Origin of the sequence: Eubacterium sp. 3_1_31 (assembly GCF_964249515.1) — a bacterium.
Classification (GTDB): Bacteria; Bacillota_I; Bacilli_A; order Erysipelotrichales; family Erysipelotrichaceae; genus Longicatena; species Longicatena caecimuris.
This window is the reverse complement of record NZ_CAXUBY010000006.1, coordinates 56837-111096: the sequence shown is the minus strand read 5'-3', so window position 1 is coordinate 111096 and position 54260 is coordinate 56837. Positions and strand designations below refer to the sequence as shown.

The window sequence follows — 54260 nt, the reverse complement described above, 5'->3', positions numbered from 1 at the left end:
ATGAATGGTTTTCTATACTCCAAAATGCTTGAAAGTATAGTGGTTATGCGAATAATCCAAAATTAGATATAAAAATTAGCAATAAATTTTATAAATAAAAAAGAGAAAATAGATATTCTTACGGCTATTCCATTAAAACCTATTGAAATAAAAAACAAGCGTTTTGATAGATTCGCTTCACTTCATTTAAAAAGATGTACTAATAATCAATTGGAGCTTCAAAGCATCTTAAAGTGTAATAAAGATTTTTCTCAAAAAGGAAATAATCTATTTAACAGAAAAGAAATCGTTAAAGGAGCTTTTGAAGTTACAGAAAATATAGCTGGTAAAAGTATCTTACTTATGGATGATGTGTATTCTTCAGGTTCAACTTTTTTAGAAGTAGCAAAAACACTATATGCGGCAGGAGCGAAAAATGTAAGTGGTGTCTTATTAGCTGCTAACCAATTAACAGAGTCAACTTCTATGTCTTATCATAGTCTTCTTTGTTCTTGCTGTGGGAAACCAATGACGTTAAAGATTAATCATAAAAACAAGCAGATGTTTTTTGGATGTACGGAATATCAAAAACATCTTTATGTTGACACCTCTATATCTATGCAACATGGATTACGTATGTTGTTAGATAATAATAAATTGGAGATTACAGAAATTATAGATTTGGAAGATGAGTATTAGAAATTGCAATTATTTAAGTAAATTACAAAGAACTAAAATATAGTTATAAAATTGTAGGAAATAACCCCCTAAAGTGACCCCTTAAGTCTAGACCCCTAAAGATTTTGGAAACCCAAATAATGATTTATAACGTTTACATAGCCACTTGGTTTAACTACAAAGTGGCTTTATTATGAAAGGAGCTGATATACATGAATAGAACAGAGATGTTTTTTTCTTATGAAGAAAAAGATTACGTATGTTCTACGCAATCTAGTGAAAAGTATTGGCTGATGCAGATGGCACTAGATGAACAGGGAAGTGGTTTATGTGATATCCCTTAATTTAATAATCGTCAATGTTAAAGTACCCTCGGTAGCTCTTGCATTGGCGTTAAACGTAAGGAAGAAATCACTTGCAGAAATCATACGTATGATAAAGGTGTTAGAGCCATAGGCACTTGTATTATCAGCGGCATTCATAAAATAAATGGCCGTTTCAATATGGGGAGCACCATTATAGTATGGTGTTATCTGCATATAGCCTTGTGGATTTAACAGGGCAGATACGTGATAGGATATGACATAATAACCGGGTTCTATCACAAGATTTGTATCGGAAATTTGGCGAATCTGACCAGTGTCATCTTCCGTAAGTGTGCCAAAAGGGATGCGTGTGGCATTGGTGAAGCTGGCAGCAAAAGTGATGAAGCTGGCAAATGCAATTTCAGGCAGTATACCCGGCAAGCCTTGTGGAATGCCAAATTCTAAGGCGATGCCATCTGGAGTTATGCTGGAAGTAACACTTGCTAAAGAGCCAGGTGCTAAAGTTGTTGTACCAATCACTTCAACTTGAGGCAAAGGCCCTGTCGCGCCTGTTTCTCCTATAGGTCCGGTAGCTCCGGTATTTCCAATAGGTCCGGTTGCACCGGTAGGTCCAGTAGCTCCGGTGTTTCCAATAGGTCCGGTTGCACCAATAGGTCCAGTAGCTCCGATGTTTCCAATAGGTCCGGTTGCACCAGTAGGCCCAGTAGCTCCGGTATTTCCAATAGGCCCAGTTGCACCAGTAGGCCCAGTCGCACCGGTCGCACCGGTTGGTCCTATAGGAGGGATTCCATCATCACAACAGCAAGGACACGGCGGACAACATTCGCAATTCCAATTTGTGTATTTCATACTTTACCTCCATTCTTGTTATTTTATGAGCATTATTTATATTAGTTACGGCTATGATGCAGGAGTATAAAATAAGGCATATCATATAAGGATATTAGTGTTTAAGATTATCATATTTTTTCAGACACATGCTAATAATGGTAAGGTATATTTGAAAGATTTTAGATATGTGCATAGGCTGTGTATTTACCACCATATGTTTATAAGCCACTTCCTCTTTCACCTGTTTTAACGGTATTGTTGTTTTGATGATTCTACATAAAATCGGATAAATAAAACATCCTGAATGTAAAAAAAATGTAAGCATCTTGAACATGAAGGAAGATATGGGTTTCTCATAATCGTGCACTATTCATTGCGTAATAGCAATTAAGATGGCATAATAATATGGAAATACACGGCTTAAAAAGCTATCGGTTGGGAGGATTGCATGAAAAAAGTACTTATAACTGGTGGAACAGTATTTGTAAGCAGATATATTGCAGAGTATTATGTTAAGAAGCATTATGATGTATATGTATTAAATCGTAATAGCAAAAAGCAATCAAAAGGGGTAAAGCTGATCCAGGCAGACAGACATAATTTAGGAAATCTTCTTCGCGATTTTCATTTTGATGTTGTGATTGATACAGCATATACTTCTGATGATGTCGAAAAGTTATTAGCTGCATTAGACAGTTATGAAGATTATATTTTGATCAGCTCAAGTGCTGTATATCCTGAAAATCTTTCACAGCCTTTTAAAGAAGATTCTCCAGTAGGGCTTAATAACTATTGGGGGAAATACGGAATTGATAAAATTGAAGCAGAAACGGCTTTGTTGAAAAGAAATCCCAATGCCTATATCCTTAGACCACCTTATTTATATGGGCAAATGAACAATGTATATAGAGAAGCTTTTGTATTTGAATGTGCGTTGGCAGATAGGAAGTTTTATTTACCAAAAGATGGGGAAATGAAGTTACAGTTTTTTCATATTCATGATCTATGCCGATTTATAGATATACTTTTGAAACAAAAACCGGCTCAACATATTTTTAATGTAGGAAATAAAGATACTATATCAATTCGGGAATGGGTTGCCCTTTGTTATCATGTTGTTGGGAAACAAACCGCATATGAATATGTGTATGGGGATATAGAACAAAGAAACTATTTTTGTTTCTATGATTATGAATATTATCTGGATGTTTCTGAACAATATAAGCTTATGCATGATGTAAAACCGATATCTGTAGGATTAAGAGAGGCATTTGATTGGTATAAAGGAAATGCAGAAAAAGTGAATAGAAAGCCTTATTTAGATTATATTGATAAGAATATACGATAAACAAGTCCCATCTGCTGAACAAAAAATCAGAACTTATAGAGGGGTTCAAGTAAAACCAATATGTAATGATGTGTTTGTATAACGATGAGGAAATGAGCAAGATTTAAGAAATGGTGAATGATACATGACCATTTGTAAAAGAACTTTTTTAGGTAGGAGGAATTACCAATGCTAGATTTTTTCGAAGCATTAACAAGTGAGAGTAAAAACACAAAAAAGAGGCCGTTTTCATGACCTCTTTTATAATATTTCCCCTCCAAGCAATTTTTTATTTTACTGGTTTTACATGTATTCTGCCGCGATATTCTGTTTCGGCAAAATAGACATTTTCCGCAATGCGTGCTTCCGGATTTAACGTAACATTTTTAAGCATCATTTCTTTGAATTTCTCATAACCTGCCATATCCAATAGATGACCGCCATGCAGATAACGTGGCTGACCTTTTAAGACATCCGCAGAGAACGCTTGCCAGTTTTTAATGATAGCAAGCACAGCTTCTTCACTTAAGAAGTCCGCAAATGTTTTTCCCATCCTTGGATATTGTTTCCCCGTTCTGCCGCCAATCAAAATACGATAGAATGGTTTTGGACTTCTGCGCATGGCATTGGTAGGACAAACTAACGTACATTCACCACAGCCAACACAACAACAAGCATCCTTTTCTATGCGATTGTTTACCATGCTCAAAACTCTGGTCGCATGAGATTCACAGGCTTTGACACAACTGCCACAACCGATACATAAATCAGGATCATAAATGGGTTTAGTTAAGCCGACAATCCCAAAGTCATTAAAATGTCCCTTGGCACAATCATTTGGACAGCCAGCAACCGCTACTTTGATATGATAGTGGCTAGGGAAGACTTCCTTTTCAATCTTCTTGGCTATTTCCTGCGTGTTAATATTTGCTTTAATACAATGAATACCGCCGATACACGCCATGATGTTTCGTGCACCGATCGTCGGATATCCGGCAGACGTATCCATGTCCACACCACATTGTGCCACCTCGATATCTTCTAAGTAATCCTTTAATTCTTTATTTACTTTATCAATATTTTCATATTTAATGCCGGGAATCGCAAAACATTGACGAGATCCAAAATGGAAGGTGCCATCCCCATAAGTTGTCGCAAGATGCTGTACAAAGCCTAAATATTTAGCCTCGATAAGGCCGGCAGGGACACGCATTTGTAACATATATTCACCTTTTACTTTTGATTGACGGAAACAGTTGGTACGCAAGGCACCAATATTCATATCTTTAGCCATTATAACGTTACCTCCTTAATCCATCAATGTCTTCGCCTTGGTATAAGGGAAGACAGGACCTTCCAGGCAGACATAAGTTTCATTAATCTTACAGTGACCGCATTTACCTAAAGCGCAGGACATTTTACGTTCAAAGGATACGTAGATGTGCTCTTCTTGAACACCATATTTCATACATTCCTGAGCTGTAAATTTCATCATGACTGGCGGGCCGACAATGATGACGGCATAATCTTCGCCCCATTCCTGAAAAGGTATATCTTTTACATAATTCATCGCAAAGCCTTCTTTAAATCCCTCTTTTTGCCCATTATCTAAAGTTAGGGTCGTATGAAAATGGGGTGCATTGACAAAGGCTTTTAAATCATTTTCAAATAAAGTGTGAGAAGGATCACGAAATCCGGCAATGGCATATACATCCTTACAATCCTGTGGATGATGAAGGAAGTGTTTTAGCGTACTACGGACAGGGGCAACACCGGTTCCACCGGCAATTACCACAACATGTTTATTTTTAAATGATTCTAATGGAAACCCATTGCCATAAGGACCGCGAATATATAAATCATCCCCAGGTGCTAAATCGAAGATGACGTTTGTTAACTTTCCCACGCGGCGAATTGTAAATTCTACCGTGGAATCAGTAAAACTACTTACGGAAATAGGAGCTTCGCCAATTTTTGGCAAAGAGATTTCAAAGAATTGTCCGTGCCGTATCGAGGCATTTGGGAATTCTACTACAAATGTAGATTCTAAATCCGTTTCTTCTATGATATCTAAAATACGATGTTTTTCAGGTAACCAGGGGTTATTCATCCGCCTTTGCCTCCTTTCTTGCTTCTACTTCCTCATACAAGCGATTTATGATATGCGTAAATGAAATATATTCCGGACAGATATCATCACAGCGACCGCAGCCGACACACATCTGATAATCGGTTTTAAAACGTTTCTGAAAGTCATAAACCTTATGCATTGTCTTAAATCGCATACGATCTTGATAATCGTCACGGAAAGCATGCCCGCCGTTTACTGTGGTGAATCCATCATTCATACAGCCGGTCCAGGTCCGTCTGCGCTCACCGCTTTTTCCATTTTCCGTATAAGTCGTGTCAATGGTATTGAAGCAAGAACAGGTGATGCATACGGAATTACATGCGCCACAGCCAATACAGCGTGTCTGATAATCCTTCCACATGTCGAAAGCATAGATGTCCGCTACCATGTCTTCCGTTATCTTTGGAACATGAATAACGGTTTCATTCTTTTTCACAAATGCTGGCTGATAGGTTGTTTTCGGATATGTGTTAAAAATAGATGTAAATTGATCACTCTTACATTCTACCAAGACACGTCCTTCTTCTTCATAAGGGCGTATAGCTAAATCATAATCATCTGTTTTATTTGTACCCATGCTGCAGCAAGCACAAGATTCCCAGCCTTCTTCCGGACATTCCATCAAGATAAAATGAACCTTATCACGCATACGCTTATAATAAGGATCTACTTCATTGCCATTTTCTAAGAATATCTTATCCAGACGTTTTATACCGTGAATATCACAAGAACGGGCAAAAATCAGCAGATCTTTATCAAAAATCTGACTTTCCATAAAGCCATATTCAGTGAAATGAAATAATGTCTGATTGATTGGATAGAAGACTTCCTTTGGCGAATATTGACTGCGCTCATTCCATTCAATCTCTTCAAGACTACGGATTTCTTTATACCGAATAATATCTGTATTGCAATATCTTCCGGCATTTTTTAATCGTTTTGGTGCATAAATCTTATAATGCAGCCTGAGTGAATCAAATACATGATTCATCTCTTCGTATGTCAATTCATACGACATGGTAACTACCTCCTTCATCCTTGTACATAAGAGTCATTGTAGGATATTCATCTTTGACTTCCATTATGTATGTCATAACTGATTTCATTGTAAACCCTTAAAAAATTTTTTTGAATAGGAGGAACGGTTTTTCAAAAATTCTAATAGATACATAAATATTTCTTATCGTTAGTACCAGAATGTTTTGAAAGGGCAAAAGATAAGGAGGATGGGAAAGTGAAAAGATCAAGAATAGAAGCTTTGAAAATGTGAAGAAGTTTCTATAAATGACAAAAGCCACCGTTATTGGTGGCTTATGAAATACATATGGGGATGGTATATTATTTCGTGATGATTTCTGCTTTGCAGGCCGATACGAAAGTAGGGTTGTCACAACCATTACCGACAAGAACGATCATACCAAATTCATTCTTTAATACCATACCGTTTCCTACAGTCTGACCTCCAGCATTGATAGATACACCAGTAGTACCTACTGGCAAGTACATACGCTCTGCTTCTTCACAATCAAAGTCACAACCAGTTGGTATTGGTGTTGGTACAGACAGATATGTGATAGCATTGTTGTAGGAAGCACTGGTAAGTTTAATTGATGCAATATGGCAGATGGAAATGGCTTCGGATGGTTTCCCCTGCGAGTTGACCAATTGCAAAATACCACTATGAGGGTTGTTGTTAGGAGAAGGCAGTAAGGAACCGAGACGACCACTTGCATTATTGCCACTTTCCATACTGACAATGACGTTTTCATTTGGATAAAGAGCAATCAGCTGTTCGAGTAAGTGTTTCATCTGGCTTACACATGCACAAGAAGCACTGACAGCAACAACACCGGTAGCACCTGTAGCTCCCGTAGCACCGGTTACCCCGGTAGGTCCTGTTGCACCTGTAGCACCGGTTGGGCCGGTAGGACCAGTGATACCATCTTCGCCATCTGTACCGGTAGCACCGCGTGGTATGACGAAGTCTAAGATATGATTAGGACCACCTGAATCTGTGACAGATGCCGGTGTACCCGGTTCTGCAGTCGTTGTGCTTCTAACTGTCAACGTATCAGCAACACCCGTAGCACCGGTAGGGCCAGTAGGTCCGGTAGGCCCTGTTGGTCCGGTCACCCCAGTTGCGCCGGTTGCGCCGGTGGCTCCGGTTACCCCAGTAATACCAATGCCAGTTGCCCCGGTAGCTCCGGTAGCACCGGTTACTCCGGTTGGCCCGGTAGGCCCAATAGTACCTGTAACGCCCGTAGCACCGGTAGGCCCCGTAGCGCCATTTGCCCCGGTATTTCCCGTAGGCCCTTGTAAACCAGTAGCGCCGGTGGCTCCTGTAATGCCGGTAGGACCGGTTGCTCCTGTAATGCCTGTAGCACCATTCGCTCCAGTAGGTCCGGTATTTCCGGTAGGTCCGGTAGCTCCAGCAGGTCCAGTAGCTCCCGTGATTCCTGCGAAACCTTGAAGTCCGGTAGCACCTGTTGGACCTTGTGGTCCAGTAGGTCCAGTTGCACCATTTGCTCCAGTAGGACCAGTAGCTCCTGTAATACCAGATGCGCCGGTTGTTCCTGTTGCACCGGTTGGTCCTTGCAGACCGGTAGGCCCGGTAGCACCATTCGCGCCGGTCGCTCCCGTGGCACCTGTTGGCCCGGTAGGCCCGGTAGCTCCTACACCAGGTCCAGTAGCACCAGTAGCTCCGGTAGGTCCTGTAGGCCCAGTGGCACCACGGAATCCTCTAGGACCTCTTGGCCCAATACATGCACATCCACAAGTATTCACAGGAGTAATGCAAGGCTCGCATGAGCAACTTAGCGGACAATCGTTTCGTCCCTGAAAAGGTTCTTCTTCATAATCGTAATCATCTTGTTCAAACGTATCTTCATATTCCATTTTATCACCTCGCCGCATGGATTTTGAATATCCGTCGTATCCTATGCGCTTACTTGCAAAATGGCATAAGCAAGTGCCTAGTTTAGAAGGATATCAATGAAAACGTGAGATACAACTATGTTTTGCTGTATCAGACAACTGTAAAAAAGGCTTTTCATTACGCGCGTTACTTGTGGAAAAGGCATGTTCTTATAATGAAGTTTCACCTCTTTTCTTTTTATCCAACGTATACTATGCAAAATAGGAAATGTTATATGGTGTATCTTATCAGGGATGTCTGTTACTTTTCCCAATAACCATAAAAAAAGCCATTTGTTTACAAGAGAATATAGAAACAAATGACTTTGGTTATGATTTATAATATTTTTTTATTCATGATGACGTAAGGCTTGTACGATTGTTTTTAATGAAACCGTATTGCCATAACTCAATGTTCCTCTGCGATATAAGCGCGCCCCTAAAATTCCCATGGCAATGGTCGTAACTGCCAATAGGCACCAGGAAATAATGATTTCCCATACGGTAGCAGAGCCAACGGCAACATTGATGAACATACACATCCAGGAGGTAAAGGGTACAAAACCAACGATTTTGGCAAGAAGCGTATCTGGCATCTGCAAGCTTACATAACTCAAGATGAAAACCGCGATAATCAGTAGCTGAATCGGCATGGTTGCCCCATTTACTTCTTCGACTTTCGAACATAAAGCACCAATCGCCCCAAACAGGAAGTTGAAGAGCAAATAGCCTAACATGCCAAATAATGCGAAGGTCCATAATACGATGGAAGGAATGTGTAAAAATTTATCCAATGCATGATTCCACACATCTGCATTTACTTGATATGCCAACAGGAAAGAACCTAACATAAGGGCAGTCTGCAGAACCCCTGTAATTGCGCCGGCAATGACCTTGCCGAAAATTAAGGTATTTGATGTTGTACTGGTTGTTAGTATTTCAATAGCACGGTTGCTTTTCTCACTTGCAACTCCTACACCAACTTGATTACCGTAAATCATGATCATCATATAAAGAAGGAGGATCAATGCATAGGTGTAATAATAGTTACTGCTGCCATCGGTTCCCAACACGGTTGTTTTGGATTGAATCGGTGTCTGATAAATAGCTTCAATGGTTGTCGCATCATAATGATGACGTTTGAACTCCTTTGCTTGGTATTGCTTTTTCATCAAATCTTCAAACTTAGCTGGACGTGTATCCTGTAAACTTGAATTTTTTATATAATAAGTGAAATGCGTAGCATCGTTTATGGCAAAACCAATATCTGCTTTCCCATCAGTTACTTGTTTTTTTAATTCATCCAACTGCGTGGTGCGCAGAACCTTATAAGCAGGAAATTGTTGCTTGATCAAATTGTCATCTTGTAAGATCTGTTTCATATCCTGTATGATCATGACCTTATCAACTTTTTGGGTGTCCTTATTTTCGCTGTCATTTGATAGAAAGCGAGGGAAGGATAATAAAGCAAAGGCAGCTATTGCTACTAATATGGTGGAAATCAGAAAAGATTTCTTTTTTAGCATAGTTTCCAATTCAAATTTTAAAACGATAAAAAAGGCTCTCATTCTTCATCACCTGCCTTTGCTACAAAAATGTCTGTAAGTGATGCCTCATATATCTTAAATACGTCGATATCAATATGATGATTCACAAGATATGCGAACAGCATCTGCTTATCAATACCTTCCTTTAATTCTACGATATAATCCTCTGCTTGTTTTGTGTACAGATTGATCATATTTTGACATTGTTTTAAAGTGTCCTCAAAGGTGCCAGCACATGATTCATTTGGACGTAATACGAGACGGTTATGACCAAATGCTTTTTTTATTTGTTTCAGGTTGCCTTGTAAAACGACATTGCCATGATGCAAGATTACAATATCTTCGCAAAATTCCTCAACATAATTCATTTGGTGTGAAGAAAAGATGACAAGCTTACCGGCTTGTATTTGCTCTTGTACGACTTCTTGTAAGATCTGTGAATTTACCGGATCTAAACCGGAAAATGGCTCATCTAAAATTACGATATCCGGATCATTCATCAAAGTCTGTGCTAACTGAACTTTCTGCTGATTTCCTTTACTCAGTGTTTCTAAAACACGTGATTCATATTCTTCAATATGCAAACGTTTTAACCATTTTTTCAAGTTGCTTTTGGCTTCGGCTTTTTTCATACCTCGTAACTCAGCTAAATAAAGCAATTGCTCAGATACTTTCTTTTTGGGATATAAGCCTCTTTCTTCTGGTAAATAGCCGATGTTATATTCCTTCGCATGAAATGGCTTTCCATCCATGAGAAGTGTTCCTTGATTTGCCTTGAATACATCCATCAGAATGCGAATGGTTGTTGATTTCCCCGCGCCGTTACGCCCCAATAGACCTAAAGCTTTGCCACTTTCAATGGTAAAAGAAATTCCATGCAGTACTTCTTTGCCTTGAAAGCTTTTATGCAAGTCGTGTACTTCTAGTTTCATTTTGTCCCTCCTATTGTTAGCTGCATTATAAAGCAAGTTTCTTTAAAATGCAATATATATTTTGCATTTGTAAGATATAACTTTCATAAAGCCTTGCTTTTCCTCTCTCATCCACCTATAATAAAAACGATAAAGAAGGGATATGCGATATGAAAAATCTCAAGATCAAGATGGCCCGTATGGAACTGGATATGTCACAAGAAGAATTAGCAAAAAAAGTTGGAGCGACCAGACAGACCATTGGGTTGATTGAAGCAGGAAGGTATAATCCAAGCATTAAGCTTTGTATCAATATCTGTATTGCGTTGCATAAACATTTAGATGATTTATTTTGGGATGAGTCCTATGATAAGGAGGAATGGGAATGAAACAGCCGAAACAAAGCTTGTTGAAAGATATCATACGTTATGGAAAAACAAAAGGAAAAGCACCATTGGATGAACGTCAGATGGATACTTTAAAAAACTTATACATTGAATTAGCCAGATCGGTATTACTGGCATTTATGATATTCAGCATTGCTTATGGGTATAAAGAGATTCATGGGGAAGAAATATCTTATAGTTATTTTAATTTATCTGTCGGTATCATCGGCGCCGTAACCTATTATTATTTATTGCGTTTCGCATATCAGCAGGTGATTGGGATTGATGAGAATTTTGAAGTTTTACTCATACCGGCACTTGTCTTTACACCGTCCTTCTACATGGATGCATTATGGGCACTGGGATTTTTATTTGATTTCCCTGCGATGTATTTTCGTGTGGTGGCATATTTATGGCCTCTTTATGCCATCTTAAATTACTTAGGAGCAAATAAAGTGTATCAGCATGGGAAAATGGTAATGGAAAAAGAAATTGAACTGGGAGAGTTGAGCTTTCGCAGTCGTAAAATGATAACAAACTATGTTTTGTTTTTCTTGATAATCGCATGTATGTTGCCGATTTCTTATGATATGTTGTGCCATATGACCTTATTATTGGCAATGTTGTTTCTTTTTTATACGATATGGCAATATGGCTTTCATACGCCAACCAATATTTATGTATTTGATGAAGAGGGTTTGCGTTATCATAAGGCATTGTGGAATCGCAAAGGAGGATATTTGCGCTATGATGAAATCGTATCTGTGAAACAACAGGATACCTTTAATATCGGATATGCGAAGGATAAAGTGTGTATTCATACCAAACAAGGAAAAGATGTCTTATTGTATCCGGAAAATCCATATCGATTTTGTACAGAACTAGAAAACTTATTGGGATGATGTTTCATAAATAAAAGCCAATATAAATATTACTGGATTTAAAAAAACAGGGAAAGCTTTAAATGATATAAAAGGAGGAAAGTTATGCGTATTTTATGTTATGGGGATAGTAATACTTGGGGATATGATCCAACAAGTGGAATGCGTTTTGCGCATCGTTGGCCAAAGGTATTAGCACAGCAATTCCCACAGGATGAAATTATTGAAGAGGGATTAAATGGACGTACTTTGGTTCATGAGGATCCTTATGGCAAGGGAAGATGTGGCAGTGCTGTTTTGGAAATGCTATTGCGAACCCATCAGCCTCTGGATCTTATCATTATGATGCTGGGAACTAACGATCTGAAAACCATGTATCATTTGAATGCCGAGATGATCGCAAAGGGAGTCAGGGAAAATATTAAGATCATGCAGAATCCCTTTCTTTATGAACGTTATGTCATTCCTAAGATTTTGGTGGTTTCACCGATTGCCTTGGGCGAAACGATTTTGACAACTTCACCATGGGCAGGCGAATTCCATGAAAGGAGTTATCAGGTGGCAAGGCATATGGCAAAGCCAATACAAGAAATCTGTGCACAATATCATTGTTACTTCTTTGATGCCGCCAGTGTTGCCTGCGCCAGTAAAGCGGATGGTGTGCATATGGATGAAGAAAATCATCGTAAACTGGCTTACGCTTTGGCAAAAGAAATTCGGAAAATGCAAAAGGATCATGAGAAAGTTTAAAAAACTTTCTTTTTTTAAGACCTTTTTCATAGATCATTCGTTAAACATATAGAGGAGGCGTAAAGAAAATGAAAGAAAAGTGGTTACTACATAAAATTCGCCATGGCGATATGGCCGCGTTGGATACCTTTATCACCCAAGTATATCCAACTATTTACGCCTTTGTTTATCGTAAGATGCAGGGAGATGATAGCGCGAAGGATATTACCCAAGAAGTATTCTTGCGTTTTATTCGTTATTTGCCAACCTATCATGAAGAGGGGAAGGTGATACATTTTCTATACCGCATTGCCAGTAATCTTTGTGTGGATGCTTATCGCAAACAAAAACTACACCTTATGGAAGACAGCGAGGCTTGGATGAATGGTCTGGGGGATGATATTGATGTACATGAAAGCATTTTAAAGCAATGCGCACAGGAAACATTACTGTATAACATTGGAAAGTTACCGCTGCCCCAACAGGATGTGATCCTATTGCATTATTTCCATCAACTTACTTATCGTGAAATCGCACAAGTGTATGATATGCCAATATCCAGTGTAAAATCCAGGCATAAAGCAGCTTTAGCAAAGCTGTATCAAATGATGAAAGGAGAAAGACAAGATGAAAACAGATAAACCTCATATTTCACAGGATGCTTTATACGATACGTTGGCGGCTTGTCGTAATGAATGGCAGAATCAGCAAATGAAAACACCATATAAAAATGAGCTCTTGCTGCGTTTTATGCATATGGAACTAAAAAGCTATATCCGCATGTCTTTTCTCGGATTATGTATATGTCTTGCAGGCAGCATCATTTTCAGCAATACAATCTTTGTTGTCTGTGGCTATATGTTTTTAATGGGCAGTTGTTTTTTATTTGAAATCTATCGGCGAAAGTATTATCAGACACAAGAAATCATGGCACCTGTTTATCTCAATGATGGCAGAGTATTACTTTTTAAGATGGCCGGTATTGCGGTATGGGAAATAGTGGAATTCATCATATTGTGTTTGGTCTTATATGTTATGGACAAACTGGCGCTGGCGGAAGTTTTGTTGTATGGATTCTTACCGATTTTTATTTTACAAAGCTTATTGATTGTATTCATGACCAAATTAAATACGCTATATAAAGCAGGAAGTGCTTATGTGTTATCGTTTGGTATTTATGTAATCCTTATACAAAGTTTAGATGTATTGTTGTTTGTAAACGCCATACAGCTATTGGTGGCAGCCGTGGTCAGCATCATCTTATATTATTTGATGTTGCTAGTGAATTATCGTATGAAAACAAGGAGGACGATACTATGGAATTAACGTTGGAACATGTGGATAAATCATTTAAACAAATTCATGCCGTACGAGATGTTACCTTACAGCTTGGTAAAGGTGTTCATGGATTATTAGGCGCAAATGGCAGTGGCAAAACGACATTGATGCGATTAATATGTGGCTTGATTCCTCTTGATAAAGGCAGTTTGCATTTTATGGATATAAATGCGCTGAAACAATATGATACATATGCAAGTTATCTTGGCTATCTGCCACAGCATTTCGGTTATTATCCACATTACAGTGTCTATGATTTTCTCTCCTATATGAGTATTTTGAAAAACATGTCTAAAGAATATAGTGAACAGCGTATAGAAACACTTTTAGAAAGGCTAAATTTGCAGTCACATAAGCATAAGAAGCTCCGTCAATTATCTGGTGGTATGTTACGTCGTGTGGGGATTGCCCAAGCCTTATTGAATGAACCTAAGCTGTTGCTGTTAGATGAGCCAACGGCAGGTCTGGACCCTAAAGAAAGAATTATCTTTCGTAATCTGATCGCCTCCTTATCGCAAGAATGTTGTATCCTGTTATCTACCCATATTGTAAGTGATGTAGAAACGATTGCAGATGATATTCTTGTCATGAAAGAAGGTAGTATCTTACTGCATGATACCGTTGCTAATCTCTTGACCTATATGCAGGGGAAAGTATGGGAAATGGTGCTTCCTGCAAGCGAAGCAATTGCTCTTTCTGATAAGTATTGCATCGTAAAACAGCATACCATGCAAGATGGTGTGCATCTGCGTTTTATAAGTGATACACAAAGTTATCCGAATGCGAAATTAGCAATTCCCGATTTAGATGATTTGTATCTTTATTATTTTCAGGATGGTGAAACCGTATGATGCGTTTATTAAAAAGTGAATATCAAAAACTAGGGAAACGAAAATTTACGGTTGTATTGTTAATAGCTTTATTTGCTTATAGTGGCTATCAGATTTATCAGACTTATCATGCAACTGCAGCATCTGAAATAATGGCAATGACTTATGAGACAACAGATCATCAAAAAGTTGCAAACGGTTTAGCATATTATCGTTATGCCGATGAATACCTACACCAGTATGCAGGGCCCTTTAATGAAGATACCATTCAGAAAATGAAGGAAGATTATCAAAAAATCATGAAGAAGTATCAGCGTAAGAATATAGATACGGAAAAGATGGAACGCATATACGGTAAAGATTGGGAGTCTTTCTTAAAGGGCGCCGCTACCAGTAAGTATATGGAAGAAGATGTTCGAAAACGAATGGAACGTATGAACATTGATGGATATGGTATGGATGATAAAGGTAATTACTTTTTCAACGTTTTTTATAAAGAAGATCCGGTATATATGCTTTATCAACGTATTTACACAGGGCATAGTCAATATGCCACAAGTCATGAACTTTATGGTGAGAACGCAGGACAAATATCTTCTGAGATAGTTGATATTTCTGTAAATCAATATCTGCCTCGTTTCTTAAAAGGGGCAGGAGCAGAAAAAGAGTTGTTTGAAAATGCGATGCATAGTGGTGAGATAACGAACGCGTCTTCGCGAATTGCGAAAAAGTATCAAGAAGAATTACAACAAGGACAGCTTCAATATGACAGTACGGTAGGTAATCATTTATTGTTAACAAATTTGAATAAAATTGACTTTGTAAGTTTACTAGTTATCATAATCGTATTATCGGATATGTTTGCACAAGAAACACATTATAAAACTGATCAGATTCTCATACCGACAAAAGAAGGAGCGAAACGCTTGGTGATTGCCAAACTATTATGTGGCATGTCTTTAGCAATCGGTATTCTATTCCTTCAGTTATGCATGATTGTTTTGGCAGCATTCATCTTTGTTCCTCTGCGATCCTTAGATCTCACGGTATTTCCACAAGCAGATGCCGGGTATTATGAAATGATACGGTTCATATTTACCTATCGTGAGGTTCTCGTTAGTACCTTTTTCCTTACCCTGATAGCAGCTATGGCGATAGGTATGGTAACAATGACCATTTCTTATTTCTCTAAGAATCGATTTGCGACAGCGATTCTTATGCTCGTATTTATGATTTTATCATTTGCCATTAACTTCAGACAAGATGGATGGTTGGCTTATCTTTGTTCTCTTTTCCCATCCCGTATGTTGGAGGTAAACACCTTTTATAGTTGGATGAATGGTGGATTTTCACCTTTCATAATCTTTATGGATATGATGATTCCTTGGAAAAATATTGTTTGTGTCCTCTGGATAATACTGATGATCATCCTGTCTGTTATTATCATACAGCGGTATCAAAAACATTTCGTAAAGAGTCATTAAGATGAATATTGTGAAATTTAGATGGTCTGTATAAAAAAGGGTAAATACTAGTGGCATTTATCCGTAAATTGCGCAAAAAACATGAAAAAACAGTCCGTTTTTTCTAGAAATATGCCTATTGATTAAAAGCGGATCCTATGTTAAATTAAGACACAGATATATAGGAGGAATAGTTATTATGAAAAAAGTTATGAAATTTATGATGGTTTTAGGGCTAGTCTTAACTCTGGCACCAAGTATGGGAGGCCATGTAAACAATAAACGTTGCGGATTAAATCCTAAAACAAGTAAAGATTGTGCACATGAGGTAATGCCTGCTAATTCAGAACATTTAGGTTTATAAAATGAACAGACATTTAGGTCCTATCTTTCGCTTACATAGAAGAGAATCTGGACTTCGACTGGCACAATTCAAGGAAATTGTGCCAGTTTCTAAATTAAGCGATTTTGAAACTGGGAAGAAAGATCTGACGCAGGAAACGGTAAGAAAGCTATATGCGATTATCGGCATGGAGTTTCATGCGATTGAAGATAATGCAAATGTATCTATCATGGTTTGGAATCTGTTTACGGCAATTGTTAAATCAGAACCTACGGCAGACATATACAAAAAACTTTATCAACAGAAGTCCAGTGTACAATTTCAAGGTGAATATATCATATGGTTGTTAGGTGTTTTTATTTATCGTGTATATCATGCAGAGGATGAATATTTATATGAAGAAGATATCAAAAGGCTGAATAAATACATTGATTATTTAGAACCGGAACTTCAGAAATTGTTTTATGATACTGCTGGTGGCTATTATATCAGTGCTTATGATTATAAAAATGCAATTATGTATTTTGATAAGGCTATACATAGTAACAATATAGAAATACAGGCTATGGCATTTTATCATAAGACGATCATATTGGTAGAACAAGGCTATTATGTGGAAGGCTTAGATTGTATCAAAAGAGCCATCAGTTTATTTAATCAAAATCTGTATTTAAAGCGTGGTGTCATGTGCAATGTATTGTTAGGAAACTTGTATTCAGGATTGAATGATTACGCAATGGCTGAACAAGTATATGTACAATGTTTAAATGCTATGAGACAACTTTCATTACCTAATATGATCGCCATTTTTAATAATCTCACTTGGATAAGTTTGTTATGGGGTAAATATGATAAAGTATTACAATATGCAAATGAGGCAGAGAAACATAGCAAAACCCATGAGATGATGTATTTTTATAAATTCTATGCTTATCATAAAATGAATATGCGTAATGAAGCAAAAGAACAAATACGTCAAGCAAAATTGTATTGCACAAAATCCTCTGAATATCGCATTGCGATGATTGATGCATTTGCGACGTATCTCTATGAAACGAAACCATTTGAATTAAAGGAAAAGAAGTTTTTAAAAGCCTATAAGTCTGCCAGAAAGGCAAACGATATACAGGCTGCTATCTTTGTGTTAAATCTCTTATCAGATCTGTGTGAGTCCTATATGAGAAAAGAAAAAGAATTATTTTATAAAACAGAGATGATAAAATTATACAAAATGAGAAGATGAGGTAATTATTTTCTGGAAATTATAATTGTAAAAAAATATTATATATGGTTAATCTTCGGGTAGGATATAAAGGCGGTAATTATGAAGTGCACCCCATAATTTGGACATACAAATTATGGAGGTGCATTTTAATATGTCAAAGTTAACCAGAGAACAAAAAATAGAAATATACGCTAGAAGAAAGAATGGAGAAACAGTTTCCTCTTTAATTAAAGAATTTAAAATCAGATCAGAGGCAGTAAACTATATAGTTAGTCTCATTGATCTTCACGGATTTGATATTTTGAGAACTGATAAAAATAACTATTATTCAATCATGATGAAACAGGAAATAATAGATAAGGTTCTGATTGATAATTGTTCAATACGCTCTGTAGCTTTAGAATACGGATTATTATCAAGAGGTATGTTGCAAAAATGGATTTGTTCGTATAAAAAGCATGGATGTGTTATAGTAGAGAAGACAAAAGGAAAGTCATCTGCTATGAAAAAGAAAAATGTAATTATCAAACCTTATGATGAAATGGATGATAAAGAAAAGGTTAAATATAACGAGGATCGTATTCAATATTTAGAAGCGGAGAATGAATACTTAAAAAAATTGCAAGCTGTAGTTCAAGCACGGAAGAATCGACAATCGAAGAAAGAGTAAAGATTGTCTTTGAATTACGGCTGAAATATCCTTTAAAGATTCTTCTTGAAACATCCAAGATACCAAGATCAACCTATTACTATACCGTTTCTAAAGTTGATAAAGATACCGGAAATGATGAAGTAATGAATAACATCATTGATATCTTCTATACTCATAAAGGGCGCTATGGATACCGCAGAATTACTTTAGAACTTACCAATAGAGGATTTCATATCAATCACAAAAAAGTAAAACGATTGATGAAGCGTTTAGGCTTATATGGAATTGCACCGAAAGCAAAATACAAATCCTATAAGGGAGCCATAAACGGAACCGTAAAAAACCAATTATTAAATAAAGTAGTGGATGAAGAAAATCATAAGACATGCTACGAAAGAGATTTTACAACTACAAAGTGTGATGAGAAATGGACAACCGATATATCCGAATTTCATATCGCAGCCGGCAAGCTATATCTATCGCCCATATTAGATATGCACAGTCGTGAAATCATATCGTTCAGCATATCAAATAGTCCTAACTATGAACAAACGAAAGAAATGCTTAATTACGCTTTTAAAACGCATAAAGACTTGAAAGGATTGATCTTTCATTCCGATCAAGGATGGCAATACCAAATGCAGCCTTATCATAAAGTATTGAAAGAACAAGGAATTATCCAATCAATGTCACGAAAAGGAAATTGTCTTGATAACTCACCTATGGAGAACTTCTTTGGGATTATGAAACGAGAAATGTTTTATGGACATGAATATGAATTTAAAACATTAGATGAATTACGTATTGCCATGAAAGAATATATCAAGTATTATAATACACAAAGAATCACAGTAAAATTAAAAGGATTAACTCCTATACAATATAGGAATCAATCCTTAATCAGTCGGGTGTGATAATCTGTGTCCAACTTTATGGGTTCACTTCATTATGGGCTGCCTTTTTTTCCATATATAACAAAAAGTCAGGCTCTGGAACGGTCCTGACTCTTTGTTGTAAATGATATAAAACATATAGTGGGAAGTTAGTGCTTGTGGTTGTAAAGTTATAGAGGAAATAAGCCATGTGTAGAAAGGAAGAACACATCTCTCATAATTAGCTTTATCTAACTTCTTCTATATAATACAACGAAAGTTAACCTTAGTCAACAATTTTATACAAGTTTTTCATTTTTTTATATATGACGACTTGCACCACCTACATAAGTAAAAAAGACTGTTTCAACAGTCTAATCGTTCGCTAAGGCATGTAAGAATTGTTGCAAGATTATTTCCGCATGATGACCTTCATAGCCATATTCCCCAAGTTGAATCTTTGGTTTCATTTTACCATGAAAATCACTGCCACAACTCATCAGCACATGATGCTTTTGACAATAGTCTTCATAATATAAGTTTTGTTCCCGCGTATGGTAGTTGCTGTAGGCCTCAATACCGTCTATACCTTGACTAAGAGCTTTTTCCAAGCGTTCTTCTTGGTGGAAGAAATTACGGAAAGGATGGGCAATAATGGCAATACCACCGGCTTCATGGATGTGCTCTACGGTTTCTTGCAGACTGGGATATGGTACATGAACATAGCAAGGATTACCGGCACTGCACATGTCCCAATAAAAATTGACACAAGCCGGCTCACAGCGCTCTCCACCTGGTTGGTAGGGCTGAAAGGCTGGCTTATTTGCATAGCGAGGATCCTTGAGAAAATAGTCAACGATAGCGGGAAAGGGATTCATCGTTCCAAAGCGTTGTAATAATGCTTGTGCATCTAATTCCATATCGAAGTATTCATTCAATTTGGCAATGCGTTTTGTCATCGTACCCTGCTTTAATTGAGCAATCTGCTGAGGAAGCTTTTCAAAATACGGTGTATGATGATTTAGGCCATAGCCCAGCACATGGACTTCCAATCCGTCAAACAAGGTATCACATTCAATGGCAGGAATCACACGTATCGCGTTTTGCTTACCTAACTGCATCATTTCATCAACGCCCTGTGCCGTATTATGGTCGCTTAAGGCAATAAGAGACAGCTTGGCTTCTTTTACTTTTTCTATTAATTCCTGACAGGTGAATTGTCCATCACTACTATATAAAGAATGCATGTGTAAATCAAATGTTGTCATAGTGGCTCTCCTTTGAAAACAAAGGTATTATAGCATAAGCAAATCGGAAAAGTTTGTATCTATTAGAAATTATTAAAATATTGCGAAAAAAGTGGGAAATTTGTATAAAAACAAAAAAATTAATGTTTTAAATTTGGAATGTTGGGATTTTTAATTGACGAATTCCTTGGGAATACTTAAACTAAGAGTGTGTCAAAGGAGGCTGATGAAAATGTCCAAAGCAAGCGATGCCAGAAGAAATGCGTTATATGAGATCATTCTGAATGAAGGAAGAGTTCGTGTGGGGGATTTGGCGCGGGCCTTGGATGTTACTACAGAAACCATACGAAAAGATCTGAAAGTATTAGAAGATCGTGGCGTATTAATTAAAAAGCATGGCAGCGCTACTGTTCGCAATGCTTATTATCAGTTGCCTTTTGATGTGAAACTGCAGGAGAATACAGTGCAGAAACAATGGATTGCGCGCAAGGCATTAGATTTTATACAGGATGATTCCATTGTCTATTTAGATCCGGGAAGTACCTGTTTGCAACTGGCTAAATTGTTACGGTTAAAGAAGAATATTACCGTATTGACAAATTCTTTGCCCATTGGCGATATCATTTGTGACAGTGGCTTAGAACTTATTATGGCCGGTGGTAAGCTGCAGAAAAAAGGCAGAGCTTTTATTGGCTATTATACGACAAATGTGATTGACTCCATTCGCATCGATATTGCTTTTTTAGGCTGTGACGGTTTCCAGGATATGGATGGACCGATGACATTTTCTATGGAACATGCGGAAATCAACCGCCATATTCTACGCCAATCCAGAAAAAGTATTTTGCTTTGTGATTCCAGCAAGTTTACCAAGACCAGTACCTATCAGTTTGCGAAGTTTTCGGATTATGATGTCATGATTACCAATCCGATCAGTGAGGAACAGCAGACAATGGTAAAAGGTGTAAAACAGCTGATCATGGTAGATGAGCATACTTTTGAATGACCATGATAAGACATGGGCCATATACCCGATAAACACTGTTGTAGGATCTGACCAATCTACTGATGAAGAGCGACCTCCTTGCCATATCAGAACAGCGTTATCGGGTTTGTTTTATGAAAGCATATCGTTTATGATAATAGAAAAGGGATGCAAGGAAACAATACAGGAGGAACCTATGAAAAAAGATCGAAGAAATGTCGTGCTGTTATGTGGTTTTTACTTTCTGAGCTATTTGGCATTTGTATTGCCTTATGGCTACATGCAAACGTTTTTAGAATCCGTTGGCTATGATGTCGTAGAACGTGGTGTTATCTTATCTGGTACGGCTGTTGTCGCTATTGTAACACAGCTATTTGCTGGTTATTTATGTGATAAGTACCATAGTGATAAACGCTTTTTCAATTTATCATTGATTATCTTTGTTTTAGCAGCCTTGGTGATGTATCAGGTAAGTGAAAAGAGCTTTTATCTGCATTTGATCTTTATGTCTTTAGTCGGCGGTATGTTTCGTACGACAATGGCAATACAGGATAGCTGGACACTACAGACGAGTGAAACCTGTCGAAATAACTTTGGGCCGATTCGGGCCTTTGGTGCGATAGGCTGGATGATTGGAAGTCCGATTGGGGCAATGATCGTTGAACATTACGGCTATGCTTCCTTAGGTTATGTATTTGCCGGTTTGGCCGTGTTGAATATTTTATTGACGATGATGATGCAAGATGCCGTAAAGGTGGAAAAAAGTGGTGGTATTCATATCGGCGATTTAAAGGAATTGTTACTCAATCGTAAATATATCATTGTGGTATTGATCTTCCTATTTATTAATGTCATCGCAACGGCTGATATTTATACGACTGTGGATAAGATGATGAATCTTGGAGCGAAAGAAGGAATGATCGGCGCACGCTGGAGCATACAGGCATTTACCGAACTGCCACTGTTTTTTGCCGGTACCTGGCTGTTAAAGAAATTCGGTGACTATAAGCTGATGATGTTTGGTACCTTTATGTATATTCTTCGTTTTATTGCCTATTCGCTTGTACAATCGCCGGAAATGATGATTGTTGTCACTTTGATGCAATGTATCACGTATCCGCTTATCATGATTACCAGCAAAACTTTGGTTGATGATACGACGCCAAAACATTTGCGTAGTAGTGGACAGACCATAGCTTCAGCTTTTTATGTAGGTGTTTCCTTATTAGTTACCCCTGTGATTGCCGGTGCAATGGTCAATGCGATGGGGGCCGATATGACATTATTGCTGATTGGTTTATCCGGCATTATCCCTTTAGGTTTGGGATTGCTTTATAAACGGGTATAGACAAATGTCACTGATTTACGTAACCGCTTAAATTCTTCCTTGAAATAGTGTATAATAATACCGAAATTGGAAGAAGGAGAAAATTTATGGATACTATATTTACTATGGAAACCTTTATCAGTGTGGTTATGATCGGGTATGGCATTTGGATGTTATTTCGTTCCGCACAGCAGTTAAGAACAAATATAAAATTAAGAAATGAGTACAAAAACAGTCATAAGGACTATGAAGAAGTAAATGTTTATACCGGCTTTTTGATTTTCTTTGCCATAATGATGGCAGCCGGCATTTTCCTTGCCTTTTTCCCATATGTGGAGGATAACGTTTACTATTATCGTCTTGCCTACAGTTTAATAGCGTTGATTGCCGTGAGTATGGGAATGGATACGCTTGTGAAACGACGTGTTATTTTTGATGACAATGGCTTCTTATATGAAAAGGCTTATTATCGTTACCGTTCTATCATGAACGTAACACGAAACAAAGGCTTAATGAAAAACATGGAAATTTCATCAACCGAAGAAAAACGAATCACGATTTCACATAAGATGGGTGAGGCATTTGATGTTCATTATGACAACTGGAAAAACCGTAAGAAACATAAAAAATAAAGGTGAAGGATGATTCGTAATGATAAAACTATGTGTGTTTGATGTGGATGGTACACTGATTACAAAAGGTGATAGACAGTTCAGTTACAACACGATAACAGCATTAAAAAATTTGCAAAAGCAAGGAGTGAAGCTGGCCATTGCCAGTGGCAGACCTCCTTTTGCCATGGAGAAGAAACTGCTGGAAGAAATTACATTTGATTATTTTATTTGCAGCAATGGTGCCTGTGTGATAGATAGCAAGGATGAGATATTACATCGCTTTTCTTTTACGAAACAGCAGACCCAAAAATTGATTGATATCTTTCGCACCAAAGATGATGCTTTGATGTTTCAATGCATCGAAGCGGCGCGTTGTTATCATGGCTATAAGCGTATTGCGCATATGCTGGAAGGATTTTTAGGACGTTTGGATATTTTAAGCGATGAGCGTGAACAAAGCATATATCAACAAAAAAGCCTTCCTTTAGCTGCTGTGGCAAAAATTGAACATGAGGATTTGCAAGCGATCAAAGAACATTTTCCTGAATTATTATTTACGCCCTTTGATACGACATATTATGATATCAATGGACAGCATAGCAAAGCAGATGGCATCGCATGTATTTGTAAGCATATCGGTATCGATATGACAGAATGTGCAGCGTTTGGCGATGATTATAATGATTTGGATATGATCAAGCGCTGTGGGTATGGCATTGCCATGGGAAATGCCCGTGAAAAAGTCAAAGAAGCAGCTGCTTATGTGACATCTAATGTTGAGGAAGATGGCATATGGAACGCTTGTCTTCACTATGGGTGGATAAAGCAATGATACGATTATTATTAAGTGATATCGATGGTACCTTGATTCAATATGATCCAAAGATTCATAAGACTGATGTTGACGCAATCCATCAGCTGCAGAAACATGGTGTTCAATTTGGTTTGGTGACAGGAAGAGATATCGGCTTTTGCCGTCATCTGTTAACACACCATAATTTACAAGCCGATTGTATCATAGCCAATAATGGAGGCTCTTTATGGATTCAAAAACATAAGGTATTAGAACATCATATGGATGGGGAAGAAGTTATCGCTATTATGAAACAATTGGATGCTTATGTGGGGATGTGTCATCCTTTTATTTGTAGTGAAGAGCGTGAATTCTTTTTAATGAAACATGCCTATACAGCAGATGCATGGCAATCTATACGTAAGACACTTGCTTATTTGGGCAATTTGCGTGAAGAAGACTTACTCCACCATTTGCATAGAACAAAAGCCAGTGTGGTCAAAATCAGTTTGTATACTTGCAATGAGCAGACAACAAATGCTTTATTGCCTAAGCTTCAGGCAATATTTAAAGAGTATGAAGTCTTGCCTACTTCTATCGACTATATTGAAATAACCAAAAAAGGTATTCATAAAGGCAACACCGTTTGTACCCTGATGGATAAGCTGCATCTAAAAAAGCATGAGGTTGGGGTAATCGGGGATGGCCATAATGATGTGCCGATGTTTTCCTGTGTTGAGCATAGTTTTGTGATGGAAAGTGCGCAGGAGGAAGTAAAGCGTCATGGGAAGAGAATCGTAAAAAGTGTTGCGCAAGCGGTACAATGTGTTATACAATACAATCAAAATGAGGAATAACTTCCTTTTATCAGTAGGAGGATGTAAAGAAATGGCAAAGAAAAAAGCAACAGTTCAGCAGACAGCGGCAAAACGTGTATTAGATGTATTACATCGAAAAGAGGCATATTCAGAAAGTACGGCTGTCGGTTATGAGGCATTTAAAAATATATCATATCCAACTCAGGTCATCGCTTATACGATTGCGAATCTGATGGAAAATGGGGTTGTGAAACGGACGCAGGATGAGCGCTTTTATTTTGATGAGCAGAACTGGAATCAGTTAAAGAAAAAAGTCAATGTAGGATATCTGGTATTAATTGGCTTGCCATTGATTTTATTTTTAATTTTCTTATTCGTCAAATATGTGTTATAGTTTCAGAAAAGCTTAGCGTTTACAGATTATGAAAAACGCTTGCTTCATGTAGTATTTATCCGGTTGCTTAGCAACCTTTTTTTGTTTGAAAAACCTTTTCCAAAGTGATATGTACCCTTTTGATACGCGGTACGTATGTATTGCTAAGTTACCATATAACGGGTATTAAAAAATGATTATTATCGGTTATCCGGTTGAAACACATGGAATTGATATAAATGATGTTGCGTAATTGTTTATCCGTTTAAAGGAGTTTATCGATTATCAAAGGGTGGAGAAGCTTGTAATGAATAAGTTAAAGGGAGGATCAAAAACTTATCTTATAGGAAATGTTATGAAGTATTACGTCAGTGCTATGCCGGGATAAAGGCGAATCGTAAATAAATAAAAAATGAGGGATGCCAAATTCGGCAATTCCTCATTTTGGGTGTTTTAGGTGATATTTTCTAATGTATCTTTTAGTTTATCCATGCTGGATATAGTTTCCTGGAAAGGCACTTCAGCTTCTAAGGAAAGGACTTTATCATAACCGCGATTGTGTAAATATGTCAGAATCTGATCATATGGTATATCGCCGTCGAATAATTCTTTATGCACAAAAGGTTTTTGCTGGGTAGGATCATAATGATAATCTTTGATGTGAATATGACCTATTTGCGGATAGATATAACGTAACTCATCCATTAATGAAAAGAGTAAATAATCTTTTGGCACATTTTCTTTTACTGCTCTAAAGCTATTGGCTGGATCCCATAATAAGCGTAAGTGTGGATCTTGGAAAGCCTTGATGATCTGTATCGTCATCATTCCCTTTGGCAATCGTGAATATGGGCAGTTTTCTAAAACTAACGTTATATCATATTCCTTCGCAATCCGTAAAGCTAAACGGACTGCACGAAGGATAGCATTCATATCTTCCTGAATGCCGAAAGGAGGTTTACGATTGTCAGGAAAACGGAAGGGGAATATGCGTACGCGCGGACAATTTAAACGTTTGGCAATGCGGCAGGCATTTTCCAGATAACGCAGGTGCGTATTGATATCGCCTTCAATGGCATAAAAAGAATCATTGAATAAAGAAACTTGATCACCTTCATATAAAGGGCAAAGAAAAAAGACAGTACTGGCAATGCAGGATACTTCCAAATGATAGGTTTGTAAGAGCGTGCGGATATGCTCGACTTCTGCCAGACTACATTCTTCAATACTTTTACCAAAGACATTGTGTAATTCCACATGCGAATAATGATGTGCTTTCGCTATTTGTAAAGCACGTTCTAAATCTTCACAAATTTGATCGGTTATAATGGCATATTGCATACATTCACCTGACTGCAACAATAAGATTTGCAGTCATTTTTCCTTTCTGTACTATGATTATACCATTTTCTTAGGCAATTGTTATAACAATTGTTAGAAAAAAGATGAAAAATGTAGGGAAGGTCATAATGTAATGACATTTCATTGCTTTTGTATGTGATTCATATTATAATAGGGACGAGAAAAAGAAAGAGGTAGAACATTATGTATCCATTTCGTTTAAAACCAATTTATGACAAAACCATTTGGGCCAATGATCGTTTAACGACGATGCGTCATGAAGCCCAGACGGGATGTGGCACATGCTGGGAAATCAGTGCCCATCCACATGCACAGAATAAGATCATCAATGGAGATTATGCCGGTAAAACTTTACAGGAATTGTTAGATGAGAAAGAGCAAGAAATGCTAGGGGAAGTACCTAGACAGCGTTTGTTACGTTTGGCTTTTCTAGATGCGGCAGATAATCTTTCCATTCAGGTTCATCCGGATGATGTTTATGCGCATGAACATGAACATGATGAAGGGAAAACAGAATCTTGGTATATTTTAGAGGCAGATGAAGGGGCAACGCTGGTAGCTGGAACGACCATTGCCGATAAGGATGTTTTATATCAGGCGGTGCAAGAGAATACAGTTGAGCAATATGTGCGGCGCATTCCGGTAAAAGCCGGGGATTTTGTATGTATTGATGCAGGGATGTTGCATGCCTTAGGGAAGGGCATCTTAGCATTGGAAATTGGGGAGAATTCCAACACGACATATCGTTTTTATGATTATAATCGAAAAGATGCAAACGGCAATCCACGTCCTTTGCATATTCAAAAAAGCTTTGATGTTGCGGATTTCGCTTTGGTTTGCACACCGGTTCATTCTCCTTTAGAAAAAGTACAGGAAACAAAGGAGAAAATGTTAGTAGAGCGTGAAGAGTTTTGTGTCAAGCTGGTAGACATTCATGCATCCTATGAAGTAATTATGGATCACACAAAATTTTATTGTGTATCGAATGTTGGTCAAGATGCTGAAATCATCTGTGACGGTATGCACATTCCATTCCTTTATACAGAAAGCATCTTTGTTCCGGCAGCGTGTAAGGATTTTACCATACTGGGGGATACCAGAGTGTTACTCAGCTATGTGAAATAAAGCAAGGCGATTAGGGCAGCTAAGAGCTGCCTTTTTGTTACCGGTGTTCTACATGCGCAAGAATTAAGCAGGTGCATAGTCGAACACAATTATGTGCGCATAGGGTGTCATATTTGGATGTTTGCAAGCAAGATACCAAAAGCAAAAGGTAAAAAGCCTGTTTACGAAGAAAATAGCCTGTTTTCCATATAATTTGTTGGTTTCTTTATGTCAATTTTGGGTGAATTGTGTGATTACATTTGTAATGTATGTGAAAAAATTAAACAAAATGCTTGAAATACCATATCCACTGATGTAAGATAACTATGTAAAAAGACAGCGTAAGCGATTACATTCCTGGAAAAATAAGAGCTGGTCACTCTGGAATGTAGCACTTACTGGTAACTGAATCGCTGGGAGATTCTGCATATTGTTGATACTTCATACAATAAAATAGTGATGGTGCTATCCGTAGTGCTTAACTTTTTTGTGTGAAAAAACAGTGTTGAAAAACCATAAGACAGTTACGATCAGTGTCTGTTAAAAAGGAGGATACTAATGAGATATGTGATTATGGTCAGCCACGGCGAATTTGCACCGGGTCTGCATTCTGCTGTAAAGATGATGACAGGCAGTAGAGATGATGTATTAAGCACGAGTCTTCGTGAAGATATGAGTGCTGATGAATTTGCGGAAAACTTCCGTAAACTGGTGGAGCCGCTGAATACTGACGACTCCGTAATTTTACTTGCTGATATTTTGAGCGGTTCACCATTTACGAATGCGTTGGCAGTACTTGATGAAAAAGGTATGATGGCTAATACGTTAGTACTTGCTGGTATGAACATGCCAATGGCTATTACCGCCGTATTGATGAAAGACAATTTTGATGATTTAAATGTACTGAAAGAAACCATTCTAAGTGAAGGTCATGCAGGCATGACAGAATTCAGTACAACAGCTGATGACGCTGATGATGACATTTAGTCATTCAGATAAAAAGGAGGAAAAAGTATATGATTAGTTTTGTACGAGTTGACGACCGCATCATTCACGGTCAGATTGTAACACGTTGGTCTAAGGAATTCCCTTGTGACGGTATCATTGCTGTAAATGATAAAGCAGCAACTACTCCAGTTCTAAAACAGTCCTTTAAAGCATCTACTGATAAAAAAGTATTGGTGTGGACGATGGAACACTTCTTGGAAAAAGCACAGACCGTGCTTGACAGTGAAAAACGCTATTTCTTAATTACAAAGAATCCAGTCGACATGAAAAAAATCCTGGTAGACAACAAATTTGTCCCAAGTGATGTAAAACGTGTTGTCATTGGACCTTGTAATGATCGCCCAGGTTCTATTAAATTAGGACAGAATCAGTCTTTAATTCAGGAAGAGGCTGAAGCATGTGAAGCTATGACAAACGCTGGTTATGATGTATACTTTGCGTTATTGCAGGAAACAGCTATTGGTTCATGGCCTAAATTCAGATCTAAATTCGGTTATTAATGGTGGGAGCATTGAAACTGAATTGGATTATATAAAAAAAGGAAAAGGAGAAATGCTATTATGAGTTTAATTCAAGCAATTTTAATTGGTCTTATGAGTTGTACTGCAGCTAGTACGATTGCTTGTTTGGGAACTACTGTTGGTAACTACACTCTGAATAGACCGTTGGTAGCATCTTTGTTCGTCGGTTTAATTCTTGGTGATGTACCAGGATGTATCCTGGTTGGTATGCCTATGCAGGTTATGTGGATTGCGCTGGTTACACCTGGTGGAACCGTAGCTTCTGACTTGCGTGCAGTTTCCTACATTGGTATTCCTTTGGCTTACGTTGGAGCGAAAGCTGCTGGAATGGATTTAGCTGGAAAGGATGCTGCAGGTTTGGCATCTAGTATCTCAGCTATGACTGGTGTTATCGGTATTACATTGTTCTACGGAACTGCTATGATGAACCTGATCTGGCAGCACATTGGATGGGCTAGACTGGATAAAGGCGATTTAGGAATTATTGGTAAAGTTGATGCTTTATTCCCATTAATTTCTCACTTCGTATTATCTTTCCTGCCTGTTACTCTGCTGTGCTATTATGGTGCAGATGCAGTTACGGAAATCTTTGCATCTTTGAAAACAGACGTATGGTATGTTAAGGCGCTGATTACAGTTGGTGCTGTACTGCCTGCTGTTGGTATTGCTATTCTGCTGAAATCCGTTGTTACGAAGACAACCGATTTGATTTTCTTCGCATTCGGTTTCGCATTGGCTAAATCTATGGGATTAACACTGATTGCTGCTACAGCTGTTGGTGCTGTATTCGCATTGATTAACTATCAGTTAACAATGGTAAAAGCTGGTGGCGGTGGAGCTGCCATCGATGATGATGACGAGGAGGATATTTAATTATGAAAAAAATCTCAAAGAAAACATTAAATAGTTCCTTCTGGCGCTGGTGGTATGGAAACTTAACTTGTTTCTCTCACGAACACATGCAGACATTTGGTTACATGTGGTCTATGCTGCCAATCATTCAGGAATTGTATCCTACACACGAAGAACAGTGTGAAAAAATGAGAACGTATTATCCATTCTTCAACACTGAGCCTCAGATTGGTGCTATCGTAGTTGGTATCACTGCTGGTTTGGAAGAAGCTCGTGCAAATGGTGCTGAAGAAATTGATGATGAAATGATCAATGGTATCCGTGCAGGTTTGATGGGTCCATTGGCTGGTATCGGTGACTCTTTGATCGTTGGTACTTACATTCCTATTCTGTTAGGTATCGCATTAGGTTTCGCTGAAGGCGGATCTATCTTAGGTCCATTATTCTATATCGTAGTATGGAACGTAACAAGTACATTATTCCAGAAAGTTATTTATAACAAGGGTTATGAACTTGGTGGTTCTGCTGTTGAAATGATCGTTGGTACACAGGCAACTGCGTTCCGTGAATCTGTTATCGTTATGGGTCAGGTTATCGTTGGTGCGATGGCTGGATCTTGGGTAAACATTACTTCAGCTGTTCAGATCGCTACTGACTCTGAAGGTAAAGCAGTTATGCTGCAGCAAAAACTGGATGGTGCATTCCCTGGCATTCTGACAATGCTGTTTGTACTGTTCGCTTGGTGGCTGATGGCGAAAAAGAACGTTACTCCAATTAAAGTATTAATCCTGTTTGTGGTAATTGGTTTCTTAGGTTCTGTCAGCGGATTGCTGGGATAATACTTAGCAATACATTCAAAATCATCCCTTACTCCCAAAAGGGATGATTTTCTTTAGGTCTTGCAAATCGAAGTATGGGATGGTATGATTTTTACAATGAAATGAGGTAGAGTACGATGACTAAAAAAGAGCGTGAACAATTGAAGAACGAGATATCTTATCGTGATATGATGACCAAACGATTGATAAGAAATGCTAAGATGTGTTTCTTCCTATGTTTATTATTTAGTGCTTTGGCTATATGGGGATTCACAGGTATGCACGATGCATTCCTCAGTGTAGGTGAAACAGCACGCAGTGTCATAAAATGGCTAGGATTGATACTTGCAATTCCGACAGGTATCTTTACGATCTTGTTCTATCTAAGCTACCGCAATTCTAAGAAACTGGTACTGCAAATGTTAAATGATTTGCAGAAGGGGAAAAAATAATAGGAAAAGGCGCTTATCTAAGCGCTTTTTTGATGCAAATAATTGCTATATACGGTACAATGAACATAACGAAAAGAAAGGTTAAAGGATGATGTTTATGAAACTAAAAGCGCTTTATGGGGTTTATTACAGTGCCTGTGGCAATACCAGAAAAGTAATTGAAACAGCGGCTGAAACATTACAACAATATCTCCATCTTCCGATTACCTATATTGATTTTACATTGCCTGCTATGCGTAAAGAAACCTATGTTTTCCCTAAAGATGCGTTGGTGTTGTTTGGTTCCAGCGTTTATGCAGGAAGATTGCCTAATAAGATGTTGCCCTTTCTGCAAAATCATTTACAAGGGGATAACACCCTTGCGTTAGCAATCCTTACCTATGGCAATCGTTCTTATGATCAAGCGGTAGATGAAGCTATCCAAGAACTGCATTTGCATGGTTTTCGTGTTATAGGTGCAGCAGCTATGTCTTGCCAACATGCCTTTACAGAGAAACTGGCAACATTTCGACCTAATAAAGAGGATAAAGAAGCATTACGTCAATTTCTGATGCAACTTATGCATACCTTATTGGAAAATGATCTGTCAAAGGATATGGCTGTACTTACAACGAAGATGACAACGAAACGATCGTATTATAAGCCACTCAAAGAAGATGGAACACCCGCACACTTCCTTAAAGCAACGCCCAAAACAAGACTCGATTTCTGTACTAAATGTGGGATATGTGCTACCCATTGTCCTATGGGGGCTATCTCTTTTGAAAACTTTTATGAAATTATCGGAACTTGTATAAAATGCCAGGCTTGTGTTCAGAGCTGTTTGGCAAAGGCAAAATATTTTGATGATGCAGATTTTTTATCTCATGTGGCCATGCTGGAAAAAAACTATCAAAAGCCGAAAGAAAATACATTTTGGCTTGCGAATACTTTATGAAAAGTATGAAGCACAGTATTTATACTTTCTATCATTTGAAAAAGAAAAGAGCCATCTGCATCCCGCAGGGCTCTTTTGTGGTGTTATTCAACAGATGATTTTGTCAGAGCATCAATCAAAGCATTTGGATCAATATCACGTTTTTCCTTTTGAGCAACTTTTTCATAATCACGATTATAAATATCAAAATATTCATGATATAAATATAAGGTATCTTCTGCCGTGATCTTGCCTCCAAATAAGCATTCCGGATGTGCTTTTAAAGTTTCTTCCGCTAATGGTTTGGCATCGCTGCTTTCTACCCAAGTCCCATTTGGACCGACAACACGCAAATCTTGATTGATATGATCATCTTTTCGACCATTGACATATACATACTTCTGCATCATCATCGGTATGTATTGTTCCTCCGCATACCAAGAAAGCTTGTAAGATTCAGATACGTAATCAAAATGCGCAGCTAAGATTTTAGCACTCGCTTTTGATAAGATGAACCATGGGCTGCCGATGCGATATACTTCTTCACTCTTACGGCGTATGCCAAGCATGGAAAAGAAAGAACCGCTGGCTTTTGATAGGGAACGCAGAAAGTTATTTCTAGGAAAATCTAAAGCATTGGTAAACGGATAATATTTCTTACTTTTTTTATTTAGGGCCACCTGATCATAATTGGCTGTGGCATCATAATAAAAATCTTTTCCTTCATGTTCGCTTAGAAATGCAACAATTTCACTACGACTCTTTAAGGGCATCATGCCATCTGTTAAATTAATGAAATAATCGAAATCATCTTTTTCGATTGCTTCTTTCATTTGAATGATGGTTCCTCTTGCTAAAGAGAGATCTCCTTCTTGGGCATATTCTTGCGTGCGTGATACGTGTACACGTAAATAATCTGTATATACAAAGGCTACTTTGTCTCTTAAATCGTTATCATTGATCATGATGAAGACATGATCACCTTGCTTAGTCAATTGATTGATCATTTCAATTACTTCTTCATAATCACGGCTTGTATGTACCAGAAATGCTAATTTCATAGTATCCTCCATTCTGTAAGATGATAAATCATCCTGGGTGTTTTCATTATCTTCCTTATTATAGCATTGATATGTAAAAATGCGAAGTGATATTCGTCATCACTTGTATCCGTTTACAACGCATATAAAAAAGACAGATTGTTTAAAAAATCTGTCTATTTAGCTATTTCAACCAGCCGAAATCTTTTAAACAGGCATCTACATTTTCTTCAAAGGTGCCAAAATGGATGCCGGCCTCTTCTATCTTTTGATGATCGAGACGATAGTCACGGAAACGTTCTTTATAGCGTTCATGATCAGGTAAAATATAGCGATCGATAGTTTCTTCATCGAAGCCTAATTTACGAGCTACTATTTTTGCTGACTCATAGGTGTTGTGGGTATTGGTATCTGAGATATGATAAATACCGGATGCCAGCTCCAGGATGTTTGTGAATTGATCTGCCAGCTTCTGGGCATAGGTCATACCACGGATTTCATTTACGGTAAATTTTGTCGGCTGTTGATAGAACAGAGCATGCATAACGTTGCGTATGATGTTAGGACTTGCCTTAATGCCGGGGCGATTCATGCCTAACATCCAAGAGAAACGAAGAATCAGATAATCTTCCAGATGGGAAGTGATATAGTTTTCACATTCCACTTTGTGCTGCCCATATTTTGTGATAGAGCACAAGCTGTCTTCTTCTTTAAATGGACCTGCACAAGTCTTAGCGTTAAAGCATTGTTCCGTACTGATAAAAAGTAAGCGAGCATGTCGTTCTTGACAGATATCGGCAATAACTTTTGTGCTTTCCACATTCACCCGATAGGTGAGTTCAGGATAGTTCTCACAATCCGCTGTCTGTGCCATTGCTGCGGTATGGAATACATAATCGAATTCCTGCTTTTCAAACCAGGCTCTGACTGCATCCGGATCAGCAAAATCTGCATCTTTTCGCGTCATAGCCACCACATCCATTGTGTTTTTTAAGGATTCTTTAACTAAAGAGGCAATAAAGCCATTGCCACCGGTAATAATGATTCTTTTCATGTGGTTATCCTCTTTTTTTTTTAAATTCATCTAAGATTTTTAATGAACTGCTCGTACCGATACGTTCTGCACCTGCTTCCAGCATTGCTTTGCATGTTGCCCAATCGCGAATGCCTCCGGCTGCTTTTACTTTCACTGCATCGCCTACGGTTTCTTTCATCAGTTTTACATCTTCTACACTAGCTCCGCCAGTACCGAAGCCGGTACTTGTTTTGATATAATCCGGTTTCACTTTTTTAGCTATTTCCGCAAGCTTGCGAATTTCTTCTTTTTCTAAATAGCAGTTTTCAAATATAACTTTACATAAGATCCCATGCTTATGACATACCTGTGTGATTTCACGCATTTCCCTTTCAAGATAATCCCAATGATGCATCTTTGCTTCTCCGATGTTGATGACATAATCAATTTCATCAGCACCATCCGCAATTGCTTTCTGCGTTTCTAAAATCTTTGTCTCCAGTGTTGTCTGCCCTAAAGGAAAGGCGATGGCTGCTCCCACATGCACATCACTGTCCTTGAGTTGTTCTTTACAATAGGTTACCGGTGAAGCGTTGATGGCAACCATCGCGGCTCCGATTTCTTTCGCTTCACGGCAGAGTTTATCAAAATCCTCATGTGTTGCATAAGCCTTTAAAAAGGTGTGATCAAATACACTTGCAAGTGTTTTAGCGGTTAATTTTGTTGTGTCCATAACGATGTCCTCCTTTAATGTAATTACATTATAACATTAAGATATTTTCATTGTCAAATAGAAAAAAATCCTTTATAATAAAAAGAGAAATGAGGCATGTATATGATCGATAAAAACCTACGGCAGCATTTTCGCATTGCGAAAAATTCTCCTGTTCCATTATATTATCAGTTGAAATCGGCAATCTTGGAATTGTTTGAAAACGGCTATTATAAACCTGGTGATAAATTACCGACAGAGGCAGAGTTTTGTGAACTCTTAGATATATCAAGACCAACGATTCGTCAGGCATTTGCGGAGTTAATACATGAAGGGTATATCACCAGACAAAAAGCAAAAGGCACGTTTGTCTCGGTACCGAAAGTAGAAGGCAATTTCTTTATGAAATTAAGCAGTTATGACGAAGAGATGAAAAGCTTAGGTTTAGTGCCAAGCACAAAGGTGTTACAAAAAGAAACACTTCCTACACCGGAAGGTTGCCAATCATTATGGGAGAGTGAAACATCACTGTATTTAAAACGGCTGCGGTATGCTGATGAAAAGGAAATGGTCGTCGTGGAAACGTATGTGCCAAGTACAGTATTTCCGGACATTGCCCAACATGATTTTGAAGCATCTTCCCTTTATCAGATTATGGAGGAAAGGTATCAATGTAAAATAGCTTATGTTGATCGTGTGGTAGAAGCACGTTTGGCAGATGAAGAGATCCAGTCATTGTTGCATATGGAACAGCCGGCAGTAATCTTGTATGTTAAAACAAAGGCATATACGGCGGATGATCGGTGTGTGGAATATTCCACGGCATATTATCATGGAGAACGTAATACCTTCAAAATGCGTCTTATTCAACAGGGGTAATTCAGAAGCTCTTCTATTTGCAGGATGGAAGAGCTTTTCGCTTTATGCGCATACCATAGCTTTTTTATGGATTTCCTATGAAAAAAGATCGAAAAGATAGGTCAATTCCATGGAATTGGTATAACGAATTTCGGAAATTTCAGCACTTTTATTGACATTTATTCAGTGGTTTACTAGAATAAAATCAAGCAAGATATAATGTTATAACAATTAGGAGGAAAGATATGGAATTTGACCCTGGATTTGCCATCCATATGGAGGAAGAAACACTAACGTTTTCCTATGGCGATGGCGCATTTGGACCGATTTGTGAAAAGCGGCATCTTAATGATATTCGTTCTTCATTGGCGGATGCAGATGCGGATGGACCGGATGTTTTATACAGTATAGCTATGGATGTCGGTATGGAAAAGGATCGCGAAGCGATTGTACAGCGCAATCTTTTATATGGTGCAGTTGCATATGCGAAAGGAAGAATCGGGAAGGAACCTGTCCGCTCACAAGGACATATTCATGCGATATCCCCTTCTTGTAATGCATCCACCTGTGAGGTTTATGAAATATGGAGCGGTGAGGCGTATATTTATATGCAGCAGTATGGCGGTGATGATGCTGGAAATTGTTATGCCGTACATGCCAAAGCGGGTGATGTTGTCATCGTGCCACCGGGTTGGGTGCATGCGACGGTGAATGCGAATATTCATGAGAATATGAGCTTTGGGGCATGGTGTGTCAGAGATTATGGCTTTGCATATCAGGAAGTGCGTGAACACAATGGTATTGCTTTTTTCCCACTGGCGGATGAAGCGGGTAATATTACCTGGGAAATGAATCCTAGCTACAGCCAAGGAAACCTTACCATTTGTGAGGCCAAAGAATATCCACAATTTGGTATTGAAAAAGGAAAACCGATTTACACGCAGTTTCAGGAGAATCCGGATAAATTCTTATTTGTCGCACATCCTGAAATAAAGAAAAAGGAATGGGAGGAACTTGTATGAAGGTAGTAAAAGCACCGGTAACATTCGATATACATTCCATAATGGAAGGAAGTGATGTTGCGGTTAGCACGAAACGGTATAAGGATGCCAAATCCTTCTTTGCCAAAGAAGGTGATCTGGATGAAAACACAGTGATGTATGATGTATATTCCTACACAAAAGGTGATGCCAAGCGAGGCAATTTAAACTGGGGACTGACCGTGTTACATCCACTTTGTGTAGCAGGAGAATGCAATATGACACGCGGACATTGGCATGAAGATCGTGACTGTGCGGAATTTTATTTCGGTGTCAGTGGAAAAGGATTGTTAATGTTGATGGATGAAGAAGGAAATACTTGGGCAGAAGAAGTGTCTGAGGGAAGCCTGCATCACATTGACGGTCATCTTGCGCATCGTCTGATCAATACAGGGGATGAGGATATGAAAGTGGCTGCCTGCTGGGGTTGTGATGCCGGACATGATTATGCAGCGGTAGATGCGATGCCATTCGGCTATCGCGTAATGAAGGAAAAAGGAAAACTGGTATTTGTGAGAGGAGAAGAAGAATGAAAAGCAATTACAACAAATTCCCGACAACGTATATAGAGGGATATGATGACGGCGCATGGGCTGGTTATGCGCCTATTTTGGATGAATTGAAAAAACACTGCAATACAGGACGTCATGTACTGGTTGCTGATGTGTATCCGGGGGTATTTGATGATGAAATTCTGCCGGAATTAATGAAACTGCATCCAGCATTAGTAATTAATATGATAGATCTTTTTAAAGAAGAAAAAACCATCAGTGAACAATTGAAATATCATATAACGGATGATCGTGTCTTTGGTAAGATGTATTATGGAGATGTCATTGATTTTATTGATTTGACGAAACTGGAAGAGGCAAAGCAACAGGTTATGGCATGTGATGGTTTGGTTTTGCTTTATGGTTTTGGAGCTGCTTTGGTACATCCAGGGGATACTCTGGTTTATTTCGATATGGCTCGCTGGGAAATTCAAATGCGTTATCGCGCAGGCATGGGCAATTATAAATGCAGCAATTATGATGAAGATCCATTGCGTAAAAATAAACGTGGCTTCTTTATTGAATGGCGTATTGCGGATAAGCATAAAGCATCTTTATTTGAACGAATGGACTATGTATGCGATACAAATAAAAAGATGGAGCCAAAGATGATCAGTGGCGATGCCTTCCGCAGTGCATTACAACAGATCGCAAAACAGCCATTCCGTACAGTCCCATATTTTGATCCAGGTGTATGGGGAGGCCAGTGGATGAAAGAGGTTTGTGACCTTGATCGTTCCAAACAAAATTTCGCCTGGAGCTTTGATGGCGTACCGGAAGAGAACTCTTTATATTTAGGATTTCATGACATTACGGTAGAAATCCCAGCTATGGATTTGGTATTATACCAGCCAAAACCATTATTGGGTGCACAGGTATTCGCACGTTTTGGGGCAGAATTTCCAATTCGTTTTGACTTCTTAGACACCATGGGCGGACAGAATTTAAGTCTTCAGGTACATCCACTGACGGAATATATTAAAAAACAATTCGGTATGACTTACACACAGGATGAAAGCTATTATATTTTAGATGCAGAAGATGATGCTGTCGTATATCTTGGGTTAAAAGAAGGTATTCAAAAGGATGAAATGATTCAAGATTTGCGTAAAGCGAATCAGGGCGAAATGTCCTTTGATGCAGAAAAATATATTAATAAATTTCCGGCAAAGAAGCATGACCATTTCTTAATCCCGGCAGGTACTTGCCATTGTTCCGGAAGTAATGCAATGGTTTTGGAAATCAGTGCTACACCATATATTTTTACCTTTAAATTATGGGATTGGGATCGTTTAGGTTTAGATGGCCGTCCACGTCCGGTGCATATCGAACATGGAAAAGAAGTCATTCAGTGGGACCGTACGACACCATGGGTAGAAAAGAATTTAGTAAATGCGATTTATGAAGTATCACGTGGTGAACATTATGTGGAAGAACATACCGGTCTTCATGAATTGGAATTTATCGAAACCAGACGTTATTGGATGGATGATGTAACGCATCACACTACCGATGATGGGGTGCATATGCTAAATCTGGTAGAAGGAAGAGAAGCAGTCATTGAAAGTCCAACGAATGCTTTTGCGCCATTTGTTGTTCATTATGCGGAAACCTTCATCATTCCAGCAAGTGTCGGGGAATATACGATTCGTCCATATGGAGAATCTCAAGGTAAGAAAATCGGTGTTCTGAAAGCTTACGTAAGAAAATTTTCCTAAAATAAAATAAGACATGCTATAATGGATTCACGGAGGTGAGTTCATGGAGCAACTCGATTTTAACAAAGGTGCAATTCCTCTGTATATTCAAATTAAAAAAATTATTAAGGATAAAATCTTATCCAATGAATATGCCCCAGGAGATGCCATTCCAAGTGAGGCGCAGCTGCAAAAACGCTTTGGTGTATCACGCATCACGGCAAGACAGGCGATTGCCCAATTGGAAACGGAAGGATTGGTAGAACGTGCCAGGGGAAAGGGCACAAGAGTCATATTCCAGAATAAGATTGAAGAAGAACTGATTGGTATCAAAAGCTTTACGAATGAAATGCTGGAAAGAGGAATTACGCCTGGCACTAGCTATGTGCATATTGAAATGACCGTAGCAGATAAAGAAGTGGCAGAGGTATTTCATTGTCCTTTGCAGGAACAAGTATATCGTCTGTCCCGTGTACGTACTGGAGATGGGGCACCAATGGTTTACTTCATCAGCTATTTTTCTAAAGACCGCAATCTGCCTTTAGATGATACCCGCTATCAGGGCAGTATGTATGCATTGCTGGATGAACTTCACATAAACAAGCCATCACGTAGTAAGGAAAGCTTTTATGCCGTAACAGCGACGAAGGAAATTGCCGAAAAGCTAGAAATGAAAAAAGGCGAGGCCTTACTGGTGCGTAAGCGTGTATCTTATGATCATGATGGACGTGTGTTAGAATATACGGTTTCCTATTATCCAGGAGATCGTTATTCCTATACGATAGAATTACAATAAGACTCGAATCTATGTTCGGGTCTTTCCTTATATTTTAGGTAACATGCTATTGTAAAGAATACATATGAACTAGATAAGGAGGAGATGCAGATGACAACGTTAGATAAAACGATACCTTATTATCCGGTATTAATGGAACTAACAGAACTACCGGAAAAGATGGAATACCATTTGGCAGAAGGATATCGAGTCATACCTTTTGATGCGCGTTATAGTCAAGATTGGGTGCGCTTGCATGTGGCATTAGGTCAGTTAGCGAATTTTGCACAGGGAATGCAATATTTTAAGGAAACATTTTTATCGCAGCCGGAAAAAGTGAAGAAACAAATGCTGCTGGTCGTTGATGAAAACGGAAGGCTTGCCGGTACAAGCTCTGTATGGGAAGGCGAGCATTTTGGTCATACACGAATGCGTGTGCATTGGGTAGGTGTAGATGAGCATCATCAAAGAAAAGGGATAGCTAAGGCATTAATGATTGAAACGATTCGGTTGTATGCCTCTATGCAGGTAACAGAACCTCTGTATTTAACTACGCAAACAAACAGTTATGTGGCAATTGCCATGTATTTGCGATTAGGTTTTACACCTTATAAAAAAGCAATGCCCGTAAACTTTCAAGCAGATCCCAAAACATTTGAAAAAGATACGGCATTGGCTTGGAAACTCATCATGGATAAGATTGCCGAAATAGCCTAAAACAATAAAAAAAGAAAATCACACTCGATGATTTTCTTTTTTTACACCCATGATCGTAATAGCTGCAAGTATTCTGACATTGGCATTGCTTGATAATAATAATGCCCTTGGATCTGATCACAATGCGCCTCTTTTAATAGAGGCAGATAGCATTCATCTTCGACACCTTCCGCAACAATGCCATAACCACATTGTTTTAACATACGTATACTTGATTGTAACATCAGGTTATTTTTTTCATTGGCAGGTTGGGGAAAAAAGGAACGATCAAGTTTGATACTTGTAAAGGGAAGATGAGGAAGCATCGTTAAGGAAGCACTGCCACTGCCAAAGTCATCCATGGCAATCGGATATCCTTCCTGGTGCAAGACAGTTAAGAAGTCGGATAAGGCTTGATTATCTTTTGATAAAATATCTTCACTGATTTCAAATTCTAAGAGCTTACTGGAAAGTGCAGAAGCTTTTGTAAGTTTTTTTACTTCCATGAGATATTCCTGTGCATTTTCTAGTGTTGCTTCAGAGACATTCACACTGATTGGCAGTAAGGGGAATTGTTGTTTCTGACATAAGGCAAACATATGAAAAAGCTGATGTAAAACATATACATCCGTCTGGCGAATAAAGCTGTTTCTTTGAATTTCTTTCATCCATTCAGATAGTGGAAGCCATTGGTTTTCATGGTATAAACGCAATAAAGCCTCACCCCCACATATGGTTTGGGTAGCCAGATCAACTTTTGGTTGTATAAAAACACGCAGATTCCCTTTTGCCATTGCCTTTTCTACCATTTCCTGTGTCGAAACCGCTTGTAATAAGCGGTTTTCTAGCAATTGATCATAAAGCTCATAAGATGTCGTATATTTTGCATGATCCTTGCTTTTGATAGCGGCAAGCTGGCACTTATAAAATAAGGTAGATAGTTCTTCCTGTGCTTTGGGATAACAAATGCCAAAGGCAAAAGCAACATGTGGAAAAGCATCATCTAGTTGCTGGATCATATCATGAATATATGTCCAGGATATGGTTTTCCACAACGTGAATAAAGAACCATGCATCCATTCACTTACGCAAATACATGGATCCATGACAGACAGCATTTGGTCCAGTATTTCTACGGCCTTTTGGCATTCTTGCCGATCTTTTAAATAGTGTTGCGCATATTGTTTAATTTCAATATACACACCGATACAATCATCCGCTTCTAAGCGTTCATACAACGTTTCCATATCCTTCCATGTCAGCATTCCACATCACCTAATGAAAGTCTTGCACGTTTTTCTGCTTTTATGCATCCCTTTTTGTAAATGTGTCATTGAGCTATCTTGTGAAAACAGATTTAGCGAAGCTTGCGTTGTGAACTACCGGGGATATGCAACTGTTCTCGATACTTCGCTACGGTTCTGCGTGAAACCTTAAGATCCATGGCAGATAATTTTATCACCAATTGTTGATCCGAAAACGGTTTGTGTTTATCTTCCTGTCGAATGATAGAAAGGATGGCCTTTCGTATTCCATCGGCACTATCCCCTTGACAAGTCATCGCTGAAAACAATTGTTTAAAAGCATAACATTCACCTTCAAAGCGATAATATTTCTGATGCAAGGCTCTGGAAACAGTTGATTCATGCATTCCTAATTTTTGGGCGATATCCTTTAAGGTACAGGGACGCAGCTCATCATGATACAGAAAATAGCCTTTTTGAAGGGTGACAAGCTCATTGATGATCATGAGCAAGGAGGCATTGCGGCGATGCAGCATATCGACAAAAATACTTGCCTCTTGAAAGTATTGTTTTAATTGTGGATGCTCTTCCATCACACTGACATATTCCTGATGCAGGGAAGGGGTAAAGACGGAAATCGGTTCAATGCGAATTTCCTCATCTTCAACGATGATATCCACTTCCGGGGTTATATTGATTGTTGTTTGGGTTTGGTATGGAGCACAAGGATATGGATGACATTTGCGGATGGAATGTAAAATATCCTTGATCTCTTCGATCGTTAAGTTCATTTGCTTGGCAATAGAAGAAAGATCATGAGATAAGATGGCATCGGCATGATGTTTGAGCAGATATGCCCCTTTGGTGTTTCCCATATGCAAACATTGCAAATATAAGGAGTCAGCGGCATCTTTGGCAAAGACTCCACTTGGTTCAAAGGTACGAAGAATCGTAAATACATCCTGTACTTCCTGAAGTGTTACTTGAAAAGCGTGTGCAACTTCTTCCTCGTTGATGTTGATATAACCATTTTCATCTAAGGATTCAATAAGATAGGCGGCAATATCTTCACGTATGGAAGTCTTGCAGGTGTGCAGCTGATAGTACAACTCTTCCTTTAAGCTGATAGGCGCATGTACGGTATCCATCATTTCATAGCCCTTCTCCTGATGAAAGCGACAGGCAAACATCGGATTGCGTTGCGCAAATTGTAACACTAGCTTTGTGATTTCTTCATGATTCATTTTTAATACTTCTAAGGCATTCTGATTTTTCTGCGTTAATAAATATTTTTGTTGAAGCGTTTGTTGAATTGCTAAATTTTGTTTCATACGATCACCTCTAAGTTCCTCTTATCTATATCTAGCAAAAAGCGTGCCAACTTTCGTAAAAAAGCAAATTCTTCTGATTGACTTTTTCTATGAGAATTTCGTACACTTAATAATGGAAAAGGGGTTGATGGTAATGTTAGAAAAGGTAAGACAACAGGTCCTTATGGCAACCACAAGAGAATTAGCAGAAACAGGCAATGCAGTTGCGATTAGTGAAGCGTTGCATTTAAGCCGTAATATGGTATCCCAATATTTAAACCAGCTATGGAATGAAGGGAAACTTGTTAAAATAAATACCCGTCCGGTGTTGTTTTATGATGTGCAGACATTAGAGAAGTTATTTTCTATCCATCTGAAGGAAAAGGAATTCACATCGAAGAAGGAATTTGTAAAAGCCTTGCAGCCACAGGAAGCGAAAGATTTTGAAAAGCTGATTGGAGCGCAGGAAAGCTTAGCCAATGTGGTAAATCAATGTAAGGCTACCATATCATATCCGCCAAATGGACTGCCTTTATTGCTGTATGGACCTACCGGTACCGGAAAAAGCTTCATGGCACAGTTAATGTATGAATATGCCTTAAATCATCAATTGATCGAAGCGGATAAAAAATTTCTCATCGTTAACTGTAGCGAATATGCCAATAATCCGGAGTTGTTAACGGCGAATCTATTTGGTCATAAAAAAGGCGCATTTACCGGTGCGGATAAGGATAATCCCGGTCTTATCAAACTGGCAGAAGGCGGTGTGCTCTTCTTGGATGAGGTGCATTGCCTGCCACCGGAATGTCAGGAAAAGCTCTTCTTATTTATGGATAAGGGCATTTATCACATGGTGGGAGATAATGAAAAGTGGTATCAGTCTTCTTTACGTTTAATCTTTGCGACAACGGAAAAACCAGAAGAGGTATTATTAAAAACCTTGCTGCGCCGTATTCCGATGATTATCACGATTCCTTCCTTAGAAGAGCGTGGCACGCATGAGCGTCTACAGCTCATTCACTCCATCTTTGCGGCAGAAGAAACGCGTATCCATAAATCTATCTATCTTTCTACCCTTGTCTATCAAACCTTATTATCAACAACTTTCAATGCCAATATCGGAGAATTAAAAAATGCGATTCAAGCAAGCTGTGTCAACGCGTTATTTCATGCAGATCCCAACAAGGATCGCTTAGAAATACGGGCATATAATCTGCCGGAAACCTTGAAAGAGCCGAAGATGAATGTGCCATCCATGACGGAACAAAAGCTCATCTCTGTACATGAACTGGCAAAATTCGTATCGCATGAGCGCGCCATTCTAAAATGCAATGAAGAACTGTTGAAAGCTTATGATGCAAGAGAAAACAGTGATTTATTCTTAAAAACGGCATGTCAAAGCATTGATGAGTATCAGGAAACCATCGTCTTTCAAAAGAAAAAGACCATTCGTAAGAATGAATATCTGCAAGGTATCGTTTCCAATATCTTTGATATGCTGAGTTCACGTTATGGTTTTAAATTTGTGAATAATGATGTAATTGCCATCGCTTCCTATATTGATGATTACAGCCGCAACCTGTTAGAAATGAACAATTGGCTGGAGCAAGAAAAAAAACACGTCAAACAATTGCTTTCCTATATAAAGAGCGAATGGCATCGAGAATATGCGATTGCGCAGGAAATCGTAGAAAATCTTACCGTAAATTTGGATATGGAATTTGATGCGATGTTTACTTCTGTGCTGGCATTAAATCTAAAGAAATTAAATCGTATTACAGATTTGAATAAACGTATCGGTATCATTATTGCCCATGGTTTCAGTACAGCCAGCAGTATGGCCGATGCAGCGAATAAACTGTTAGGGCGTTATGTGTTTGATGCTATGGATATGCCGTTACAGCTTAGTTCCACACAGATCATTGAACAGCTAAATCGCTATTTGGCAAAAATTCCGCAATATGAAGAATTATTTTTACTGGTTGATATGGGTTCTTTGGAAGAAATCTATAAAGGATTAGAAGTATCCAATGCCAGCATTGGCATCATGAACAATGTCACGACACGTTTAGCACTGGAAATCGGGCAGGGTATTATCTCCAATACGCCGATGAAAGAAATCTTTGAAACTGCCGTTGATTACAGTAGTGCCAATTATCATATCGTGGAACATAAGAATCGCGAAAAGGTCATTCTCTGTTCCTGTGCCAGCGGTATGGGAACTGCCGAAAAGCTGAAAAAGATTCTGGTGGATTCCTTACCATGCGACTTACCGATTCATGTCTATACGTATGATTACAATACCTTATTGGAAAAACAGCTGCACGATGCCTTCTTTGAAAATTACGAAGTCATCTGCATTGTTGGAACACTGAATCCTAATATACCTGACATCCGCTTTATACCAATCGAGGATTTAATTATCAACGATACCTTGGATGAGCTGCACGATTATTTTAAGGATTACATCAGTGACAGTGAAATGAAGACCTTCCAACAAAATATCTTAAAGAACTTCTCGTTAAGTAATATCATGAACAATCTGACGATCTTAAATCCTAGCAAGCTATTAGAACATGTCGCCGATGCCATTGATAAGCTGCAAAATGATTTGCAGGTTCGCTTGACGAATAATACTTGTGTAGGCTTGTATGTGCATGTCTGTTGCTTGATTGAACGTCTGGTTACCAGAAAGAGCATTGAAACGTATACGAATGTAGAAGATTTTGCGGAAAAAGAAATAGCGTTTATCAAATCGGTGAAAAAAGCGTTTAGCGTCGTTGAAAATTACTATAGCGTCGAAATACCGGTGGAAGAGATTGGCTATATCTTCGACTACGTGAAGAATAATTAAGAAAAAAAGCGAAAAAAGCGTGTTTAACATGGAAAATTCCAAGTTGGCACGCTTTTTGCTAGTTAGTAAGTGAAGGGAGCTGATGAGTATGCGACAAGTGATTCTCGCATCCCATGGAAAGCTGGCGGAAGGATTATTAAACTCCCTGCGTATGATTATCGGCGAAGAGCTGACGCAGGATGTAGAAACCTACTGTCTGTTTCCGGGAGAAAATCCAAATGACTTTATGAACAAGCTGAAAGAGCGCATTGCAACAAATCCACAGATGGAATTTGTCATTCTCTGCGATATCAAAGGCGGCAGCGTTCATACAGCCTTATCGCAGCTGTGTGTGCATCACAATGTGAAGGTATTCAGCGGAATGAATATGAATTTGGCCATGGATATTCTGTTATCCTGTCCGCAAGTGATTGATGCGCAGGTCAAAGACAGTATCGTAAAGAATGCCCAAGACGGCATTACCTTCCTGGCAGCGGATGATTTAAAAGCTGAGGAAGATGATGAATTTTAGAAAGAGGTGAAGTAAGATGATTAAATGTTTACGCGTTGACCACCGACTATTACATGGACAGGTGGCATTTTCCTGGACGAGTGCATTAGGCGCTGACTGTATCCTGATTGCGAATGATGATGTCATGAAGGATGAATTACGTAAGACAACCATTAAGATGGCCAAACCACAAGGTGTTAAGCTGGTTATGAAAAGTGTGGAAGATGGCATTGCAGCGGTGAATAGTGGTGTTACAGATAAATACAAACTGTTTATCGTTGTGGAATCAATTCAAGATGCTTATCGTTTCGCAACAGAAACAAATGTCATCAAGTCTGTGAATTTAGGTGGCACGAAAGCAAAAGAGAACACAAGAAATATCAGTAAGGCAATCAATGTGACAGAAGAAGAAACAACCTTACTGAAAGAATTAGTAGACAAAGGAATCGAAGTGGAAATTCGCATGGTTCCTAATGATGCGAAAGTGCATGCGGAAAATGTATTATAAAATCGCATAAGAAACACAAATCTATCGAAGGTTAAAGCGAACCGCATAAAGAAACATAATCATGAAACTATTTGAGAAAGAGGAGGGTTTTACACAATGCTACAAGCAATCTTACTTGCATTGGTCGCAATGCTTGGTAATGCAGAATATTTATTTGGTACCTGTTTGTTATCCAGACCGTTGGTGATGGGAACATTGACAGGCATCGTATTAGGGGATATTTCAATGGGAGTAACTCTGGGAGCTACATTGGAGCTTGCCTTTATGGGCGCATTCTCTGTAGGTGCATCCATTCCACCGGAAATGATCAGTGGAACCGTATTAGGTACGGCATTTGCCATCACTACCGGAACCGGTGCTGAGGCAGCCTTGGCATTAGGTCTTCCAATTGCCAGTCTGGTTTTGATTTTTAAGAATTTAAGCATGGTCTTCATTTTACCGATGTTTGTGCATAAAGCAGATAAATATGCCGCTGTTGGTAATTATAAGGGTGTTGAAAGAATGCATCTGTTAGGTGGATTCTTTGGTGTCAATTTGATCATCGGTGTGATCGTCGGTGTCAGCTTCTATTTAGGTAGTCCTGTCATTCAGGGCATTCTGGATATGATTCCAGCATGGGTACAAAAAGGCTTAGAACTGACAATGGGTCTGTTACCTGCAATTGGTTTTGGCTTATTGATGCAGATGATCATGAACAAGAATGTTGCTTGTTTCTTCTTCTTGGGCTTTGCGTTAAGCACATATTTGAAGATTCCGGTAACCGGTATTGCCATCTTTGGTGCTATCGTGGCAATTGTCCTTGTCCAAATTAAAAATCAGAATAAGCATGCGGTGGAAACAGCCGGTGTGAGTGAAGGAGATGAAGATGATGACTTCTAATACGGTAAAAGAAAATAGTATGATTACAAAAAAAGATCTAAATAAAGTAGCCCTTCGTTCCTTGTCTATGGAATGGTCATGGAATTATGAGCGACAGGCGAATCTGCCTTATTGTTATGCGTTGATTCCAATCATTAACAAATTATATAAAACAGATGAAGAACGTGCAGAAGCGCTGAAACGTCATCTGGAATTCTTTAACACAACACCACATTTATCAACCTTGCTGTTAGGTATTTCTACAGCGATGGAAGAACAAAATGCTACAGAAGAAAACTTCGATACTTCCAGTATCAATAATATTAAGATTGCCTTAATGGGACCATTAGCCGGTATTGGTGACAGCTTTATATGGGGAACTTTACGTATCATTGCAACCGGTATTGGTATTTCCTTAGCACGTCAAGGCAATATCTTAGGACCAATCCTATTCCTGCTGGTATTTAATATTCCGGCACAGGGCTTACGTTTCTTCTTAATGAATGCCGGTTATAAACTGGGAGCTGAATTCTTAACGAAGATTGAAAAAAGCGGTCTGATGGAAAGCTTAACTTATGGCGCTGCTGTTTTGGGTCTGATGGTTATTGGTGGTATGACGGCGGAAAACGTATCTATCAATATACCGATTGCGATTGGTAGCGGTGATGAAGCAACAACAATCGGGGATATTTGTAATGGTATCATGCCGGGCTTATTGCCATTGGCATTTACCTTCGTGGTATTCTTCCTGTTACGTAAAAACTTTAAAACAACGACGATTCTGCTGTTAATGGCTGTCTTAGGTCTGGCAGGCGCATTCTTTGGATTCTTAGGTTAAAAAATAAGGAGAGGAAATGGAAATGTTAAAATTTAATGAACAAGCACAGATTGATAGTGTAAATGGAGCTTTGGCTCTGCGTGGAAAGATCAATGAGATCGTAGATGGGATTTGTAAAGAAGGTTATACGAATATTTGCTGGTTAGGCATTGGTGGAACATGGGCAAGCAGTATGCAGGCAACTGTGCATATGAAAGAGATGTCTGCGATTGAAACATGGGCAGAAAATGCCGCAGAATATCTAACAACAGGAAATAAACGTATTGGAAAGGGAACCATCGTCATCACATCCAGTGTAACCGGAAGTACGATTGAAGTAGTACAGGCAGTAAAAAAAGCACAGGATGCCGGTGCGAAAGTCTTAGGCTTTATTGATATCGATACTACAGAATTAGCAAAAATGGTCGATTATGAAATTGCTTACTCAGCAAATGAACAACTGAAATTCTTCATGGTTGCGGATCGCTTCATGTTTAACAATGGCGAATTTGCAGATTATGAACGCATGTATGAAGAATTTGAAAAATATTTAGCTGTTGCGTTGGTAGAAGTAGAAAAGAAAGCGGATGACTTTGGAAAAGAATTTGCGAAGAAACATTGGAACGATGAATTGCATTACTTCGTCGGTGCCGGCAATCAGTGGGGAGCTACGTATTCTTATGCTATGTGCTATTGGGAAGAACAGCTATGGATCAAGACAAAATCCATCACAGCACCGGAATTCTTCCACGGTATGTTTGAAATCGTTACACGTGATACACCGGTTACGATCTTTGTTGGAGAAGATGCACAGCGTTCTTTATCTGAAAGAGTTGTCAACTTCATTCCACGTATCTGTAAGAACTATACGGTAATTGATACCAAGGACTACGAATTAAAGGGTATTTCTCCTAAATTCCGTTCACATATTTCTCATCTGGTTATGCATGCAGTCAATAATCGCATTGATGCACACATGGAAGAAGAAACTTGTCATCCAATGGAAATCCGCCGTTATTACCGTAAACTGAATTATTAAAAAGAAGGTGGAGCAATCCACCTTTTCCCCTAGTAAATAAGAAAGGAAAAGGGATCAAACAATACCTCTTGTAAGAGATTAACATCCCAAGGATAGATTATGGAAAAAATGACAATGATGGATTACATCAAAGAAACACCGGCACAGGCGATGAAGAATATAGAAGACTATGCTACCTTGTGTGCGCCCCTGGTAAACTATGCCAAAGAAAAAAAGATGCGTCGTTTATGGCTGGTAGCCAGTGGTTCCAGTTACAATGCTTGTCATTGTGCTCGCAGCTTTTTGATGCATACCTTACAAATGGAAGTAAAAATCACTACCCCTTATACATTCACTTGGTATGAACATGCGATTGCGGATGATGATGTGGTTATCGTAGTATCTCAAAGTGGCTATTCAACCAACGCGATTGCGGCATTAGATAAAATAAGAGCGTTAGGATATACCGGGGTTGCCTTAACCGGCAATGTGGAACATGATATCAAAGACCATGCAGATCTTGTGTTCGATTATGGTGTTGGGGAAGAATTGGTCGGCTATGTCACCAAAGGAGTTACAACACTGACATTGTATCTGATGCTGTTTGCCATTGCTTATACAAAGCGCAGTGAAAAGCTAGAAGAAGTAAAAAAGGCTATAAAATTAAATGAAGAGATGATCGATAAGGCACAAACATTTGTAAAACAACATTATAAAGATTTCAGTTCTATGCATAGCATTTATGTATGTGGAGCAGGGGCTGGTTATGGCATTGCTCTGGAAGGTGCTTTGAAAAGTGGAGAAACTATTCATATTCCGGCACTGCCTTTGGAAATGGAAGAATATATTCATGGACCTAACCTGCAATTGACACCATCCTATACGGTTTTATTAATCGATGGCAATGATGCGGCAAGCAATCGTGTGCAACAGATTTATCAAGCAACACGCAGTGTGAGTGAGCATACCTTTATGTTAAGCAATGCCGCTAATTTAGATGATGATCATATACTAACCTTATCGGATATGGTAGAAAGTGATCTAACCCCACTTGTCTATCTGCCATTTGTTCAAGTATTAGCAGCGATGATTTCACAGGATCTAAACAGTGTGAAACAGCACCCATTACTTAAGAAGTTTAAATCTTATGCCGATGCAAAAACAGCAAGCTTTATCAATTATGACGAAGATGATTAACCCACAATTTGCTGTATCACAAATAGTTACAAAACCAATCCATATGCTTTATATATTTTAATTTTAAGTAAGCTACTAAAATTTAATTTACTCTATAGGCAGTTTGCAAAAAGCAAAGTCTTTTGCCTTCTTTTATCATCATATACAATTTAAACAAAAAAGACATCAAGAATAGATACGATAATAAAATCTATACGGATGTCTTTTATTTTAGCCTTCCTTATGGTAGCGCTCTTTCTGCATCTTAGTGATTATCGCACTTTTCAATAAACTTACCATCTTGTAATAGCAATGTGCGTTCTGCATAAGCGGCTACATCATGATCATGAGTGACTAACAGAATAGTTGTTTTCTGCTTTTCATGCAGTTCTTTTAACATTTCCATAAGGATATGTGTGTTTTCACTATCTAAATTTCCGGTTGGTTCATCCATCAACAAGAGCTTTGGCTGATGCACGAAGGCTCTGGCAATCGCGACACGTTGTTGTTCACCACCGGATAGTTCTTGGGGCAATGCTGTGGTTAGCTGGGCAATGTCCAATGCTTGTAAAAGCATTTCCACATGCGCTTGATCTACTGCTTTCTTTGCTAAATGCAGTGGTAATAAAATATTTTCCAAGACACAATGAAAAGGTAATAACGCAAAATCCTGAAAGACAATGCCGATATCCTCACGACGATACACTTCTCGCTGTTTGCGGGAAAAAGCGGTGATATCCTGTCCTTTTACTAAGATGGAGCCACTGTCAATAGGAAGCAAAGAAGCGATACAGTTTAACAAAGTGCTTTTACCAGAACCACTTTTCCCCATGATGGCAGTAAAGCTTCCTTCTTCAGCAGCAAAACTTAAATCATGTAAAACTTCACTCACTCTTCTTGTATTCGCATAGCATTTATGAACATGTTTTACTTCAAGCAATTTCATTAGAATCCCTTCCTTTTTCTTGTCCTACTTTCCCTTTTAATAAGATGGATAAACTTAAAAAGCTAATGAGCAGGATGCATAGCAATGGAACATGGTGGTGCCATATCAAAGAGGCCGGTAAATAATAAGGACTGCTAGGAGCACCTAATGTTGTTAATGGGTGATAAATTTTCTCATACAGCCAATACAGGCAAGCGGTGATAATCAAAGAAATAATGGCTTGTACAATAGCTTCTAAAAAGGCAGTGCATAAGAGATACGATTTACTTACACCTAGTATGCGTAAAAGTTTGTGTTCTACATCCAAATAAGTCTGATGCAAACGATATTGATTTGACAGTAATAACAGCCATAGAAAACAGATGAACACTTCTATAACACCATAAAGCAGAACCGTTTGTAAGAATTTTTGTTGATGGATTTCTTCCTCTAAACGAGAGTTGGTGATATGCAAATCGCCATAACGACTAAGAATGTTCATGACTTGTTGATCGGTATGATGATAATCGGCTTTTTTATCTGTTTCAGCGACAAGCGATTGATAACCAAGATGTTCCCCCATGATGTTAGCATACCCCTTTTCACTAAGAAAGATGGTAAATGGAATTCCACTATCTTCGCCAAGCGCATCCACCATATCAGAAAACTTATTTTTCATAGGTAATGCTTTCATCTTCATGGTATGTTTTCCTGTCAATGTTAACATCGTACCTTTATGGATATATTGAATTTCATGATAGTTACCACCATCCTGTTTTGCCTGTTCTCTGGTACCATCTGCCAGTAAGTAATCCGTTGTTGAATATCCATTTTCACTGCCAGTATTTTTTTTAAAGATAAAAGCTTCCGTATTTATAATCGCTAAATCACCGTTTAAAAAGGCTTTTTCATCAAAGTTTAGATATTTTTGCATGATGGGTATCACGGTTGCATCCTCATTGATAGCAATGAGGGTGGCATAGGTATTATGAGTGTCAGGAATAACATTTGTATAGTGATAATATGTTTGATAATCTTTTAAACAAGTTTCTTGTTGCATATTGGCATAGCTTATTTTTATATCACTGCGTATGTGAAAGGCGCGTACACTTGTTACATGGGGGATGCTCTTAAGTCCTGTTATATCCAGTTCACGTATCTTTTTTGATTCTGGATTTACGTTGAAAGAAGCACGATAATCGCCAATTCCTCGTCGCTTTTGATAGTCTTGCCATTGCATATAGGCATTTGCTTGTGTTTGTATGCATAGGAGGAAGGTACTTAAGACGATTACATGCAATACTATGATAATAACAGTGTGATGCGATAATGTAGTAAGATTTCGCCAAGCCAAGCGCCATGGCGTGATCTTTTTCCATGGATGGCGTATCGTCAGCTTATGTATATGTGTTTTCTTTATCATTTTTTCTTGTTTGCGATTCGTCAATAAATTGGCGAGTAGGATGGTTAGCAACAAGCCAAGTAGAAAAATACCACCAACGTACCAAGAAGCAACAACTTCAATGTGTAGTGTATCATTTAATAGATCACTTCCTAAGGTACTGCCTCCATAATATAGCAAATAGGCACAAAGAATTGGCAGACGCAAGAGATAGATGAAAAACCAAAAGCGAATCCATTGTATTTGCTTACGCGATGCTCCCAATTGTTTTAGGATGTGATCTTCTTTTTCATAACTCATAAGAATATCTCGAATGATGAAATACATAAATACAAGAATCATACACAACGCAAACATCATCCCTATTAAGAAACGACTGCTATTGCCATTTAACCAAACCATATTATCATAAGCATAGGTATTGATAGCAGAAACACCTGGTATGGAAGGATAGTCTTCGTTTACGCGTACATCTTTTAACCATAAGGAAGAAAGACTACCTTTCGCTTTGACAAAAGCAGCAGATAAAGAATTGCTGTCTTGTACATTCCACATCGAACGATAGGGCTTTATGATTCCTGTTAGGTGAAACTTATGCATTTTTCCATCACTTAACAACAGCTGTATCGATTGATGAAGCTGATAGGAATAACCTAAATAGCTCAACACATCGGCCTCGATGATGATATCATTGTTCTTTTGCGGATAGCTGCCATCTAATA

General features: G+C 38.5%; 55 protein-coding genes (1 of these 55 cut by a window edge). 39 read left to right on the top strand and 16 right to left on the bottom strand.

All coding sequences use genetic code 11. The features are described 5' to 3' along the window. The first annotated feature begins 210 nt into the window (after positions 1-210). Positions 211-678: a ComF family protein gene (locus ACESSZ_RS04445; RefSeq protein WP_499842694.1), complete on the top strand. Its 468-nt coding sequence runs from the start codon at positions 211-213 to the stop codon at positions 676-678. Positions 679-869: 191 nt separating this feature from the next. Continuing rightward, a complete protein-coding gene (locus ACESSZ_RS04440) occupies positions 870-1001 on the top strand; it encodes a hypothetical protein (RefSeq protein ID WP_020990885.1) in 132 nt (43 codons plus the stop codon). Here ACESSZ_RS04440 and ACESSZ_RS04435 read toward each other — a convergent pair. Further along, the gene (locus tag ACESSZ_RS04435; RefSeq protein ID WP_119983280.1) at positions 984-1832 is read right to left on the bottom strand and encodes a collagen-like protein; all 849 of its coding nucleotides are present in this window, start codon (positions 1830-1832) and stop codon (positions 984-986) included. The two genes, ACESSZ_RS04440 and ACESSZ_RS04435, sit on opposite strands and share 18 nt — an antisense overlap. A gap of 430 nt (positions 1833-2262) precedes the next feature. Here ACESSZ_RS04435 and ACESSZ_RS04430 point away from each other — a divergent pair, with 430 nt between their 5' ends. Beyond that, positions 2263-3162 (top strand): NAD-dependent epimerase/dehydratase family protein, encoded by a 900-nt coding sequence (locus ACESSZ_RS04430; protein ID WP_120136703.1) that lies wholly within the window; start codon positions 2263-2265, stop codon positions 3160-3162. Positions 3163-3430: 268 nt separating this feature from the next. Here the strand turns inward: ACESSZ_RS04430 and asrC are convergent, their stop codons facing one another. From asrC to ACESSZ_RS04400, 6 genes are all read right to left on the bottom strand, one after another. Beyond that, positions 3431-4435, bottom strand: coding sequence for a sulfite reductase subunit C (gene asrC / locus ACESSZ_RS04425; RefSeq protein ID WP_008690684.1), 1005 nt, complete (start codon positions 4433-4435; stop codon positions 3431-3433). 15 nt (positions 4436-4450) lie between these two features. Continuing rightward, entirely contained in the window at positions 4451-5251 is an 801-nt protein-coding gene (asrB, locus tag ACESSZ_RS04420; protein ID WP_008979764.1) for an anaerobic sulfite reductase subunit AsrB, read from the bottom strand. Then, positions 5244-6290: an anaerobic sulfite reductase subunit AsrA gene (asrA, locus tag ACESSZ_RS04415; RefSeq protein WP_119983283.1), complete on the bottom strand. Its 1047-nt coding sequence runs from the start codon at positions 6288-6290 to the stop codon at positions 5244-5246. Before asrA ends, asrB begins: the two co-directional genes overlap by 8 nt. 320 nt (positions 6291-6610) lie before the next feature. After that, positions 6611-8167, bottom strand: a complete 1557-nt coding sequence (locus ACESSZ_RS04410) for a collagen-like domain-containing protein (protein ID WP_120136704.1) — start codon at positions 8165-8167, stop codon at positions 6611-6613. A gap of 368 nt (positions 8168-8535) precedes the next feature. Further along, on the bottom strand, positions 8536-9753 hold the full coding sequence (locus ACESSZ_RS04405; RefSeq protein ID WP_119983285.1) for an ABC transporter permease: 1218 nt from the start codon (positions 9751-9753) through the stop codon (positions 8536-8538). Next, positions 9750-10664 carry an ABC transporter ATP-binding protein gene (locus ACESSZ_RS04400; RefSeq protein WP_008979743.1) on the bottom strand — a complete coding sequence of 305 codons (915 nt, stop codon included), beginning with the start codon at positions 10662-10664 and terminating at the stop codon, positions 9750-9752. The genes ACESSZ_RS04405 and ACESSZ_RS04400 overlap by 4 nt, the downstream gene beginning before the upstream one ends. A gap of 149 nt (positions 10665-10813) precedes the next feature. On the opposite strand from ACESSZ_RS04400, the gene ACESSZ_RS04395 reads away from it, so the two are divergent. The 10 genes from ACESSZ_RS04395 to ACESSZ_RS04350 all read left to right on the top strand — a co-directional run bounded on the left by ACESSZ_RS04395 (position 10814) and on the right by ACESSZ_RS04350 (position 19404). Further along, the gene (locus tag ACESSZ_RS04395; protein WP_008979742.1) at positions 10814-11032 is read left to right on the top strand and encodes a helix-turn-helix transcriptional regulator; all 219 of its coding nucleotides are present in this window, start codon (positions 10814-10816) and stop codon (positions 11030-11032) included. Then, the gene (locus ACESSZ_RS04390) at positions 11029-11931 is read left to right on the top strand and encodes a hypothetical protein (protein WP_119983286.1); all 903 of its coding nucleotides are present in this window, start codon (positions 11029-11031) and stop codon (positions 11929-11931) included. The genes ACESSZ_RS04395 and ACESSZ_RS04390 overlap by 4 nt, the downstream gene beginning before the upstream one ends. 84 nt (positions 11932-12015) lie before the next feature. Next, positions 12016-12660, top strand: coding sequence for an SGNH/GDSL hydrolase family protein (locus ACESSZ_RS04385; protein ID WP_119983287.1), 645 nt, complete (start codon positions 12016-12018; stop codon positions 12658-12660). A gap of 68 nt (positions 12661-12728) precedes the next feature. Then, positions 12729-13280 (top strand): RNA polymerase sigma factor, encoded by a 552-nt coding sequence (locus tag ACESSZ_RS04380; protein WP_008979739.1) that lies wholly within the window; start codon positions 12729-12731, stop codon positions 13278-13280. Further along, the gene (locus ACESSZ_RS04375) at positions 13267-13965 is read left to right on the top strand and encodes a hypothetical protein (protein WP_119983288.1); all 699 of its coding nucleotides are present in this window, start codon (positions 13267-13269) and stop codon (positions 13963-13965) included. The genes ACESSZ_RS04380 and ACESSZ_RS04375 overlap by 14 nt, the downstream gene beginning before the upstream one ends. After that, positions 13956-14828 carry an ATP-binding cassette domain-containing protein gene (locus ACESSZ_RS04370; RefSeq protein WP_119983289.1) on the top strand — a complete coding sequence of 291 codons (873 nt, stop codon included), beginning with the start codon at positions 13956-13958 and terminating at the stop codon, positions 14826-14828. Before ACESSZ_RS04375 ends, ACESSZ_RS04370 begins: the two co-directional genes overlap by 10 nt. Beyond that, the gene (locus ACESSZ_RS04365; RefSeq protein ID WP_119983290.1) at positions 14825-16291 is read left to right on the top strand and encodes an ABC transporter permease; all 1467 of its coding nucleotides are present in this window, start codon (positions 14825-14827) and stop codon (positions 16289-16291) included. Before ACESSZ_RS04370 ends, ACESSZ_RS04365 begins: the two co-directional genes overlap by 4 nt. 178 nt (positions 16292-16469) lie before the next feature. Then, on the top strand, positions 16470-16634 hold the full coding sequence (locus ACESSZ_RS04360) for a hypothetical protein (RefSeq protein ID WP_165877196.1): 165 nt from the start codon (positions 16470-16472) through the stop codon (positions 16632-16634). Position 16635: 1 nt separating this feature from the next. Continuing rightward, positions 16636-17856, top strand: a complete 1221-nt coding sequence (locus ACESSZ_RS04355) for a tetratricopeptide repeat protein (protein WP_499842693.1) — start codon at positions 16636-16638, stop codon at positions 17854-17856. A 133-nt stretch (positions 17857-17989) separates the two neighbouring features. Then, positions 17990-19404 (top strand): IS3 family transposase gene (locus tag ACESSZ_RS04350; RefSeq protein WP_119983291.1). Its coding sequence is split into 2 segments (ribosomal slippage): positions 17990-18502 and positions 18505-19404, totalling 1413 coding nucleotides; the frame shifts between segments, so codons are not numbered across the junction. 332 nt (positions 19405-19736) lie between these two features. Here the strand turns inward: ACESSZ_RS04350 and ACESSZ_RS04345 are convergent. Next, entirely contained in the window at positions 19737-20630 is an 894-nt protein-coding gene (locus ACESSZ_RS04345) for a PHP domain-containing protein (RefSeq protein ID WP_119983292.1), read from the bottom strand. A gap of 211 nt (positions 20631-20841) precedes the next feature. On the opposite strand from ACESSZ_RS04345, the gene ACESSZ_RS04340 reads away from it, so the two are divergent. The 6 genes from ACESSZ_RS04340 to ACESSZ_RS04315 all read left to right on the top strand — a co-directional run bounded on the left by ACESSZ_RS04340 (position 20842) and on the right by ACESSZ_RS04315 (position 25540). Beyond that, a complete protein-coding gene (locus tag ACESSZ_RS04340) occupies positions 20842-21615 on the top strand; it encodes a DeoR/GlpR family DNA-binding transcription regulator (protein ID WP_020990874.1) in 774 nt (257 codons plus the stop codon). 175 nt (positions 21616-21790) lie between these two features. Further along, the gene (locus tag ACESSZ_RS04335) at positions 21791-22942 is read left to right on the top strand and encodes an MFS transporter (protein WP_020990873.1); all 1152 of its coding nucleotides are present in this window, start codon (positions 21791-21793) and stop codon (positions 22940-22942) included. Between the two features lie 86 nt (positions 22943-23028). Then, on the top strand, positions 23029-23553 hold the full coding sequence (locus tag ACESSZ_RS04330; RefSeq protein WP_008979307.1) for a hypothetical protein: 525 nt from the start codon (positions 23029-23031) through the stop codon (positions 23551-23553). Between the two features lie 19 nt (positions 23554-23572). Continuing rightward, a complete protein-coding gene (locus tag ACESSZ_RS04325) occupies positions 23573-24367 on the top strand; it encodes an HAD family hydrolase (protein WP_119983293.1) in 795 nt (264 codons plus the stop codon). Further along, on the top strand, positions 24328-25185 hold the full coding sequence (locus ACESSZ_RS04320; RefSeq protein WP_119983294.1) for an HAD family hydrolase: 858 nt from the start codon (positions 24328-24330) through the stop codon (positions 25183-25185). Before ACESSZ_RS04325 ends, ACESSZ_RS04320 begins: the two co-directional genes overlap by 40 nt. Positions 25186-25216: 31 nt before the next feature. Then, complete coding sequence (locus tag ACESSZ_RS04315; RefSeq protein WP_008690707.1) at positions 25217-25540, top strand: hypothetical protein; 324 nt, start codon at positions 25217-25219, stop codon at positions 25538-25540. A 432-nt stretch (positions 25541-25972) separates the two neighbouring features. Here ACESSZ_RS04315 and ACESSZ_RS04310 read toward each other — a convergent pair whose 3' ends face one another. After that, positions 25973-26860 (bottom strand): sugar phosphate isomerase/epimerase family protein, encoded by an 888-nt coding sequence (locus tag ACESSZ_RS04310; protein WP_117548012.1) that lies wholly within the window; start codon positions 26858-26860, stop codon positions 25973-25975. A 204-nt stretch (positions 26861-27064) separates the two neighbouring features. On the opposite strand from ACESSZ_RS04310, the gene ACESSZ_RS04305 reads away from it, so the two are divergent. From ACESSZ_RS04305 to ACESSZ_RS04275, 7 genes are all read left to right on the top strand, one after another. After that, on the top strand, positions 27065-28006 hold the full coding sequence (locus ACESSZ_RS04305) for a type I phosphomannose isomerase catalytic subunit (RefSeq protein WP_119983295.1): 942 nt from the start codon (positions 27065-27067) through the stop codon (positions 28004-28006). 537 nt (positions 28007-28543) lie between these two features. Further along, positions 28544-28972, top strand: coding sequence for a PTS sugar transporter subunit IIA (locus ACESSZ_RS04300; RefSeq protein ID WP_008979302.1), 429 nt, complete (start codon positions 28544-28546; stop codon positions 28970-28972). A 29-nt stretch (positions 28973-29001) separates the two neighbouring features. After that, complete coding sequence (locus ACESSZ_RS04295; RefSeq protein ID WP_008979301.1) at positions 29002-29493, top strand: PTS sugar transporter subunit IIB; 492 nt, start codon at positions 29002-29004, stop codon at positions 29491-29493. Between the two features lie 57 nt (positions 29494-29550). Next, entirely contained in the window at positions 29551-30387 is an 837-nt protein-coding gene (locus ACESSZ_RS04290) for a PTS sugar transporter subunit IIC (protein ID WP_026006754.1), read from the top strand. A gap of 2 nt (positions 30388-30389) precedes the next feature. After that, on the top strand, positions 30390-31205 hold the full coding sequence (locus ACESSZ_RS04285; protein WP_008690714.1) for a PTS system mannose/fructose/sorbose family transporter subunit IID: 816 nt from the start codon (positions 30390-30392) through the stop codon (positions 31203-31205). A 116-nt stretch (positions 31206-31321) separates the two neighbouring features. Continuing rightward, positions 31322-31636: a hypothetical protein gene (locus ACESSZ_RS04280; protein ID WP_008979299.1), complete on the top strand. Its 315-nt coding sequence runs from the start codon at positions 31322-31324 to the stop codon at positions 31634-31636. Positions 31637-31733: 97 nt separating this feature from the next. Beyond that, on the top strand, positions 31734-32573 hold the full coding sequence (locus ACESSZ_RS04275; RefSeq protein ID WP_119983297.1) for an EFR1 family ferrodoxin: 840 nt from the start codon (positions 31734-31736) through the stop codon (positions 32571-32573). A gap of 83 nt (positions 32574-32656) precedes the next feature. On the opposite strand, the gene ACESSZ_RS04270 is transcribed toward ACESSZ_RS04275, so the two are convergent. The 3 genes from ACESSZ_RS04270 to deoC all read right to left on the bottom strand — a co-directional run bounded on the left by ACESSZ_RS04270 (position 32657) and on the right by deoC (position 35340). Beyond that, entirely contained in the window at positions 32657-33613 is a 957-nt protein-coding gene (locus ACESSZ_RS04270; RefSeq protein WP_119983298.1) for a beta-1,6-N-acetylglucosaminyltransferase, read from the bottom strand. A 163-nt stretch (positions 33614-33776) separates the two neighbouring features. After that, complete coding sequence (locus ACESSZ_RS04265; RefSeq protein WP_119983299.1) at positions 33777-34646, bottom strand: SDR family oxidoreductase; 870 nt, start codon at positions 34644-34646, stop codon at positions 33777-33779. A 4-nt stretch (positions 34647-34650) separates the two neighbouring features. Further along, entirely contained in the window at positions 34651-35340 is a 690-nt protein-coding gene (deoC, locus tag ACESSZ_RS04260) for a deoxyribose-phosphate aldolase (RefSeq protein ID WP_008690720.1), read from the bottom strand. Between the two features lie 102 nt (positions 35341-35442). On the opposite strand from deoC, the gene ACESSZ_RS04255 reads away from it, so the two are divergent. From ACESSZ_RS04255 to ACESSZ_RS04230, 6 genes are all read left to right on the top strand, one after another. After that, a complete protein-coding gene (locus ACESSZ_RS04255; RefSeq protein WP_008690721.1) occupies positions 35443-36198 on the top strand; it encodes a GntR family transcriptional regulator in 756 nt (251 codons plus the stop codon). A 224-nt stretch (positions 36199-36422) separates the two neighbouring features. Continuing rightward, positions 36423-37199: a glucose-6-phosphate isomerase family protein gene (locus ACESSZ_RS04250; protein WP_008690722.1), complete on the top strand. Its 777-nt coding sequence runs from the start codon at positions 36423-36425 to the stop codon at positions 37197-37199. Beyond that, positions 37196-37750 carry a glucose-6-phosphate isomerase family protein gene (locus ACESSZ_RS04245; protein WP_119983300.1) on the top strand — a complete coding sequence of 185 codons (555 nt, stop codon included), beginning with the start codon at positions 37196-37198 and terminating at the stop codon, positions 37748-37750. Before ACESSZ_RS04250 ends, ACESSZ_RS04245 begins: the two co-directional genes overlap by 4 nt. Continuing rightward, a complete protein-coding gene (locus ACESSZ_RS04240) occupies positions 37747-39486 on the top strand; it encodes a class I mannose-6-phosphate isomerase (RefSeq protein ID WP_119983301.1) in 1740 nt (579 codons plus the stop codon). The genes ACESSZ_RS04245 and ACESSZ_RS04240 overlap by 4 nt, the downstream gene beginning before the upstream one ends. Positions 39487-39529: 43 nt before the next feature. Then, positions 39530-40261, top strand: a complete 732-nt coding sequence (locus ACESSZ_RS04235) for a GntR family transcriptional regulator (protein ID WP_008690726.1) — start codon at positions 39530-39532, stop codon at positions 40259-40261. Between the two features lie 90 nt (positions 40262-40351). Continuing rightward, positions 40352-40957 (top strand): GNAT family N-acetyltransferase, encoded by a 606-nt coding sequence (locus tag ACESSZ_RS04230; protein ID WP_008690727.1) that lies wholly within the window; start codon positions 40352-40354, stop codon positions 40955-40957. 41 nt (positions 40958-40998) lie between these two features. Here the strand turns inward: ACESSZ_RS04230 and ACESSZ_RS04225 are convergent, their stop codons facing one another. Both ACESSZ_RS04225 and rpoN read right to left on the bottom strand, forming a co-directional pair. Then, positions 40999-42201, bottom strand: a complete 1203-nt coding sequence (locus tag ACESSZ_RS04225; protein ID WP_008690729.1) for an EAL domain-containing protein — start codon at positions 42199-42201, stop codon at positions 40999-41001. A 92-nt stretch (positions 42202-42293) separates the two neighbouring features. Then, positions 42294-43511 carry an RNA polymerase factor sigma-54 gene (gene rpoN / locus ACESSZ_RS04220; RefSeq protein ID WP_008690731.1) on the bottom strand — a complete coding sequence of 406 codons (1218 nt, stop codon included), beginning with the start codon at positions 43509-43511 and terminating at the stop codon, positions 42294-42296. Positions 43512-43674: 163 nt separating this feature from the next. Here rpoN and ACESSZ_RS04215 point away from each other — a divergent pair, with 163 nt between their 5' ends. The 7 genes from ACESSZ_RS04215 (at position 43675) to ACESSZ_RS04185 (ending at position 51232) form a co-directional block, all read left to right on the top strand. Continuing rightward, positions 43675-46344 carry a sigma 54-interacting transcriptional regulator gene (locus ACESSZ_RS04215; protein ID WP_318250329.1) on the top strand — a complete coding sequence of 890 codons (2670 nt, stop codon included), beginning with the start codon at positions 43675-43677 and terminating at the stop codon, positions 46342-46344. Positions 46345-46432: 88 nt separating this feature from the next. Continuing rightward, on the top strand, positions 46433-46855 hold the full coding sequence (locus ACESSZ_RS04210; RefSeq protein ID WP_008690736.1) for a PTS sugar transporter subunit IIA: 423 nt from the start codon (positions 46433-46435) through the stop codon (positions 46853-46855). 16 nt (positions 46856-46871) lie between these two features. Beyond that, complete coding sequence (locus ACESSZ_RS04205; RefSeq protein ID WP_008690738.1) at positions 46872-47342, top strand: PTS sugar transporter subunit IIB; 471 nt, start codon at positions 46872-46874, stop codon at positions 47340-47342. A gap of 96 nt (positions 47343-47438) precedes the next feature. Continuing rightward, on the top strand, positions 47439-48221 hold the full coding sequence (locus tag ACESSZ_RS04200; RefSeq protein WP_008690739.1) for a PTS mannose/fructose/sorbose/N-acetylgalactosamine transporter subunit IIC: 783 nt from the start codon (positions 47439-47441) through the stop codon (positions 48219-48221). Continuing rightward, positions 48211-49038: a PTS system mannose/fructose/sorbose family transporter subunit IID gene (locus tag ACESSZ_RS04195; protein ID WP_017144762.1), complete on the top strand. Its 828-nt coding sequence runs from the start codon at positions 48211-48213 to the stop codon at positions 49036-49038. Before ACESSZ_RS04200 ends, ACESSZ_RS04195 begins: the two co-directional genes overlap by 11 nt. A 16-nt stretch (positions 49039-49054) precedes the next feature. Then, on the top strand, positions 49055-50056 hold the full coding sequence (locus ACESSZ_RS04190; RefSeq protein ID WP_008690744.1) for an SIS domain-containing protein: 1002 nt from the start codon (positions 49055-49057) through the stop codon (positions 50054-50056). A 99-nt stretch (positions 50057-50155) separates the two neighbouring features. After that, complete coding sequence (locus tag ACESSZ_RS04185) at positions 50156-51232, top strand: SIS domain-containing protein (protein WP_008690746.1); 1077 nt, start codon at positions 50156-50158, stop codon at positions 51230-51232. Positions 51233-51476: 244 nt separating this feature from the next. On the opposite strand, the gene ACESSZ_RS04180 is transcribed toward ACESSZ_RS04185, so the two are convergent. Then, positions 51477-52157: an ABC transporter ATP-binding protein gene (locus ACESSZ_RS04180; protein ID WP_331866748.1), complete on the bottom strand. Its 681-nt coding sequence runs from the start codon at positions 52155-52157 to the stop codon at positions 51477-51479. Next, positions 52144-54260, bottom strand: partial view of an ABC transporter permease gene (locus ACESSZ_RS04175; protein ID WP_412293112.1) — the 3' portion only. Its footprint extends 259 nt past the window's final position; the window shows 2117 of its 2376 coding nt (coding positions 260-2376); its start codon lies off the right edge, out of view; it ends in the stop codon at positions 52144-52146. Before ACESSZ_RS04175 ends, ACESSZ_RS04180 begins: the two co-directional genes overlap by 14 nt.

What these genes read in the sequence shown, in the direction of transcription:
- ACESSZ_RS04250 (WP_008690722.1), top strand. Translation starts at nt 36,423, where the DNA reads ATGGAATTTGACCCTGGATTTGCCATCCATATGGAGGAAGAAACACTA.
- ACESSZ_RS04385 (WP_119983287.1), top strand. Translation starts at nt 12,016, where the DNA reads ATGCGTATTTTATGTTATGGGGATAGTAATACTTGGGGATATGATCCA.
- ACESSZ_RS04370 (WP_119983289.1), top strand. Translation starts at nt 13,956, where the DNA reads ATGGAATTAACGTTGGAACATGTGGATAAATCATTTAAACAAATTCAT.
- ACESSZ_RS04410 (WP_120136704.1), bottom strand. Translation starts at nt 8,167, where the DNA reads ATGGAATATGAAGATACGTTTGAACAAGATGATTACGATTATGAAGAA.
- ACESSZ_RS04315 (WP_008690707.1), top strand. Translation starts at nt 25,217, where the DNA reads ATGGCAAAGAAAAAAGCAACAGTTCAGCAGACAGCGGCAAAACGTGTA.
- ACESSZ_RS04245 (WP_119983300.1), top strand. Translation starts at nt 37,196, where the DNA reads ATGAAGGTAGTAAAAGCACCGGTAACATTCGATATACATTCCATAATG.
- asrC (WP_008690684.1), bottom strand. Translation starts at nt 4,435, where the DNA reads ATGGCTAAAGATATGAATATTGGTGCCTTGCGTACCAACTGTTTCCGT.
- ACESSZ_RS04340 (WP_020990874.1), top strand. Translation starts at nt 20,842, where the DNA reads ATGTCCAAAGCAAGCGATGCCAGAAGAAATGCGTTATATGAGATCATT.
- ACESSZ_RS04295 (WP_008979301.1), top strand. Translation starts at nt 29,002, where the DNA reads ATGATTAGTTTTGTACGAGTTGACGACCGCATCATTCACGGTCAGATT.
- ACESSZ_RS04380 (WP_008979739.1), top strand. Translation starts at nt 12,729, where the DNA reads ATGAAAGAAAAGTGGTTACTACATAAAATTCGCCATGGCGATATGGCC.
- ACESSZ_RS04200 (WP_008690739.1), top strand. Translation starts at nt 47,439, where the DNA reads ATGCTACAAGCAATCTTACTTGCATTGGTCGCAATGCTTGGTAATGCA.
- ACESSZ_RS04190 (WP_008690744.1), top strand. Translation starts at nt 49,055, where the DNA reads ATGGAAATGTTAAAATTTAATGAACAAGCACAGATTGATAGTGTAAAT.
- deoC (WP_008690720.1), bottom strand. Translation starts at nt 35,340, where the DNA reads ATGGACACAACAAAATTAACCGCTAAAACACTTGCAAGTGTATTTGAT.
- ACESSZ_RS04440 (WP_020990885.1), top strand. Translation starts at nt 870, where the DNA reads ATGAATAGAACAGAGATGTTTTTTTCTTATGAAGAAAAAGATTACGTA.
- ACESSZ_RS04285 (WP_008690714.1), top strand. Translation starts at nt 30,390, where the DNA reads ATGAAAAAAATCTCAAAGAAAACATTAAATAGTTCCTTCTGGCGCTGG.
- ACESSZ_RS04335 (WP_020990873.1), top strand. Translation starts at nt 21,791, where the DNA reads ATGAAAAAAGATCGAAGAAATGTCGTGCTGTTATGTGGTTTTTACTTT.
- ACESSZ_RS04185 (WP_008690746.1), top strand. Translation starts at nt 50,156, where the DNA reads ATGGAAAAAATGACAATGATGGATTACATCAAAGAAACACCGGCACAG.
- ACESSZ_RS04360 (WP_165877196.1), top strand. Translation starts at nt 16,470, where the DNA reads ATGAAAAAAGTTATGAAATTTATGATGGTTTTAGGGCTAGTCTTAACT.
- ACESSZ_RS04390 (WP_119983286.1), top strand. Translation starts at nt 11,029, where the DNA reads ATGAAACAGCCGAAACAAAGCTTGTTGAAAGATATCATACGTTATGGA.
- ACESSZ_RS04280 (WP_008979299.1), top strand. Translation starts at nt 31,322, where the DNA reads ATGACTAAAAAAGAGCGTGAACAATTGAAGAACGAGATATCTTATCGT.
- ACESSZ_RS04180 (WP_331866748.1), bottom strand. Translation starts at nt 52,157, where the DNA reads ATGAAATTGCTTGAAGTAAAACATGTTCATAAATGCTATGCGAATACA.
- ACESSZ_RS04435 (WP_119983280.1), bottom strand. Translation starts at nt 1,832, where the DNA reads ATGAAATACACAAATTGGAATTGCGAATGTTGTCCGCCGTGTCCTTGC.
- ACESSZ_RS04275 (WP_119983297.1), top strand. Translation starts at nt 31,734, where the DNA reads ATGAAACTAAAAGCGCTTTATGGGGTTTATTACAGTGCCTGTGGCAAT.
- asrB (WP_008979764.1), bottom strand. Translation starts at nt 5,251, where the DNA reads ATGAATAACCCCTGGTTACCTGAAAAACATCGTATTTTAGATATCATA.
- ACESSZ_RS04255 (WP_008690721.1), top strand. Translation starts at nt 35,443, where the DNA reads ATGATCGATAAAAACCTACGGCAGCATTTTCGCATTGCGAAAAATTCT.
- ACESSZ_RS04205 (WP_008690738.1), top strand. Translation starts at nt 46,872, where the DNA reads ATGATTAAATGTTTACGCGTTGACCACCGACTATTACATGGACAGGTG.
- ACESSZ_RS04345 (WP_119983292.1), bottom strand. Translation starts at nt 20,630, where the DNA reads ATGACAACATTTGATTTACACATGCATTCTTTATATAGTAGTGATGGA.
- ACESSZ_RS04375 (WP_119983288.1), top strand. Translation starts at nt 13,267, where the DNA reads ATGAAAACAGATAAACCTCATATTTCACAGGATGCTTTATACGATACG.
- ACESSZ_RS04225 (WP_008690729.1), bottom strand. Translation starts at nt 42,201, where the DNA reads ATGCTGACATGGAAGGATATGGAAACGTTGTATGAACGCTTAGAAGCG.
- ACESSZ_RS04320 (WP_119983294.1), top strand. Translation starts at nt 24,328, where the DNA reads ATGGAACGCTTGTCTTCACTATGGGTGGATAAAGCAATGATACGATTA.
- ACESSZ_RS04395 (WP_008979742.1), top strand. Translation starts at nt 10,814, where the DNA reads ATGAAAAATCTCAAGATCAAGATGGCCCGTATGGAACTGGATATGTCA.
- ACESSZ_RS04210 (WP_008690736.1), top strand. Translation starts at nt 46,433, where the DNA reads ATGCGACAAGTGATTCTCGCATCCCATGGAAAGCTGGCGGAAGGATTA.
- rpoN (WP_008690731.1), bottom strand. Translation starts at nt 43,511, where the DNA reads ATGAAACAAAATTTAGCAATTCAACAAACGCTTCAACAAAAATATTTA.
- ACESSZ_RS04405 (WP_119983285.1), bottom strand. Translation starts at nt 9,753, where the DNA reads ATGAGAGCCTTTTTTATCGTTTTAAAATTTGAATTGGAAACTATGCTA.
- ACESSZ_RS04240 (WP_119983301.1), top strand. Translation starts at nt 37,747, where the DNA reads ATGAAAAGCAATTACAACAAATTCCCGACAACGTATATAGAGGGATAT.
- ACESSZ_RS04305 (WP_119983295.1), top strand. Translation starts at nt 27,065, where the DNA reads ATGTATCCATTTCGTTTAAAACCAATTTATGACAAAACCATTTGGGCC.
- ACESSZ_RS04265 (WP_119983299.1), bottom strand. Translation starts at nt 34,646, where the DNA reads ATGAAAAGAATCATTATTACCGGTGGCAATGGCTTTATTGCCTCTTTA.
- ACESSZ_RS04310 (WP_117548012.1), bottom strand. Translation starts at nt 26,860, where the DNA reads ATGCAATATGCCATTATAACCGATCAAATTTGTGAAGATTTAGAACGT.
- ACESSZ_RS04235 (WP_008690726.1), top strand. Translation starts at nt 39,530, where the DNA reads ATGGAGCAACTCGATTTTAACAAAGGTGCAATTCCTCTGTATATTCAA.
- ACESSZ_RS04195 (WP_017144762.1), top strand. Translation starts at nt 48,211, where the DNA reads ATGACTTCTAATACGGTAAAAGAAAATAGTATGATTACAAAAAAAGAT.
- ACESSZ_RS04400 (WP_008979743.1), bottom strand. Translation starts at nt 10,664, where the DNA reads ATGAAACTAGAAGTACACGACTTGCATAAAAGCTTTCAAGGCAAAGAA.
- ACESSZ_RS04230 (WP_008690727.1), top strand. Translation starts at nt 40,352, where the DNA reads ATGACAACGTTAGATAAAACGATACCTTATTATCCGGTATTAATGGAA.
- ACESSZ_RS04325 (WP_119983293.1), top strand. Translation starts at nt 23,573, where the DNA reads ATGATAAAACTATGTGTGTTTGATGTGGATGGTACACTGATTACAAAA.
- ACESSZ_RS04355 (WP_499842693.1), top strand. Translation starts at nt 16,636, where the DNA reads ATGAACAGACATTTAGGTCCTATCTTTCGCTTACATAGAAGAGAATCT.
- ACESSZ_RS04300 (WP_008979302.1), top strand. Translation starts at nt 28,544, where the DNA reads ATGAGATATGTGATTATGGTCAGCCACGGCGAATTTGCACCGGGTCTG.
- ACESSZ_RS04430 (WP_120136703.1), top strand. Translation starts at nt 2,263, where the DNA reads ATGAAAAAAGTACTTATAACTGGTGGAACAGTATTTGTAAGCAGATAT.
- ACESSZ_RS04330 (WP_008979307.1), top strand. Translation starts at nt 23,029, where the DNA reads ATGGATACTATATTTACTATGGAAACCTTTATCAGTGTGGTTATGATC.
- ACESSZ_RS04270 (WP_119983298.1), bottom strand. Translation starts at nt 33,613, where the DNA reads ATGAAATTAGCATTTCTGGTACATACAAGCCGTGATTATGAAGAAGTA.
- ACESSZ_RS04215 (WP_318250329.1), top strand. Translation starts at nt 43,675, where the DNA reads ATGGCAACCACAAGAGAATTAGCAGAAACAGGCAATGCAGTTGCGATT.
- ACESSZ_RS04365 (WP_119983290.1), top strand. Translation starts at nt 14,825, where the DNA reads ATGATGCGTTTATTAAAAAGTGAATATCAAAAACTAGGGAAACGAAAA.
- asrA (WP_119983283.1), bottom strand. Translation starts at nt 6,290, where the DNA reads ATGTCGTATGAATTGACATACGAAGAGATGAATCATGTATTTGATTCA.